The sequence below is a fragment of the Pseudomonas sp. LFS044 genome (assembly GCF_047978245.1).
GTDB lineage: Bacteria > Pseudomonadota > Gammaproteobacteria > Pseudomonadales > Pseudomonadaceae > Aquipseudomonas.
The window spans coordinates 113,338-170,430 of record NZ_JBFPFX010000002.1 but is presented as its reverse complement, the minus strand read 5'-3'; the positions used below and the strand labels follow the sequence as shown (position 1 = coordinate 170,430).

The window sequence follows — 57,093 nt, the reverse complement described above, 5'->3', positions numbered from 1 at the left end:
TGTTATCGATGTCGTGAAGTGGCATGGGCATGTCTCAACCTAGTAATGGAAGCGCACATGCTTGGCCCCGTGTGACGCTCTGAGTCACTAGTGTTGGTTTAGGAGTTTGTTCAGTGCGTGCGTGAGCTCTGCTTCATCTTTCAGTGCCTGCGCAAGTCGCTCAGAGAGTTCTCCGAGTACTATTCGTATTGACGCGGCTTGTTCCAGGCAGTGCTCGTCGGAATGGTTGTGGATGCCATCGCTCAGGGCGCGATATACCAGCTTTAGGGGGTTGTAACCGTTGATGAATAAAGCTTCGGGTATGGTGGGGTTGGCAATGTCTAATGATTTTGAAAATTGCGTTTCATTGATTGCGTTATCAATTGTTTCAATGGTGCTGGTGGGGGCGTTTAGAGTTTCAAGAACTTTTTTAACTTCGCTGAGGATCCTGTTTTTTTGGTTCTCGATAACTCTCCGGTAATATACGAAGGCGCCCACGCCGAGGCCTTGATTCTCGCAGCGTCTTCCTTTAAGGAAGAGATCCCGGTCAGGACCAATTAATTTTAATAGTTTGGGAGGGGTGGGTGGCCCATATGGTGGGTATTCACCATATTTATGAACAGTCCCCGAATAACCGGTTTCATCGGTTTGGGCTCTAAACGCAAATTGTTTTGTGGTCTTTTGGCAGTTGCCGCAGCGATATGTTAAGAAAAGATCTCGGGTTGTGTCATTATCGAATCTGATCGAAGGCGTAAGGGATCGGAAGAATCGGATGCCGTTACAAAGATCGTTATTGCAGTATAGTTGAATAGCAGGCTGGTGTAGTGCCGGATACGATGAGGTGGGGGCATGGAATTTGTGGGTCAAATCATTTATTGCGATGAATTGATTGGGTGGAGAAGACTCTAGGAATTCGGCAAATAAGACTTTCTCGACGTTATCTGTCATATTTTTATCCTTCCAGTTCTAGTTGTTTGTCGTGTCACTTTCAAGAGCTTTAAGTAAGTCATCAATATGTTCTTTATATCGTATCAGGAATCGGCTGAAGCTATGCCCAAACCCATGATGATTGTTTAGCCACTTTTTAGCGTCCCAGCCTGCTTCGATCAAATCTGATGCGGAGAAAACGAACTCAAGAGCATCTGTCAAAAATGGAATCAAAGGTTGTATTTTTGTGTAATTGATGCCATCTAATGAGCCATGTACAAAGTAATTTCTAATTTTCACACCCGTTGTGCATGCTGTAGAGAGCTCGGGTAGTGACTTGCCGAAGTGGTTCGTTACAATTTCTAGTCTAGAGTTCACTTTTTTAGGGAGTGAAGGTTTTCCAATTCGGCCTAACGAATTCAGTATGCTGTTTCGGTCTGGTGAGATTGGAAGTTTTTTGAAAATTTTTCGACATTCCTTTCGTGCTTCTTCAAGCTCTGCTGATATTGATGCTGGAATGGGAATCGCATTTGAAGGAAGGATGTCAAACATGTTGGCTGCAGCTACGATTCTATCTATGTCGTAAAGATCTCCTTTTTCCAAGCATCCCACATACCTCCACCTAGATGCGGCCCATTCATGATGGCGGTCAATCCAGTTTGTTATAACTGTCTTGAATTCGTCTGGCGAATCAATTGGGTTGAGGGGGATGTCTCCCACATGAGGATTATGGTAGCGACCTTTGGCTGATGTTTTTGTTGCGTAGCTAGCGAATACTGCTAATGGTTGCGGTATTGTCGCAGTGTCAATGGAGGTTTCAGTTTCTATGTTCTTTATGCCTTGGACACGCCCCGCTATATAAGATAAGAAGCAGTTAAGAACCAAAAGATTCTCCATCGCTTTTTTAAATGTTAGCGGTGAGTGGAAGTCTATGGAGATCAACATTCGGTTGTCGATATGTGCGCTCGCAGGAGGGCGCGTATTAAATGCTGGTCTGTGATGGACTGATATCTTACCGATGGCTGTAATGACTTCTATGGCGCAATATTTTCCACTGAAGTAGATTAAGTGCGGAGATTCACCGATTGTGATGGGGCGAGTTTCATCTTTCAGTAGTGCCTCAAGGTCCTCGCGAGTGGAGAACCTGTGTCCGAATAAATCATGGTCGTAGAAAAGCGTGTAGATGTCTTTGGGTTTAAAGCTTATTCGCTTGATGCAGTTTTCGTCTGGATCAAAATGGTGTGATCCAATAGCAACATAATGAGGAAATATGTTTGCATAATACTTGAACTCGTCATCATTAGTTTGAATGAGGGAAGGTGGTTGGCTTATGCAGTCGATTAACGTTATTTTTTGTCCGGAGTATGATACTCCAGTGCCTTTAACGATGTTTTGGGATTCTATAGGGTTGTCCAAATGAATTCGGACGTTGGTTTTTTTTCCACCGAGCTCTAATTCGCCAACAACGTTGCGATTGTCAAGTATCTGAAACGTTGCGAGGTGGCGGTTAAATGATGATCTTTTCTTTTTACTCATGGGTGAACCTTGCTCTTCCGTAATGAGCCAGCGTCTATTCAAGGCAGATTGCCCGTTTCTTCAACCAAGAGGAATAGGAAGATGTAATTCTGACAGGTTCGATGGTACAAAATTGGTACGAATGGCGCCGTGTGGTGACTGGAGCTATGGATTGCGCGGGCTGTGGGAAAAACCTGCCCAATCCATCATGGGGGCAACGGAGAACCGGCGCGACGGCTCAGGCCTTGTCGCAACTGGGTTAGAGCCTGATTTTGCAGTCATTTCGTTCAACGTGTTTCATACCGGATTCGGGGTTTTCAGGGTGATTTCAGCAAGCGAAGGCTGCGATGTAGCAACCGGGCTGCAACGTGTAGCAAATGCCCGTGGCAACGGGCAGCGCACGCAGGGCAGATTGTTAAGCCTTCTACACAGGCCCTGTTCGCTTGAGGAGAGAAGGCAGCTAGTTTACCAAGAGAGATCGCGGTTCGTCCGGAAACACGTCCTTCGAATGCTGTTGGGGCGACATGAGGCCCTACACGCCATTCCACACTACAGTCCATCGTTGGCAACCAGCACCAGCACCAGCGTCGGAAGCATAAATTTCAAACGCTACGCTGCACCTGTAGGAGCTGGCTTGCCTGCGATGGGCTGCGCAGCAGCCCCAATACAGGCGAAACCCTCTCAACTCTGAGCGCACATATCGCAGCAATCTCGCTCAGAGATCAGATTGCATTGGTCAAATTTGCGACAGGCGCTCTTGAGCAGATGGGGCAAAAAATGGGGCAAACCATAGCTTTCGACCCATTGCGGACGTTCGCCATGACATCGTCTGCGCCTATGAGATCGAGCGCCGCCCGCGCGGCGCATCGCGGATAAATCCGCTCCTACATTTGTTTTTGGCCAATTATGTCGGAGGGGTGCGCGCGACCGCCTTGGTGCATGACGCAATATCGAGTCGTACAAACAAGGGTTCGCGCGCGTCTGTCACTGACGTTACTGGCCTGAAACAAACGTAGGAGCGGATTTATCCGCGATGCGCCGCGCGGGCGGCGCTCGATCTCATAGGCGCTGAAGATTTAAAGGCGAACACATCCGAACACCGCACTAACCCCAGGGCATGTAGGGACCGCTTCGGGTCGAAAGCAGCCGGTCACCACTGACCTATTTCGGCCCATAGTGGACATCCGAATGCCGGGGCCGCTTCGCGGCCCATCGCCGGCAAGCCCGGCTCCCACAGGTACCGCGCAGGCCCGGAGACTGGTGATATTTCTGAGGGAGCCGGCTTGCCGGCGAGAAGCGGATGTCTAGAGACATTCGGGTCTACGGCAACCATCAGAACAAGGGAAAAAGGCCGATGGCGCGGTACTGTGCCCCGCCCGGATCAGCCTTCAAAAAAAGTTGCCTAGTTACCACGAGTGGCCGGCGTCCGCCCGCCCATCGGGCAGGGGCCGACATACTAGCTGTGTCACATCTTGCTTGGTACGGCCTTGCCGTTCGCGGCGGTCTCCTGCACCCGCTGCGCCTTGTCCATCGGCAGCAAATCAAATTCATGCAGCCCATCCTGCCGATACGGGTCACCGATCCAGCGCGGCGCCACCACAAACAGTGGGTTCACCAGGCTTTTCGCCGGTTCGTAGCGGTCATAACTGAGCCCAGCCAGGTCCGACAGCGTGTGGATCAGGTGCGAGCTGCTGTAGGGCCGGTTGGCCATGGCCTGCAGGTCGCGAGGGTGGGCGGCTTGCCAGCTGGGTGAGGTCCACAACAGGAACGGGATGGTGTACATCGGCCGGGTCGGGGCGCCTTCGTTGCGGCCCAGGCGGTCGTGCTTGCCGGAGCTGTAGACGTCTTCGCCATGGTCGGACAGGTACAGCAAAAAGCCGTTGGGGGTGGTCGCCGAATAGCGCTTGATCAGGCTCGACACCACGTAGTCGTTGTAGCGCACCGCGTTGTCGTAGAAGTTGTAGGTTTTCACCTGCTCGTCATTCAGTGCCGTCGGCACGCCCTGGCGGTCGGTGAAATGCTGGTAGTTGTCCGGGTACCGGTAGCGGTAATCCATGTGCGTGCCCAGCAGGTGCACGATGATCAACTTCTTTTGCGCCGGGTCCTGCAGGGCCTTGTCGAACGGTGCCAGCACCACGTCGTCGTACTGGCTGGCATTCTGGCTGCGCTGGTTGTTCAGGTACACCGGCGCGTCGGTCTGCTGCGAGAAGGTGGTGAGCATGGTGTTGCGTTTGGTCATGGTCTGCTGGTTGGTGATCCAGAAGGTCTTGTAGCCGGCCTGCTTCATCAGGTTGATCAACGACGGGTCGGTGAGGAAGCGGTCGGGGTGCTGCTCGTTACCGAAGGTGAGGATCTGCTGCATCACTTCGATGGTGTAGGGGCGCGGCGACACCACGTCGCGGAACACGGTCAGGCTCTTGTCGCTGGCGGCCAGTGCGTCGAGGTTGGGCGTGGTGTCGCGGTTGTAGCCGTACAGGTGCATGTGCTCGCGGGTGGTGGACTCGCCCAGCACCAGCACCAAGGTGCGCGGCGCGTCACCGCTGCTGTCCTGCAGGTTTTGCAGCGGCGGCAGGGAGGCGTTCTGGGCCAGCAGGGTCTGCATGTTGTCGAGCTGCTGGCGATATTGCCGGTAGCCGACCACCAGCTGCCACGGTACGGCAGGCTCCATGCGTTGCTGCACTTTCTCCGCGGCATCGGCGAAATTGCGCTCCTGGGTGACCATCTGCTTGTAGAACGGCAAAACCAGGTTGGCAGCCAGCAGCAGCACGGCAATCGGCAGGCGGCTGCGCAGGGGCAGGGTGACCGGGCGCAGGCGTTTCCACAGCAGCACCGCACCAACGGTGTACAGCAGCAGCCCCAGCATCAGCCAGATGTTGAAGTATTGGCTGAAGTACTCGCCTGCTTCAGCGGTGTTCGACTCGAACATCACGAAGATCACGCTTTGCGAGAATTCCTGGCCATAGATGCCGAAGTAGCTCAGGCCAACCAGCGAGGCAGCCCACAGCACCAGGCCGATGACGGCGGCGGTGGCGCGGGTTGCACGGGGCCACAGCAGCACGGGTACCAGCCACAAGGTGCTGAGGAACAATGCGTTGCGAAAACCGGCGAAACCGGTGGTGCCGCTGAACATCAACAGCGCCTGGGTGACGCCGGAAAAATACCAGAAGAACAGCAGGAGCCAGCCCAGGCCGGCCCAGTCCACACGCTTTGCGGTGGATGGGGATGCGGTGTTTGCCACGTGTGCCTCATTGAACCATGGCGGCAACCCAATGTGCGGGCTGCCGGAGAGGAAGTGACGCTAGTGGGGAGGGTGTGAAAATAACGTCAACGGGGCATGGAAAATGTATCGAGCGTCATTCTCGGCGCGGCGCTGGCTACGATTGCCGGGTTGATTCACGCTGAACCAGGGTTGGCATGGGCGCATCGATGCGCTGGCGCTGCCCAGTGCCGTTGATGTGTTCGAAGAGCAGTTCGATGGCCAGTGCCGCCACGTCTTCCAGGTGCATGTTCAGCGATGTCAGCGGCGGCGAGCATTCGCGCGCGCGCAAGCCGTCATAGCGGGTGACCACCTTTACGTCCCGAGGAACGTTCAGCGTGCTATCGCGCAGCGCACGTACCGCGCCTGCCGCGAAGGCATCTACCGGCACACACAAACCGTCGATGTCGGGGTACGCCTGCAGCAGGTCCAGGCACGCCGCCGCGCCTGCTGCTTCGCCACCGCCTTCGTCTGCCCGGACAATCGCCGGCACCTGGTCATGCTGCGTGCAATAGGCGCGGTAGGCCCGCTCCATGTCCAGATAGGAATGCCTGGACTGAACCCCGATTAGCAGGCCGATGCGCCGTGCGCCTTGTTGATGCAGGTGCTCCAGCAGCAGTGCGCCGGTCTGTTCGCCATGCATGTCGACATACGGCAGCGCGTCTTGCGCCTCGGGTTGACGCCCGATGGACACCATTTTTACGCCGCGTTTGCGCAAGCACGCCACGTGCGGGTCATTGGCCACCGGCTCGATGATCACTGCACCGTCTATATCCAGGGTGCCCAGCAGGGCTTGCGCTTCATCCATCGGGGGCACCAAGACCAACGCCACGCCCTGGCGCAGTGCGGCTTCTGTTGCGGTCGCGGCAATTTCCATCAGGAACCCAAGGCGCGAAGAGCCACCGGCAACCGCAAAGGGCATCGAAGAGAGCAGGGCGATGGCATTGGCGCGGCCGGTACGCAGGCGCTGAGCGCGCAAGTTGGGGCTGTACCCGAGGCGCTCGGCAACGGCCTTCACCAGTGCCCGTGTCTCCGGATCGACCTGGCCGCGGTCGTTCAGTGCGTGAGAAACGGTAGTGCGCGAAACGCCCGCGGCGTCGGCGACATCGGCAATGGTGAGGCGACGAGGTGTGCTGCTGGGCATGGGCTGGAGGGCTCTTTAAGCGATGGCCGCAGTTATACGCTGCCTCGTAGTCAGCGGCTACTTGCTGCCCATTGGTGAAGCTGCATTGACACTGCAAAGGGTTGGGTCTAGATTTCACCCAAATCGATTTGGGTAACAATTAAAATCGATTTGGTCTGGGAAATGCCTTCATTTTCCAGGCGGCTTCCTCCAGCTCCAAATAACAATAATTCAGTGAGCCGCTCAGCTGGCTCATCTCGAGGTGGGATATGCCGAAGTACGAAAACAAGCTTGTTTGCCCTGTTGATGAACGCTTGCCCTGGCGCCAGTTGTTGATGTTCGGCGCCCAGCATGTGCTGGTGATGGCCGCATCGCCCATTGCCTCGGTGTTCCTGATGGCCACTGCGTTGGGCTTTTCAGGTGAACTGACGCTGCAGTTGCTGAGCGCTACCTTTCTGGTCTGCGGCTTGGGCACGCTTTTACAGTCGCTGGGGTTGCGAGGCTGTGGCGCCCGGCTGCCGTTCATCATGCTTCCGGGCGGCGCACCGATCATGCTGTTCATCCTGATCGCCCAGCAAAACGGCGTTGCGACGGCGTCGGGGGCTGTAATCCTGACCGGCGCGTTCTACTTTCTGGTGCTGCCGCTGTTCCGGCGCCTGCTGCGGTTTTTCCCTTCCGTAGTGGTCGGCACCATGCTGCTGCTGGTCGCGGTAAACCTGGTCAAGCTCTCGGGCCAGTTGATCGTCGGCCAACCCGGCAGCAGCAGCTTTGCTGCGCCTGAGCAGCTGCTGCTGGCCTTTGCCACCATCGGTATCACGGTCGTCTGCGCACGGCTGTTGCGCGGGATGTTGGCGCAGCTGTCGATTTTGCTCGGGTTGCTGGGGGGCAGTGTGCTGGCGGTCGCCATGGGCGCATTCGATCACTCGGCGGGCGTTTATCCGCTGTTCAGCCTGCCAGCCTTCATGCCCTTCGGCGTGCCGCACTTCGACTTGTTCGCTTCCATCCCGCTGATGCTGTTCTGCCTGGTTTCGATGGTCGAGGCCACGGGGCAGACCGTGGCCATCAGTGAGGCGGTGGATAAACCCCTGGATGTAGACCGTGATGTGGTGCGCACCATTCGCGCCGATGCCCTGACGTCGATCCTGGGTGGCTTCATGGGCACTTCGCTGATCATCACCAGCGGCGAAAACATCGGTGTAATCCGTGCCACGCAGGTGCGCTCACGCTATGTGACTGCCGTGTCCGGCGTGCTGCTGTTGCTGTTTGCGGTGCTCGCCCCGTTGGCGCGGCTGATCGAGGGTGTGCCTGAGGCCGTGGTCGGCGGTACCAGCCTGATCGTGTTCGCCATCGTCGGCACCATGGGCATCGACATGCTGCGCAAAGTGGACATGCGCAGCCACGGCAACCTGTACGTGGTGTCGATCGCACTGGCCGTCGGCTTGCTGCCGATTCTCGTCCCCGGCGTTTACAGCCAGTTCCCCAGCGGCCTGGCCGGCTTGCTCGGCAATGGCGTCGCCATGGGCGCGCTCACTGCGGCCGTCATGAATTTCCTCTTTCACTGCACTGGCGCGCAAGCCTCCCCGGCAGAAGCCAAGGCAAAGCTGATCAACCCCTGACTCGCACATCAAGGCTTACTTATGAACTGCACTGTTTCCAATCACTTGGCGCTTTCGCCTGAACAACTGATTGCGGCTGGTCAACTGTTAGCCCCTGAGTGGCTGCTGCTGCCCGAAGGGCCGCGGCGCGATCAGGCCGTGCTGGTGGTCGATGGGCTTTTCGCCGATGTTGGCCCGCTGGCGCTACTGCAAGGCCGTTACCCTGGCCACACGGTCCGCCGCCTGGAAAACCAGTTGTTGATGCCGGGCTTCATCGACACCCATCACCACCTCAGCCAGAGCTTTGGCAAGGGCTTGGTGTTTGGTGAGCCCTCGGAGATTTTCCGCCGTGTCTGGATCCCCCTTGAGGGCTCGCTCGATACCGACCTGTTGTACCTGACCAGCAAACTGGCTGCGTTCGAATCGCTGCGCGGCGGATTCACCACGGTCTGCGATGCCGGTACCCGCTCGAAGGAAGGCGTCGAGGCCATCGCCCAGGCGGTGCGTGAAGTGGGCATGCGTTGCGTGCTTGCCAAAACCTGCAACGACCTCGAAGGCGAGCGGGTACTCGACCCCAGCCACGTGCTTTCGCTGGCTGAGCATCACCTGTCGGCCTGGGCCAACGACCCCTTGATCACACCGTCCCTGGCGATTCCCATCCCGGAGATCGCCACCGACAAGACCTTGGGCGCGGTGTACCGGCTATGCCATGAAGCGGGCTGGGTGTTCCAGAGCCACGTCAACGAGCATCTGGTGGCCGTCGAGCGCTCGCTCGAACGCTACGGCGTGCGGCCTTTGGAGCACCTGCACCGGGCCGGCGCGCTTGGGCCTGGGGCGTTGCTTGCCCATGCAACGCTGCTTACGCCCAACGAGATCTGCCTGTTGCGCGACAGCGGTGCCGCGGTCAGTTACAACCCGGTGGCCAGTGCCTGGAAAGGCAATGCAGTGGCCCAGGCGCATCTGATGCATTGCCTGAATATTCCTGTCGCGCTCGGCACCGACGGCACCCGCGGTGACGGGTTCCGTTTGCTCGACCATGCCGAGGCTGCGCAACGCTTTGCCCATGGTTTGCCGGTGGGCGACTCGGTGTGTGGGGGTGGTCAGCTATGGCTGGACATGGGCACCTGCCACGCCGCCGATGCCCTTGGCCTGGGCAAGCTAACCGGGCGCATCGCTGCCGGCTACGCGGCGGACTTCCTGCTCGTGGACCTGGCGGTGCCCGAGTTGCTGCCGTCTTGGAACCTCAGCTGGGACTTGGTCAGGCTGGCCAATCGCGACCAGATCCAGGCGGTGGTGGTGCAGGGCAATGTGCGCCTGTGGCAGGGGTGGCCGACGGATTGGGACGCGCGGTCGCTAATGCGCCAGGTCGATGAACTGGCCAGAAACGCCGTGCACCAGGCCCCCATCCATAAAGTGCATCCCCTGCCGACTGTGGCATGACACACCTGGAACGATTGAAGATGAATCTACCTTTCGACCCCCTGTACATCATTGCTGTCGCCGTCGCGTGCGGTGCGCTCATTCAGGGTGCAACGGGGATGGGCTTCGCGCTGATCGTTGCACCGGTGATGGGCTTGTTGGCGCCTGAAACGCTACCTGTGAGTCTGCTGATTCTCATGTTGCCATTGAACGCCGCGGTCGCCTGGCGCGAGCGCAGTGCCATCGATTTCAGAGGCAGTTCGTGGATAACCCTGGGGCGCTTCGCTGGCACGTTCGGCGGTGTTTGGATACTGCTCTGGCTGCCGCTGTCGCAACTCAATGTGTTTATCGGATTGTCGACCATCGCCGCCTGCCTGGTTACCTGGATGGCGCCGTCGTTCGTGCCCGGGCGGCGGGCGCTGATTTCGACGGGGGTGATCACGGGCATCACCGAAACCGCCACTGGGGTGGGTGGCCCGCCGCTTGCCCTGGTGTACCAGCACTCCCCGGTGGCCACGTTGAGGGGGTCTGTCGCGCTGTGTTTTCTGGTGGGGGAGGTGATCTCGCTGGTGGTGTTGGCCCTGGGCGGGCATCTGCATACCGAACAGGTTTCGCCGGTGCTGGCGCTGTGTCTGCCCTTGGCGCTGGGGGTGATAGCCAGCAACTGGGCGCGCCATTACCTCGATGAAACGCGCCTGCGCCGTTTCGTGCTCATCTTCGCCTTCGTGTCCGGGGCGCTGTTGCTGGTGCAGTAACTGACATCCGCCGTATTCCACAACAAGTACAACAAAGGAATTCGCCATGTTGAATGTGAAACTCCCCACTGGTTGGGCGGGGTTGCTGTGCCTGTCTGCCTGCACGGTGGATGCCGATGCGGGCGTGCTGAACGAGAGCAAGGCAACGTTATTGCTGCGTAATTATTACTTCGATCGTGACTACAGCGATGCTGGCGCGGTGCAAAGCCAGCGCCAGGAATGGGCTCAGGGGTTCATCTTCAAAGCCACTTCGGGCTTCAGCCCAGGGGCTGTCGGCGCTGGCCTGGATGTGCTGGGGTTATGGGGTGTGAAGCTGGATAGCAGCCCTGACCGCACGGGCACGGAGCTGCTGCCTTATGACCATGATGATGGCCGCGCACCCGGTGAATATGGTCGGCTGGGCCTGACGGCCAAGGTGCGTATTTCGCACACTGAACTAAGGCTGGGTGAACTGATGCCCGAGCTGCCCATCCTGCGCTTCAATGACGGCCGGTTACTGCCGCAAACCTTTCAGGGCGCCATGCTGACCTCAAACGACATAGAGCACCTCACGCTGCACGCGGGGCGCATCCACTCATTCAGCCCGCGAAGCGCGGCGGACAGCGAAGACCTTTACCCGTCGATCGGTGGCCGCACCGTGGCCACCGCGACAGCGGACCGCTTCACTTATTTTGGCGGTGAGTACGCGTTGGCTAAAGACTCGGTTGTGGGCGCGTGGACGGCTGAACTGCAAGATATCTACCGGCAGAACTACTTCAGCATTTCTCACGCTCGGCCGGTTGGGGGCTGGACACTCAGCGGTGTGCTCGGTGCCTTCGATACTCGCGACACGGGGCATGCCTACGCAGGGCAGCTGGATAACCAGGCGGCGTCACTGCTGGTCTCTGCCGCGCACGGTGGCCATCGATTCTATCTGGGGTTGCAGCGGATGTACGGGGAGGACGGCTGGGTCACCCTCGATCGCACGCTGGGCAGCACCCTGGCCAATGACATGTTCGCCAACACCTTCGTGTATGCCAACGAACGGTCCTGGCAACTGCGTTACGACTACAACTTTGCAGCGTTGGGCATACCAGGGTTGATGCTGTTGGCGCGCTATACCCATGGCGACCATATCAACAATGCCGACACTGCGGATGGGCGGGAATGGGAGCGGGATGTGGCGCTGACCTATACGTTTCAGTTTCGCAGGCTGCAGGGGCTTAGTGTTCGCTGGATCAATGCGAAGGTCGGGCGTGATTTTGGCGCGAACGATTTTACCGAGAATCGGCTGATCGTTACGCTTCCCATTGAGCTTTTGTAGGTGTGACGGGGTATTTCCTTAGAGGGAAAAACGGGTTGTTTTCTAGTGGTTCCTACAAGAAAGGAATCAGATTTTTCCCCTAGCGTGTAGTCCTTTTCTGAATCATCCTCATCGCGCCTTTGAGCCATTGCGATGGAAACCTGAGCCCTCTAGTCTCGCCGGGTCGCTGGAAAAAAACAGCGGCCGGGTCTGCAAGCCCGAACTTGGTTTTGGCCTCAGTTACTGTTGATTTTCAATGGTGGCTGCGTGCGGGTGGTTTTCGGACCAGCCGGATAAAAGGCCTCCAAGTCCGGTCTTGCAGGCCCGTGCGCAGCCGCCACCCAATCATCTGCAAGTGATATGGCGACGGCCCCACTCATTTTGTTTGGAGTTGCCATGATCAAAATAGTCCCCGATCCCCCTTATTCCCCCGATTCATCCCACTACCTCGAAGACACCCTGATCGAAGCCACCGAATGCCTGCTGTGCGGCCTGGCCGTGGCCCATCAAGCCATCACCACGTTGCCCAAATCTCCCGCCACCATCATGACCATGACCGTGATGCACGAAATGGAAGCGGTGCGCACATTGCTGGAGTCGGCGATTGCCCAGGTGCAGTTGAAGGGCAGGCGGCAGGTGCGCACGTTGCACTAGCCTGGCCACTTCAGCGTCTATGCGGCCTCTTCGCGGGTAAACCCGCTCCTACAGGTACAGCGCAGGCCTGTGGGGGCGGGGTTCATCCCGCGAAGCGGCCCGCACAGCCCCAACAGATCAAGAGGATTGAAAATGGACGAGGCACTCCCAGAGGGCATCGGCAGGCTGGGCTTCACCGTGGGCTCGGCAAACTGCATGGAAGGCGTGGTCAAAGGAAAGCGACTGTTCCGCGTAGAGCCCGGCAACTGCAGTACCCATGCCATCGAGCAGGCCTCGATATTGATGGACTGCTCGCGGCGCGCGTCCTTCATAGGTGTGATGGACAACGAACCCGCGCTGGTCTGGGCCTCGCATTACCTGTGCGAGATGGCCAAGGCACTGATGGACGATGCGCACATGGGCATGCGCAAAAACAGCTGACCGCGACCCGTATGTGGTGCTGGGCCGACTCGCCCTCTGGTCGGTTTCAGGATGCGCCTGGTCGTTCGCGCGCATCCCTTCGGCGCCACAAGTGCCATGCTTGTGGGATGCCCTTGAGCCCAGTGCGCGCAGACGCACGGCCATCGGCAAGGAGGCTGCCGACAACCACGCTACCGTGACGTGGGCGGTGTGCCGCAGCAGAACACGCCGGTTACCTGCCCACTGACAACAACAGGCGGGGGCCGTGATGCCGAGGTCCGCTGTATGCCTGATGAATTGCTCCACCTGCCCGTGATCCACAGCATCCTGAACCGCCACCAGGGTACTCCCGGCGCATTGTTGCCGATCCTGCATGCCGTTCAGCAAAGCGTCGGTTTCATCCCCGATGCCGCCGTGCCTGACATTGCCCACGCCCTCAACCTCAGCCTGGCCGAGGTGCGCGGGGTAATCAGCTTCTACCACGATTTCCGTACCTCGCCGCCCGCCCGGCACACCCTGCGCCTGTGCCGCGCCGAGTCGTGCCAGAGCCGTGGCAGCGAAGCCCTGGCCGCGCAACTGCGTGAACAGCTGGCGCTGGACGACCATGGCACCAGCGCCGACGGCGCCATCAGCCTGCGCCCGGTGTATTGCCTGGGTGCCTGCGCCTGCTCGCCGGCCCTGGAGCTGGACGGCCAGCTGCATGCGCGCCTCACCCCCGAGCGGCTGCGGTCGCTGGTGAACGGTTGCCTGGAGGACACAGCATGTTGAAGCTGTTTATCCCCTGCGATTCGGTGGCCCGTGCCGTGGGTGCCGACCAGGTCGTCGAGGCCTTGCAGCGCGAGGCCGAACGCCGCCAGTTGCCGCTGGATATCCAGCGTACTAGTGCACGTGGGCTGTATTGGCTCGAGCCGCTGGTGGAGTGCGAAAGCGCAGAAGGCCGCCAAGGCTTCGGCCCGGTTACCCCTGAAGACGCGCCGTCATTGCTGGACGCGTTGGCCGGGCAACCCGGTGGCCATTCGCTTGCATTGGGGCTTGTGGAGGCAATCCCTTATCTGAAAACCCAACAGCGCCTGCTATTCGCCCGCGCGGGTGTCACCCGGCCGCTTTCGCTGGAGGATTACCGTGCGCACGGCGGCTTCATAGGCCTGCAAAGCGCTGTTGCGCTGGGCGGCGCTGCAGTGGTCGCCGCCGTGCTCGACTCCGGCCTGCGCGGCCGCGGCGGCGCGGCGTTCCCGGCGGGCATCAAGTGGCGCACCGTGCGCGACGCCGGGGCAGGGCAGAAGTACGTGGTGTGCAACGCCGACGAAGGCGACTCGGGCACCTTTGCCGACCGTATGCTGATGGAAGGCGACCCGTTCCTGCTGATCGAAGGCATGATCATCGCCGGGCTCGCCGTGGGTGCCGACAAGGGCTACATCTACGTGCGCTCGGAATACCCCGACGCGATCCGCGTGCTCGAGCAAGCCTTCGCCATCGCCCGAGCTGCCGGCTACCTGGGGAACGACGTGGCCGGCAGCGGCCTTGCCTTCGACCTGGAAGTACGGGTCGGCGCTGGCGCCTATATCTGCGGCGAGGAAACCGCGCTGCTCGAATCCATCGAAGGCAAGCGCGGCATCGTCCGCGCAAAACCGCCGCTGCCGGCGCTGCAGGGCCTTTTCGGCCTGCCGACGCTGGTGCACAACGTGCTCACCCTGGCCTCGGTGCCGATCATCCTGGCCAGGGGCGCGGCGTTCTATCGCGATTTCGGCATGGGCCGTTCGTTAGGCACCATGCCGTTCCAGCTGGCCGGCAACATCCGCCACGGTGGCCTGGTGGAGCGTGCCTTCGGCCTGACCTTGCGTGAGCTGGTGGAAGGCTACGGCGGCGGCACCGCCAGCGGCCGGCCACTGAAGGCCGCGCAGGTCGGTGGCCCGCTCGGCGCCTGGGTGCCGCCCAGCCACTTCGACACGCCATTGGACTACGAGGCCTTCGCCGCCATGGGCGCGATGCTGGGCCACGGCGGCGTGGTGGTGGCCGACGACACCCTGAACATGGCCAGCATGGCGCGCTTCGCGTTGCAGTTCTGCGCCGAAGAGTCGTGCGGCAAATGCACGCCATGCCGCATCGGCTCGACCCGCGGCATGGAGGTGGTCGACCGCCTGATCGCCACCCGTGACTTCACCGAACGCCACGACCAGGCGCTGCTGCTGCGCGACCTGTGCGACACCCTGCAGTACGGCTCGCTGTGCGCCATGGGCGGCATGACTGCCTACCCGGTGGCCAGCGCCCTCAAGTACTTCCCCGCCGATTTCGGGCTGACCACCACGGAGGCCGCGCAGTGATCAATTACTTCGACCCCGAGACCGATCTCGGTACCCCGGCACGCCAGAGCGATGTGCAGGTCAACCTCGACATCGACGGCCGCAGCATCAGTGTGCCCGCGGGCACTTCGGTGATGCGCGCCGCCGCGATGCTCGGCACCCATATCCCCAAGCTCTGCGCGACCGACAGCCTGGAAGCGTTCGGCTCGTGCCGCCTGTGCATGGTCGAGATCGACGGCATGCGCGGCTATCCGGCCTCGTGCACCACCCCGGTGAGCGAAGGCATGGTGGTGCGCACGCAAACTCCACGCCTGGCCGACCTGCGCCGCAACGTGATGGAGCTGTACATCTCCGACCACCCGCTGGACTGCCTGACCTGTTCGGCCAACGGCAACTGCGAGCTGCAGACCGTCGCCGGGCAGGTCGGCCTGCGCGAGGTGCGCTACGGGTATGACGGCGCCAACCACCTGGCCGAGAAAAAAGACGTTTCCAACCCGTACTTCGACTACGAACCCAGCAAGTGCATCGTCTGCAGCCGCTGCGTGCGCGCCTGCGAAGACATCCAGGGCACCTTCGCCCTGACCATCACCGGGCGCGGTTTCGAATCGCGTGTAGCGGCCGCAGGTGGCGACGACTTTCTGTCTTCCGAATGCGTGTCGTGCGGCGCCTGCGTGCAGGCCTGCCCGACCGCAACCCTGACCGAGAAAAGCCTAGTGCAGATCGGCCAGCCCGAGCGCTCGGTGATTACCACGTGCGCCTACTGCGGCGTCGGTTGCTCGTTCCGCGCCGAGATGAAGGGCGACCAGTTGGTGCGCATGGTCCCGGACAAGAACGGCGGCGCCAACCACGGCCATGCCTGCGTCAAAGGCCGCTTCGCCTGGGGCTACGCCACCCACCCCGACCGCATCACCAAACCGATGATCCGCAAGCGCCTCGAAGACCCGTGGCAGGAGGTCAGCTGGGACGAAGCCGTCACCTACGCGGCCAGCGAATTCCGGCGCATCCAGCTCAAGTACGGGCGTGACTCGATTGGTGGCATCACCTCCAGCCGCTGCACCAACGAAGAAGCCTACCTGGTGCAAAAGCTGGTGCGCACGGCGTTTGGCAACAACAACGTCGACACCTGCGCGCGGGTCTGCCATTCGCCCACCGGCTATGGCCTCAAGCAGACCCTCGGCGAGTCGGCCGGCACCCAGAGTTTCGATTCGGTGATGCAGGCCGACGTGATTCTGGTGATCGGTGCCAACCCCACCGATGCCCACCCGGTGTTCGGCTCGCAGCTCAAGCGCCGCCTGCGCCAGGGCGCACGGTTGGTCGTCATCGACCCCCGGCGCATCGACCTGGTCGATTCGCCCCACGCACGCGCCGAACTGCACCTGCAGCTGCGCCCCGGCACCAACGTGGCCATGCTCAACGCATTGGCCCATGTGATCGTCAACGAGGGCCTGTTGGCCCAGCGCTTCATCGACGCCCGCTGCGAAACCGAAGACTTCGCCCGCTGGCGCGACTTCGTCAGCCAGCCAGAGAACGCCCCAGAAGTACTGGGGCCCGTGTGCGGCGTGCCCGCCGAGCAGATCCGCGCCGCCGCCCGGCTGTATGCCACCGGCGGTAACGCGGCGATCTACTATGGCCTGGGCGTGACCGAACACAGCCAGGGCAGCACCGCGGTCATGGGCATCGCCAACCTGGCCATGGCCACCGGCAACATCGGCCGCGAAGGGGTAGGGGTGAACCCGCTGCGTGGGCAGAACAACGTGCAAGGCTCGTGCGACATGGGTTCGTTCCCGCATGAATTGCCAGGCTACCGGCATATTTCCAACGAGGGCGTGCGCGCCGAGTTCGAGCAAGCCTGGGGCGTGACCTTGCAGCCGGACCCGGGCCTGCGCATCCCCAACATGTTCGAGGCCGCGCTGGACGGCAGCTTCAAGGCGCTGTACTGCCAAGGCGAGGACATCGCCCAGAGCGACCCCAACACCCAGCACGTCACCGCTGCGCTGCGCGCCATGGAGTGCGTGGTGGTGCAGGACATCTTCCTCAACGAAACCGCCAAGTTCGCCCACGTGTTCCTGCCGGGCAGCTCGTTCCTGGAAAAGGACGGCACCTTCACCAACGCCGAGCGCCGCATCTCGCGGGTGCGCAAGGTGATGCAGCCGCTGGCCGGCAAGGCCGACTGGGAGGCCACCGTGGCCTTGGCCAACGCGCTGGGCTACCCGATGAGCTACCGCCACCCGTCCGAGATCATGGACGAGATCGCCCGCCTGACGCCGAGCTTCCGCCGCGTCAGCTACGCCGAGCTCGACCGCCATGGCAGCCTGCAGTGGCCGTGCAACGACGCCGCGCCCGATGGCACGCCCACTATGCACATCGACCAGTTCGTGCGCGGCAAGGGGCGTTTCATGCTCACCGGTTATGTGCCCACCGACGAGAAGGTCAATAGCCGCTACCCGCTGCTGCTGACCACCGGGCGCATCCTCAGCCAGTACAACGTCGGCGCCCAGACCCGCCGTACCGGCAATACCGCCTGGCACGACGCCGACCGCCTCGAACTGCACCCGAGCGACGCTGAAAGCCGTGGCATCCGCGACGGCGACTGGGTCGGCATCGGCAGCCGCGCCGGGCAGACGGTACTGCGCGCCAAGGTCAGCCGCCGGGTGGCACCCGGGGTGGTGTACACCACGTTCCACTTCCCCGAGTCCGGCGCCAACGTGATTACCACCGACAACTCCGACTGGGCCACCAACTGCCCTGAGTACAAGGTCACGGCGGTGGAGGTGGTGAAGGTGTTCCACCCGTCGGAATGGCAGAAGCGCTACCAGGACTTCAGTGATGAACAGCGGCGCTTGCTCAAGGAGCGCCGTGCGGCCGAAAAACCGGAGAAAGCCGAGGTGCGCCGATGAGCAGCGACAACCTGGTCAAGATGGCCAACCAGATTGCCCATTATTTCGACAGCGAGCCGGACCATGCGCTGGCGGTAAAAGGGGTGCGCCAGCATTTGCAGAGCTTCTGGACACCGGCGATGCGCAGGCAGTTGGGGGAGTGGGTGGCGGCCCATGCAGGGGAGGGGTTGGACCCCAAGGTGGTGGAGGCTTTGGGGTAACTGTTGGCTGTACCGGCCCTATCGCGGGCAAGCCCGCTCCTACAGCGTACCTGTGGGAGCCGGCTTGCCGGCGATAGGGCCGGTACAGCCAACATGAAATGTCCGTCATGAATGCCAGGCCAGCCGCTGCGCAATGCTACGCTCGCCGAAACACTTGTCACGGATACCCACCATGGACATGAACTGGCACCAGGCCTTGCAAGAGAGCCTGAGCTGGCTTGCAATCGCCTCGTTCATCACCCTGATCGGCTTCACCGCCGCCGCTACCCTGGCCATACGCTACACGCGTTGGGGCAGCCAGTTCTGGCAGCTCGCCGGCCCGTATTTCACCTTCAGGCGCAGCTGGCGGCCACTGCTGGTATTCGCAGTGCTGCTGGTGCTGACGCTGTTCTCGGTACGCATGAATGTGCTGTTCTCGTTCTGGTACAACGGCTTCTACAGCGCCCTGCAAGCGCTTGACCAGGCGGCGTTCTGGTACCTGCTCGGGGTGTTCGCGGTGCTGGCGACCCTCCATGTACTGCGCGCGTTGCTGACCTTCTATGTGACCCAGGCCTTCAGCATCCACTGGCGCGTCTGGCTGACCGAACGCTTGACCCGCGACTGGATGCACGGCGATGCCTATTACCGCGGGCAATTCCTCGCCGAGCCGGTGGACAACCCGGACCAGCGTATCGAACTGGACGTCAATGCCTATGTGACCAATTCGGTCACGCTGGCCCTGGGCGCGGTCAGCGCGCTGGTGTCGCTGGTGGCTTTCACCGGCATCCTCTGGGGGCTGTCGGCGCCGCTGGCGGTGGCGGGGGTGGAGATCCCGCGGGCGATGGTGTTTGCCGTGTACGTGTATGCACTGATCGCCACGTGGATTGCCTTCCGCCTTGGACGCCCGTTGATCCGCTTGAATTTCCTCAACGAAAAACTCACCGCCAACTTCCGTTACGCGTTGATGCGCCTGCGTGAAAACGCCGAGAACATCGCCTTCTACCAGGGCGCGCAGGTAGAGCGGGGTACCTTGCTGGGCCGCTTTGGCGCGCTGATCGTCAACGCCTGGGCGCTGGTGTTCCGGAACCTGAAGTTCAGCGGTTTCAACCTGGGTGTCAGCCAGGTTGCCGTGGTGTTCCCGTTCATTCTCCAGGCGCCGCGGTTTTTCAGTGGCGCCATCAAGCTGGGCGATGTGATGCAGACGTCCCAGGCCTTTGGCCAGGTGCAGGATGCGCTGTCGTTCTTCCGTGAGTCCTACGACACATTTGCGCAATACCGCGCCACCCTCGACCGTCTGACCGGGTTTCTCGATGCCAACCAGCAGGCCAGTACGCTGCCTCGGGTCAGCACCCGAGAGCAGGCACAGGCTCTGGATATCACTGGCTTGCAGGTGATGCGCCCCGACGGCCACGCGCTGATCGCCGACCTCGACCTGCGCCTTCACGCCGGCCAGGCGCTGCTGATCAAAGGGCCTTCGGGCAGTGGCAAGACGACCTTGCTGCGCGCCCTGGCGGGCTTGTGGCCCTATGCCGAGGGCGAGGTCAGGCGACCCACCGGCAGCCAGGCGCTGTTCCTCTCGCAACGCCCGTACCTGCCGCTGGGCGATCTGCGTACCGCCATTGCCTACCCGGCAGGCAGCACGCTCGAGGATGAAGCACGCATGCAGCAGGCGCTGCGCCAGGTGAACCTGGCCCACCTGGCCGAGCGCCTGGCGGTGAGCTGCGACTGGTCGCACATCCTGTCGGTGGGCGAGCAGCAGCGCCTGGCCTTTGCCCGTGTGCTGTTCAACCGGCCGCAGGTGGTGTTTCTCGACGAATCTACCTCGGCGATGGACGAAGGGTTGGAGCATGCGCTGTATTCGCTGTTGCGCAACGAGCTGCCGCAGACCCTGCTGGTCAGCGTCGGGCACCGCAGCACGCTGGGTGCGTTTCATACCCATCGGCTGGAAGTGGACGGGCAGGGTGGCTGGGCGTTGCTGGAGCAGCGGCCGGAGGTTGAGCTGCAGGTCTAGGTCGACGGCCCCGGCCGCTTCGCGGGCTTCTCGGATGCGGCAAGAGCTTCAAGCGCTCGCCGTTGTTGGATTGTTGTTCATGAGATCGAGCGCCGCCCGCGCGGCGCATCGCGGGCAAGCCCGCTCCTACGGTCTACCTCCGGCCAGTGCAGTCAGTTACATCTCCACTGCATCGATATCGAGTCGGGCACACAAGGCGGACAGTGAAGATGCCACTGGCATAATTGGCCGGAGGTAGACCGTAGGAGCGGGCTTGCCCGCGATGCGCCGCGCGGGCGGCGCTCGATCTTGATGGCGACAACTACCTGCAGGCATGCGCCCGCATCTCAAACATTCATCTACCCCCCCTTTGACGAAAACCGACTCATGAAGCCCCCAGCACCACGCCCGCCAGGGTAGCGCCGGCAAAACCGGCACCGACCAGGAACGTGGCCTGAAACCCGACTCCATCCCACAGCAGCCCTGCCACCACACTGGCCACCAGCAGCGCCACCCCGGTCAGCAGGTTGAACAGGCCGAACGCCGTGCCCCGCAGGTTGGCCGGCGCAGTGTCGGCAATCAGCGCGGCGAAGATGCCCTGGGTGAAGCCCAGGTGCAGCCCCCAGGCCGCCACCCCCAGCACCAGCCCGGCCCAGCCCGGCATCAGCGCCAGCAGCAGGTCGGCGGCGATCAGCAGCCCGAGCCCGGTCACCAGCACGCCACGCCGGCCCACGCGGTCCGACAGTGCGCCGGCGGGGTAGGCCGACAGCGAATAGGCCAGCGCCATCAGCACCAGCACGGCTGGCGCCCATAACGGCGCCAGGCCCATGTCCTGCGCGCGCAGCAGCAGAAAAGCTTCGCTGAAGCGGGCCAAGGTGAAGACCATGGCCAGGCCGATCAGCCGCCAGTAGCCCGGGCCCAGGCGTGCGAGCTCGTGCAATGCCAGCGGCGCACGTACCGGGCGCGCAGCGGGCGAGGCTTCAGGTTCGCGGACGAAAGCCACCAGGATGTACACGGCGATGAACGCCGGTATCACGGCCACCCAGAACACCGTCTGGAAATGGCTTGCCGTCAGCCACATCAGCATGATCGCCAGCAACGGCCCAAGCAATGCGCCGACGGTGTCCAGTGCCTGGCGCAGGCCAAACGCTGCGCCGCGTAACTCGGCCGGGGTCACGTCGGCCACCAGCGCATCCCGCGGCGCCCCGCGGATACCCTTGCCGATACGGTCGACGAAACGCGCACCCATCAGCCAGTCCAGCCCCGACGCCATGGGGAACACCGGCTTGGTCAGGGCGCCCAGGCCATAGCCCAGCACCGTCAGCAGCTTGCGCTTGCCCAGCCGGTCGCTGAGTGCACCAGAGAACACCTTGGTGATCGACGCGGTGGCCTCGGCGATACCCTCGATCACGCCCACCGCCACCACCGAGGTGCCGAGCACGGTGACCATGTACAGCGGCAGCAGGGCGTGGATCATCTCCGAGGAAATGTCCATGAACATCGACACGAACCCCAGCACCCAGACGCTGCGCGGGATTTTCACCAGGGCCTTGGAAGTGGCCATTTGCGTGGTTTTTTCGACGCTGCGCATGGGCGCCTCGGCAGGGTAGCTACGTTCGAAACTGTAGGAGCCTGTGCGCAGGATGCAAATGGGATGGGTGGGTGGGCGCCAACTGATGCGGCCCTTTTGGCTCCGAAATCAGCGGCCTTGGAGTACGTCGCGGAAAACGTCGGGACGGGAAGCGGCAATATGCAGCAGCGACCGCGCCGCGCCAGAAGGCGTGCGCCTACCTTGCTCCCACTCTTGAAGCGTACGTACCGAGACGCCCAGCAACGCTGCAAATTTCAGTTGTGAAAGCCCTGTTCTGCTTCGCGCCTCAGCGGCTTCGGTCACTTCCACCTGATGTACCGCGCCTTGGCGGCCAGCTTTTACATCGCGGATGGACGCCAGGAGTTCTTCGCCGATGTTGCGGGTGGCATCACGCAACATCAGTTCTTTTTCGGTCAGGGGCATGATTTGTGCGATCCATTAATCGGGCCACTGCTTGGTGGAAAGTGGCGACTCAATGATCGTCAGCATACTGCATCCCTACGTCTCAGACGTAGAGACTTTGCGTCGCTTGGCCTAGACGTCAAAAGCTCAGCCGCAGCGCCAGCGCCGCCAACGTCACCAGCAACACCGGCACGGTCAACAGCAGCCCAACCTTGAAGTAATACCCCCAACCGATATACACCCCTTTACGCGCCAGCACATGCAGCCACAGCAGCGTGGCCAGGCTGCCAATCGGGGTGATCTTCGGCCCCAGGTCGCAGCCAATGACGTTGGCGTAGATCATCGCCTCGCGCACCACGCCCTGGGCATCGCTGGCGTGAATCGACAACGCACCGATCAGCACGCTGGGCAGGTTGTTCATCACCGACGACAGCAGCGCCGCAATCAGCCCGGTACCCAGCGACGCAGCCCACAGCCCATGCCCGGCCAGCCAGTTGAGTGCGGTGACGAGCGAGTCGGTCAGGCCGGCGTTGCGCAAGCCGTAGACCACCAGGTACATCCCCAGCGAAAACACCACGATCTGCCACGGCGCCTCACGCAGCACGCGGCGGGTGGAAATTACATGGCCACGGGCGGCGACGGCGAACAGCACCGCAGCGCACGCTGCGGCCACGGCGCTTACCGGGATGCCCATGGGTTCGAGCACGAACAGGCTGGCCAGCAGCGCCAGCAGCACTACCCAGCCGACGCGGAAGGTCGCCCGGTCGCGCACGGCCATGGCCGGCAGCTTGAGCTCATCGGTGGCGTAGCGCAGCGGGATGTCGCGGCGAAAGTACAGCCACAGCACCAGCAGCGTGGCCGCCACGGCCACCAGGTTCACCGGCACCATTACCGCGGCATAGGCGTTGAAACCCAGCTTGAAGTAATCCGCCGAAACGATGTTCACCAGGTTGGACACCACCAGCGGCAGGCTGGCGGTGTCGGCAATGAACCCTGCGCCCATGACAAACGCCAGGGTCGCCGCCGGGGAGAAGCGCAGCGCCAGCAGCATCGACATCACGATCGGGGTCAGGATCAGGGCCGCGCCGTCATTGGCGAACAGCGCCGACACTGCCGCGCCCAGCAGCACCATGAAGGCGAACAGGCGGCGCCCGTCACCGCGCGCCCAACGTGCCACATGCAGCGCCGCCCACTCGAAGAACCCCGCTTCGTCCAGCAGCAGGCTGATGATGATGAGGGCGATGAACGTGGCGGTGGCGTTCCAGATGATCGCCCACACCGCTGGAATGTCATGCAACGACACCACGCCGAACACCAGCGCCAGCACGGCGCCGAGGGTGGCGCTCCAGCCAACGCCGAGGCCTTTGGGTTGCCAGATGACCAGGGTCAGGGTGAACAGGAAGATCAGGGCGGCTGGGAGCATGAACACGCTGTCTCGACACAGGGAGGAGGGGTGGGGTGACTGTACACGGGCCATCTCGGCTTTTGAAAAGTTCCGTTACAAACATGTAAGTTTCGTAAATAAGATTCCACCTCAATTGAGAATCACTATATTTACCACCCCTGTTGGCCCCCAAGCAGTGTTTGCGAGGCCGGTGGGCGTGGGCCCCCGGCTTCCTGGCAGGGATGTGCCCATTCGCTTACCTACCGCAGGAGATGTAGCAATGCAGTCCAGAACCTCACCCAACAGCCTGGCCCTGGCCTTCGTCGCGCTGGCGTCGCCGGCCATGATGGCGACCGCAGCCGAACCCGAGCAGCGGCGCGCCGGTGAGGTGCTGGAGGTGCCGGTCGCCGACAATGCGCTGGTGATCCAGGACACCCTGGTCACCGCAGAGCGCGAAGCACGGCAGGCGCTGGGCTCGTCGGTCATCACCGAAGAAGACATCAAGCGCCGGCCACCGGCCAACGACCTGTCCGACATCATCCGACGCGAACCTGGCGTCAACCTGACCGGCAACAGCGCCAGTGGCGCGCGCGGCAACAACCGGCAGATCGACCTGCGCGGCATGGGCCCGGAGAACACCCTGATCCTCATCGACGGCAAACCGTCCAGCGCGCGCAATGCCGTGCGCTATGGCTGGAACGGCGACCGTGATACCCGTGGCGACACCAACTGGGTGCCGGCCGAGGCGGTCGAGCGTATCGAGATCCTTCGCGGGCCGGCTGCGGCGCGCTACGGTTCGGGGGCGATGGGCGGGGTGGTCAACATCATCACCAAGCGCCCCTCCGAACAGTTCAAGGGCAACCTCAACCTTTACACGCAGATGCCCGAAGACAGCGCCGAGGGCGTCAGCCGCCGTGCCAACTTCAACGTCAGCGGCGGGCTCACCGACAACCTCGGTTTGCGCGTGTATGGCGGCCTGGCCAAGACCGATGCCGACGACCTCGACATCAACGCCGACCACGCCAACAGCGCACTGGTCGCCGGGCGTGAAGGCGTGCGCAATAAAGACATCAACGGCCTGCTGAGCTGGAAACTCAACGACGAGCACCGCCTCGAAGCCAGCGCCGGTTATGGCCGCCAAGGCAACATCTACGCCGGCGACACCATGAACAGCAACGGGGGTGGCAACCTCGACCTGATCAACAGCCTGTACGGCCATGAAACCAACGTCATGCAGCGCAACACCTACGACCTGACCCACCTGGGCGATTTCAGCTGGGGCACCAGCAAGACCAGCCTGGCCTACGAGTACGTGCGCAACTGGCGCCTCAACGAAGGCCTGGCCGGTGGGCCGGAAGGCGCGATCAACGACAGTGGTGCGGCCATGTCGCGGCTGCGCAACACCCGCCTGAGCAGCGAGGTGAACCTGCCGTTCGCCATGGGCAGCAGCGAACACGTGCTGACCCTGGGCGGCGAGTACCTGTACGAATCGCTCAACGACCAAGGCTCGTTCCGCCCGCAGAGCTTCGACCCGAGTGGCGGTGGCAGCGATGTGATCAGCGGTTTCGACCGCAGCAACTCGAAGATGACTGCCAAGAGCTATGCGTTGTTCGTCGAGGACAACATCATCCTCGGCAACACCACGGTCACCCCGGGCCTGCGCTTCGACCACCACGAAACCTTCGGCGACAACTTCAGCCCGAGCCTCAACCTGTCGCACAAGCTGACTGACGCGCTGTCGGTCAAAGGTGGCATCGCCCGGGCCTACAAGGTGCCGAACCTGTACCAGTCCAACCCCAACTACCTGCTTTACAGCCGTGGCAACGGCTGCAGCGTGCAGCAGTCCAACTCGGGTGGCTGCTACCTGCAGGGCAACGCCGACCTCAAGCCGGAAATCAGCGTCAACAAGGAGATCGGCCTGCTGTACGACCGTGGCACCTGGCGCACCAGCGCGACCTACTTCCGCAACGATTACAAGAACAAGATCATCGGTGATACCGATGTGCTCTACACCATCAACAGCGGCCGCCGTGTGACCCAGTGGGAGAACGCGGGCGAAGCGCGCGTGGAAGGCATCGAGGGCAACTTCTTCGTCGAACTGACGCCGACGCTGGACTGGAATACCAACCTGACCTGGATGCTCGACAACGACAACCGCGAGACGGGCGAGCCGCTGTCGGTGATCCCCGAATACACGGTCAACAGCACCCTGGACTGGCGCGCCACCGACAAGCTGTCGTTCCAGGTGGCGGGAACCTACTACGGCAAGCAGAAGTCGCCGACCTACAACTACCGCACCCAGGAGGACTACGACGTCGAGGCACAGGAAGATGTCGAGGCGTACGGGCTGGTGGACGTCAGCGCCGGGTACAAATTCAACGCCAACTATGACGTGCGGGTGGGGGTGAACAACGTGTTCGACAAACAGATCCTGCGCGGGGGCAATGCCAGCAGTTCCGGCGCCAACACCTACAACCAGCCGGGCAGGGCGGTGTTTGCTTCGCTGAATATCTCGTTTTGATTGCAAGGGGCCGCTCTGCGGCCCTTTCGCGACGCAAGGCCACTCTTACAGGCATTACGCGACCCCCTGTAACAGCGGCCTTGCGTCGCGAAAGGGCTGCGCAGCAGCCCCAGAAGCCACTGCCCCCTGCAAAGGACTACCCGATGATCCAAGCCCCCGCCTGGTTGCAGATCCTCTCCCGCAGCAGCGCCGCACTGCTGGGTGGCTACGCCCTCAGCTATGCCGCCAGCGCCTGCCTGGCCCGCCTCCTGCCGCTGGCCCCTGCCGACGCCGTCATCGTCGCCACACTGCCGGCGTTCGTTTTCTACACCGCCGCCATCCTCTGGGCCTTCGCCAGTCGTGACGCCTGGCGCGCCTGGGCGCCGCTGGCCGCAGCCGTGCCCTTGGCGCTGGTTGGCTTCTGGCCGCAGGCGCTGGAGTGGCTGGCATGAAAAACACCTTCACCCAATCGATGGCCTGGCTGCACACCTGGGGCGGGTTGATCTTCGGCTGGCTGCTGTTCGCCATCTTCGTGACTGGCACCTTGGCGGTGTTCGACAAGGAACTGAACCACTGGATGCAACCGGAAATCCCGGCCAGTGGCGTGTCCCAGGCCGATGCCGCACGGCGTGCCATCGGCTACCTGCAAACCCACGAAGCGCAGGCCGGCAACTGGGGCGTCAGCCTGCCCACCGAGCGCTCGCCCGGTTTGCGGGTGTCCACCGGCGATCGGCGCCACGGCACAGCGGTCCACCTCGACCCGCACAGCGGCGAGGCCATCGACGTGCGTGACAGCGTGGGCGGCAACTTCTTCTTCCGCTTCCACTTCACCCTCGACCTGCCGCGCAACTGGGGCATCTTCGTGGTCGGGGCACTGGCGCTGGTGATGCTCGCGGCGCTGGTCACCGGCATCGTCATCCACAAGAAGCTCTTCAAGGAGTTCTTCACCTTCCGGCCAAACAAGGGCCAGCGCTCCTGGCTGGACTTTCACAACGCCAGCGCGGTGCTGCTGCTGCCGTTCCATCTGATGATCACTTACACCGGCCTGGTGATCTTCATGCTCATCTACATTCCAGCAGGGGTCGATGCGCTGTTCTCCGGTGATAACCGTGCTTACTTCCAGGCCCAGGGTAACGGCCGCCTGGAGCAGCCGCGCGGGCAGGCCAAGCAGCCTGGTCAACTGACCGATGTGGTGCCGCTGCTGGCCCAGGCCGAGGCAGCGCTGGGGCCGATATCCGGCTTCAACATTCGCAACCCCAACACCGCTGGCGCCCGTATCGAAATCCGCCCCGAACTGGGTAACCGCATCGCGCTGTCCAAGGGGCAGGCGATGGTCTTTGACGGTGTCAGCGGCAAACTGCTCAGCGACGTGACCGAGTGGCGCGCGGCACCGTTGACTCAGCGGGTGATGGTCGGCCTGCATTTCGCCCAGTTCGGCGGGTACCCGATGCGCTGGCTGTACTTCGTTTGCGGGGTGATCAGCTGCGTGATGATCGCCAGTGGCCTGGTGCTGTTCTGCGTCAAGCGTGGGCGCAAGTATGCCACTGCCAGCGCTGATGCCTCGGCGCGGCGGTGGTACCGGGTTGCCGAGGTGTGCAACATCGGCTTCGTCGCCGGGTTGCTGCTGGCGTGTGTGGGGTTGCTGTGGGCCAGCCGCTTGCTGCCGGTGGAACTTGCGCACCGCGAAGGTTGGGAGGTGCGCGCGTTCTTTGGGGTCTGGCTGCTGGCGCTATTGCATGCGGGGATCCGGCCGGCGCGCCGGGCATGGGTCGAGCAGTTGGGGCTGACGGCGCTGCTGTGCGTCGGCCTTGGCGTGTTCGGCGGGCTGGCTGATGGGTTGCGCCAGGGAGTGGTGGCGTGCGCCGGGGTGTTGGGCGTACTGCTCGGCATGGTGGCGTGGCGCGTGCAGCATGCCGCGCCAGCGCCGCTCAAAGGCAGAGCCGGGCGCAGCGTGGAGGCCGGAGCATGATGATGCTGTTTGCAGGTGGCGTGCTGTTCGCCTACGCCGGGATGCTCGCGTTGTGCCAAGGGCTGGAGCGGCACTACAAGCAGGTCTGGAACAGAACTTGCCCGCCGGCTGTGCGTCGCGTGCTGCGCGCTGCAGGCTGGTTGGCGCTGGTGCTCAGCCTGGTGCTCTGCGCCCAGGCCTGGGGCTGGGCCATGGGGTCTGTGGCCTGGTTCGCGGTGATGTCGTTGGCGGGGTTGGTACTGGTAATGCTGATGCCCTATTGGCCACGGCTAGCGGTGGGGTTGGTGGGCCTGCTGCCAGCGTGGGGCGGGCTGCAGGTGTTTGCCTGAGTGGTGCCTTTCAGTTCAGCACGTGGCGTTGCCCAAGCCAGTTTTCGAAGCACTGGAACGTCTCGATGGCGGCCTGCACGGTCGCGGCCTGCGCTGCAGGGGTAGCCGACGCCTGGCCGAGCCGGTCGAGGAAGCTGCGCCAGTAGTTGCCAGTCTGAGCGCCGTACACGTCGAAAAAGCCCGTGCCCTCGGCAGGCCCGAGCCCCAGGCGTTCGGCCATGGCCCGCTTCAGTACCTGGCCGCCCAGGGTCGAGCCTTCGACCACGTACATCACACCCAGCGCGCTGGCCTCGCTGCTGATGGCGGGCAGCGCCTGGCACAAGGGCAGGGCGTCGATGTCGGCAGCGCTCAAGCTCAGGGCCTGCAGGTCCAGCGTGAGCGTTGGCGTCTTGGTCCGCATGGGCTCCTGATAAGCCCCCAGGCGGGCCTCGAGCGGCGCATGAAACCCGTAGTAAGCCTGGATCAGTCGGCTATAGGCGGCGACGTCGAAGCTGGCTTCGAAGAATGGCAGGCGGGCTTCGAGCGCCTTGTGGCAGTCACGGGTGCCTTCGCGCAGGGCGAGCAGCAACGGGCTAGGAGAGGAGGAACTGGCTGGCATCGGGTGGGCTCTGGTGGCATTTCGCCTAAATTGGAGTGGCGATCGTAGCGCAGTGTTCCTCATTGGCAGCGACAATGTTGCGGAAAAAAACCAGGGCGTGCTAAACCAGTCGCCCCCGCCCTTGCAAAGAGCCTTCTGGTGAAAGCCGTACGCCTCACGTTGATCTGCCATGCCCTGACCCAGGCCCAGAAGGTCGGGCGCCTGCACCGTCCTGACGATGGCATCCTGGCGCTGGACGCTCAGCCATTGCCCCTGGTGCCTGAGGTGCGGGTGCTGACAGCGCCTGAGCGGCGTGGGGGTGAGACAGCGGCGTGGTTTTCGACGCAGGTGCAAGTCGAGCCGGCGTTGGCCGATTGTGACCTTGGGCGTTGGCAGGGGCGCTCACTCAAAGCGCTGCAGGCGGAGCAACCCGAGGCGTTGGCGCAGTGGCTGCAGGACCCGCACAGCGCGCCGCATGGCGGTGAATCGTTTGCTGCGCTGTGCCAGCGCATGGCGGCTTGGCTGGCGGGGTTCGAGGCGCCGGGTGAGTGGTTGGCGGTGACCCACCCGATGGTGATTCGCGCGGTGCTGGTGCAGGTGCTGGGTTGCCCGATGTCGGCGTATCGGCTTGTCGATGTGTTGCCGTTATCGCGGGTTGAGCTGAGCTTTGCGGGGGAGTGGCGGTTGCGGTTTGGGTGATTTGGCTTGGGGGCGTGCTTGTCGTGGGTCTTTCAGCGTTGTCGAAATCGAGCGCCGCCCGCGCGGCGCATCGCGGGCAAGCCCGCTCCTACGGTCTACCTCCGGCCAATTATGCCAGTGGCATCTTCACCGTCCGCCTTGTGTGCTCGACTCGATATCAAGGCGGGTACTGTTAGCTTCACCTCAATCGCAAGCCATGTACCAAGGCTGGCAGTGGAGATGTAGCTGACAGCACTGGCCGGAGGTAGACCGTAGGAGCGGGCTTGCCCGCGATGCGCCGCGCGGGCGGCGCTCGATTTGCGCCCCACCGCCAATCTCAAGACTTGCGCTCCATCGCCAATCTCAAGACTTGCGCCCCACTCAAAACGCCAACTTGTACCCGATCAACAGCAGCATCGCCGCCAGGCAAGGCCGCAGCACGCGGTCAGAAATGCGCCCGGTGAGGTGGCTGCCCAGGTAGATGCCTGGCAGCGAGCCGAGCAGCAGGTAGCCCAGCAGCGACCAGTCCATGTTGCCCATGCCGGCGTGGCCAAGCCCTGCTACCAGCGTAAGTGGCACGGCGTGAGCGATCTCGGTGCCCACCAGGCGGCGGGTGACCAGGAAGGGGTACAGCAGGAACAACGCCACGGTGCCCAGTGCGCCAGCACCGATCGAGGTGAGCGTGACCATCACCCCCAGCACCACGCCCGTCAGCACGGTGAGGATGTTCAGGCTGCGGTCGCTGAGCGAGTAATGGTCACCGGCATGGCGATTGGCGAATGCCTGCAGGCGGGTCTTGAACAGGATCGCCAGCGCGGTGAGGATCAACACCACGGCCAGGCCCTGCTTGATGACGGCGTTGAGCGCCGAGGTGTCGGTGTGCAGGGTGCTGAGGAACCACAGGGTCAGGGCGGCAGCCGGCACGCTGCCCAGGCTGAGCCAGCCGGTGATCTTCCAGTCGATGTTCTTGTTGCGGCCATGCACCCAGACGCCACTGGCCTTGGTGATGGCGGCGTAGAGCAGGTCGGTGCCCACGGCAGTGGCCGGGCTGATGCCGAACCACAGCAAAATCGGAGTCATCAGCGAACCGCCACCGACGCCGGTCATGCCGACGATGAAACCCACAACCAGTCCGGCAATGGTGAAACCGAAAGAACCTACATCCATACGCTACTCGACTGCCCAGCTTTAGCCCGTGATCGGATGGGTGCCAGCATATAGGTAGTTTTTATAGCCAAATAGACTTGTTCGTTATTAGGTTATAACCGGCCGCGCCTGGCCGCACACTCGGCAAGGCGGGTGTAGGGGCTGCATGGCAGCCCCCCGTCGACGCCGTCAGATACGGAAGCTGCCCACCAGTTGCTTGAGCCGCCCGGCCTGCTGGGCCAGCGCATCACAATGCTGCAGCGTCTGGTTAAGGTTCTCCACACCTTGCTGGTTGAGCGCGTTGATCTGGGTGATGTCCAGGTTGAGGCTCTCGACCACGGCAGTCTGTTCTTCGGTCGCGGTTGCCACCGACTGGTTCATGCCATCGATCTCGCCGATGCGCTGGGTCACGCTGGCCAAACGCACACCGGCCTGGTTGGCAACCTGCACGGTCTGTTCGCTGGAGACCTGGCTGGTGTTCATGGTGTGCACCGCTTCGCGAGAGCCCACCTGCAGGCTGGTGATCATGCGGTGGATTTCTTCGGCCGACTCCTGGGTGCGGTGCGCCAGGTTGCGAACCTCGTCGGCGACCACCGCAAAGCCACGCCCGGCCTCGCCGGCGCGGGCGGCTTCGATGGCGGCGTTGAGCGCCAGCAGGTTGGTCTGCTGGGAGATGCCCTTGATCACGTCGAGGATCTTGCCGATTTCGTCGGTGCTGGTATTGAGCGTTTCGATCTGCTCACACGATTCGCTGATGCGCTGCGACAAGGCGGTCATGGCATTGATCGCTTCTTCGACCACCTGCCGCCCGCCATTGGCCTGCTCGCTGGCGCCGCTGGCATGTTGCGAGGCGTCGGCGGCGTTGCGGGCGATTTCCTGGGTGGCGGCACCCAGTTCGTTGATGGCCGCGGCGACGCTGTTAGTGCGCATGCTCTGCTCTTCGGAGCCGATGATCGAGGCATTGGATGCATGGACCACTTTCTCGGAAAGGTCGTGCACCAGCCGCGTGGCCGAAGACACTTCGGTGATCGAGGTGTGGATGCGCTCGACGAAGTGGTTGAACGAGGTGGCCAGTTCGCCGAACTCGTCCTTGTGCTGCACGTCCAGGCGGCGGGTCAGGTCGCCTTCACCCTCGGCGATGTCGCGCATGGCGCGGCCCATGGTGGTCAGCGGGCGCATCAGCACCGGGATCAGCAGGCCCAGCAGGCCGGCGATGGCGGCCACGGCGATGAGCATCGCGATAATCGCCGAGGTGCGGAACTGGGCGAGTGCGGCGTAGGCCTTGTCCTTGTCGATCGACAGGCCGATGTACCACTGGGCCGAGGGCAGGCCGGCCACCGGGGCAAACGAAATCAACCGCTGCTGGCCATCGAGGGTGACATCCTGCATGTCGGCTGCAACGCGCAGGCCGGCGCCTGGGTAGATGTCCTTGAGGTTCTTCATCACCTGGTCTTTGTCCGGGCTGACGATCACCTGGCCACTGCTGTCGGCGAGGAAGGCGTGGCCGATGCCGCCGAAATCGACCGAGTTGATGATCTGCACCAGGGTGTCGAGGGTCACGTCGCCGCCGACCACGCCGACCAGCTCGCCGTTTTGCTTGCTTTTCACCGGCGTGGCGATGGTTACCATCAGGCCGCCGACAGCGCCTTGGTAGGGGGCGGTGAGCACGGTTTGCCCAGCGTTCGCTGCGCTGGCGTACCACGGCCGTTGGCGCGGGTCATAGCCGGCCGGCATTTGCGTGTCGGGGCGCTGGGTGAATACGCCGTTGGCCTGGCCCAGGTAGGTGAACAGGAAGTTTCGCGTATAGGAGGGCTGCTCGATCAGCCCCGCCAGGGTGTCGCCAGCCCCTTGTTCGGCGATGTCCTGCGCCAGGTTTTCCAGCACCAGGATGCGCCCGCTCATCCAGTTCTGCACGCTGCTGGCAGTCAGTGCGCCGGCCTGTTGCACCGATGACTGGATATTCTGGCGGATGGTGTTGCGTTGCAGGTAATCGTTGTAGAGCGTGAACAGGGCAAATGCCAGCACCACGACGCCGCAGGCGCTGAGCAGGATCTTGTGGCGAAATTTCAGGTTCATGTTTCGAGACCTTGAGCCATTGAGGGGAGGGCGCCGCGCGCTCGTGGCGCGATGGGGGCCTGTCCACTCTGATATCGGCTATTCGCCTAAAAAATTGAAACACTTACGTCATCTAGCTGAGGCGATTTCGACGGACGGTGCGCTAGCGTTTTGCTAGCTGTTCGATCAGCAAACGCGCGGCCTGGCGCAGCGGTTGCCGCTTGCGCCAGCAGGCATGAAGCGGCAGCTGCAGTTCGTTGCGGGTATTGCGAAATTGCAGGCGCACCAGGCGCCCTGCGTCGATCAGCGGCGCCACCCGCGCCAGTGGCAAGTCGCCCCAGCCCAGGCCGGCTTCGACCATTTGCAGCGCCAGGTCGAAGCTGTCGGTGGACCAGTGCGCGGCGCCGATCAGCGCGCGCGGGTCGGCCAATGGCAGGTCGCGGCTGCGCACCAGGATCTGGCGCACATTGATCAGGTCTTCGAGGTACTGGATGCGCCCGTCGCGCAGTGCCGGGTGCGCCGGTGACAGCGTCGCCACCAGCGACTCCATGCCAATGTGCTGAAACCCCCGGTGCGCATCCACCTGCAGGCCGGCAAACGCCAGGCACAGGTCGGCGCGGCCGCTGTCGAGCAGTTGCAGCGCTTCTTCCTGGGGGGCGCTGAGTACCTGGATGTCCAGTAACGGAAAGCGCTCGCCGAGCGTGGCGATGGCCGCCAGCAGCGGGCGGTGGTCGATGTCCGGGACCACAGCGAGGGTCAGGCTGCTTTCCAGGCCCTGGGACAGCTCCAGCGCATGCACCTGCAGCAGCCCGAGCTGTTCGGCGATCAACCTGGCGTGCGGCTCCAGGGCCAGTGCCTGGGCAGTGGCGCGCACCTCGCGCGGGCCGCGCTCGAACAAGGCGTAGCCCAGCTCCGCCTCAAGGTTGCCGATGGCCATGCTGACTGCCGAAGGCACCCGGCCAAGGGTGCGGGCAGCAGCCGAGAATGAGCCGCGGTCGAGCACGGCAAGAAACAGCTGAATGTTGTCGCTGGAAAAGTTCATGGCAGCCTCCTGTCAGTGAATCTGAAAGCTACCGACTTTTTCTGTCAAGCGGATTGAAGCATTCTTGCGCCCCTTCGCTTTTTGTCACATGAGGTAAACCCGTGCAGGGACTGAAACGCAAACTGGTCTACGTGACCTTTTATGAATTGATCGGCCTGTGCATGTCGACCCTTGGGCTGGCCTACCTGTCGGATACCGAGGCCTCGCATACCGGGCCGCTGGCGGTGATGATCACCACCATCGCCATGCTCTGGAACCTGATCTACAACAGCCTGTTCGAGTACTGGGAGAGCCGCCAGGCCAAGCGCGGGCGCAGCGTGGCGCGGCGGGTGGCGCATGCCATCGGCTTCCAGCTGACCTTGGTGGTGTACCTGATTCCGCTGATCGCCTGGTGGCTGGGCATGAGCCTGGTGGAGGCGTTCCTGGTGGATCTGGCGTTCATCATCCTGGTGCCGTGCTACACCTTCGCCTACAACTGGGCGTTCGACCGGATCTTCGGTTTGCCGATATCGGCCATGGCCACGGCCTGAGCGGCCGGTAAAACCAACCGCTAAGGCGGCAGGCGAATCAATAACGGCGCCTGCCGCGCCGGCTGCGGTTGCTGTTCTTGCCCCTGTGCCCGCGGTGCACTGGCCAACAGCAAGCTGTCCTCGACTTGCCCCGACAGGTAGTACACCCCCGCCATGGCGCCGCTCTGGCGGTTTTCCATCAGCTCCTGCCATTCCTGGTTGAGCGCAACGTTGAGGATCACCCGCAGCTGCTCGACCATCTCCGGGTGCTCGCGGTCATGGGTCATCATGCCGTAGCCCGCCGCCGCGATCGAAATCATCGCCCCGGCCACCTTGCCCACCGCACTCGCCACGGCACTGGCGATGCCGCGCGGGGCCAGGGTGGCGCCGAGTTTTTCGCTGGCGCGGTTGGCCACCGACGACAGGCCCACATCGGTCTTCCCAGGGCCTTTGGTGGCTTGTTGATGCAAGTGCTCGCGCAGGGCGAGCCAGGCGGGTTGCTGGTCGAGCGGTTTGGCCTTGAGCAATTGATAAAGGCTGGCATTGCGCGCCGGCGGCGGGCCCAGGTTGATGGCGGGGATGCGGTTGAGGCGCTGGCTGAGCTGGTCGGGCGGGGCGTTGTAGCGCTGGATGATGCCCTGCAGTTGCTGGCCGAACAGTTGCAGGTACAACTCGCTGGCACGGTCGCGGATACCTTCGGGGTTGATCTGCTCGGCCACGGGCTCGATCACCCTTTTGTGGTACTGCTCCTGCAGGTACAGGGCAAGGCGTTTTTCCGCAGGCTCACGGCCTTGGCCGCTGTCGAGCTTGTACCAGGCCACCTTGAGCGTCAGCCATTGCTGGGTCCAGTACCCTGTGAACCACGGGATGAAATCGCTTTCGGTCCGTTGTTGCACCTGCTCCTTCCACACCCGCATCGAGCGCCGCGCATAGTCGTTGGCAGAGCCGGCAGCGCCCACCGAGGCATCGATCAGCTCCTGGTCGATGCGTTGCCAGGCGGCGGGGGTGAGTACGGCAGGCGGCGGCGGGGCAGGCGGGCGCTTGCCGGCACAGGCAGCGAGGGCCAGCAGGAGGCAAAGCAGCAAGAGGATGCGCGTGCTCACGCGACCGCCTTCCTGGGTAAGAGGCTTGGGGGGTTACCCGAGTATAAGAGGGGCTCGGGCGGGCTGCTGTGCAGCCCATCGCGTCACTGCTCCAGGTCGAGTTTTTCTTCCAGGCGGTTCAGGTGCTCGTGCATCAGCGCCAGTGCTGCGGTGCTGTCACCGGCCTCGACGGCATCGATGATCGCTGTGTGTTCTTCCCAGGCGCAATGGTCGCAACAAGGCGATTCATAGCGGGCAATGATCAGCGAGGTCATCGGCACCAGGCCATTGAGAAACCGCGCCAGCGGCGCGTTGGCCGCCACCTGGGCGAGCTTGAGGTGAAACTCGCCACCCAGGCGGATCGCCGCGCAGCGTTCGCCCCGTTCGTGATGGTGGCGTTCCCGTTCGACCAGTGCGCGCAATTGGCGGATGTGCGCCGGCCGTGCGCGTTGCGCGGCCAGGCTGATCAGGGTGGTTTCGGCCAACCGCCGGGCGCTGAGCACCTGGCGCGCCTGTTGGGGGTCGGGGGCGGCCAGGTGTGCGGTGTGGCTGGGGCGCTGCACCACCACTTGCTGGTCCGACAGGCGCCCGAGCACCCGGCGGATCACCGTGCGGCTGACGCCAAAGGCGTTGCCCAGTGCCTGTTCGGGCAGCAGGCTGCCGGGGGGCAGGCGCTGCTCGAGGATGGCGTCGAACAGGCGCGGGTAGATCTGCTCGGCCGACAGGCGGGTTTCGCCGACGGCGAGCAGGGCAGGCAGGTGGGGGGCGGCGTGGGCGCAGGCGGTCATGGTCGCTCTCCTGGGGTCATGGACGCGGATGGTCATCCGGGATGTTCAGTTCGATGCCCATGCGCAGGCCTTCGGCGAGGATGTGCTGGCGCATCTGGGCGCTGGCCTGGGCACTGTTGCGGTCGCGGATGGCGCGAACCACTGCTTCGTTTTCCTTGAGCCGTGCGGCCAGGTGCTCGGGGGAGTTGCGCAGCATGCTGGCGCTTTGCTTGAGGGCGTTGCCCGTCTGCTGCACGACGCTCTGGAAGATCGGGTTGGTGGTCAGGGCGAACAGCGCCTCATGGAAGGCAATGTACGCCTTGGCCCCGGCCTCGCTGTCGTCGGCATCCAGGGCTTCGCGCATGTCCATCAGGGTCAGGCGCAGCTGGCCGATGTCCTGGCTGTTGGCCGATTGCGCCACCAGGCCGACGATGAAGGGTTCGAGGGTGTAGCGCAGCTCCAGCACATCGGCCAGGCTGGCCGCAGCGGTGGTGTCGACGCCGGGTTCCAGCTGCGCGGCTTCGGCCTCCAGCACCAGCACCCCTTTGCCCGGCAGCGAACGCACCAGGCCCAGGGTTTCCAGCACGGTCACCGCCTCGCGCAGGCTCGGCCGGCTGATACCCAGCTGCTCGGCCAGTTCGCGCTGGCCGGGCAGCATGTCGCCGGAGCGCCATTGCCCGCGGGCCAAGGCCTGGCGCAGTTTTTCCACCACTGAAGTGACAACGGTTGATGAGCTGATCACGGTTCGCTCCTGGAAAGGGCCGGCGCCAGCGCCGGCCTCGTGGGCTCAGAATTCCTGTTGCTGGGCGGTGGCTGGCTTGCGCGGTGCGTGGGCGAAGCCGGGTTTGCCGTCGAGCACGTTCTGCGCACGTTCCAGGTCGATGTCTTTTTCCCAGCGGGCAATGGCCACGGTCGCCACGCAGTTGCCGATGAGGTTGGTCAATGCGCGGCCAATGCCCATGAACCAGTCCACCGCCAGCACCAGCACCAGGCCCACCACCGGGATCGCCGGGACGGCGGTGAGGGTGGCGGCAAGGATCACCAGCGCCGAACCCGGGATGCCGTGCGCGCCCTTGGACGTCACCAGCGACACCAGCAGGATGGTCAGCAGGTCGGTCATTTCCAAGGGGGTGCCGGTGGCGTTGGCGATGAACACGATGGCCAGGGTCAGGTAGATGGAGAAGCCATCGAGGTTGAACGAGTAGCCGGTCGGGATCACCAGGCCCACGGTGGAACTGCCGATGCCCAGGTGCTCGAGCTTGCGCATGATCTGCGGCAGCACGGCGTCGGAGGAGGCGGTGCCGAGCACGATGGTCAGCTCTTCACGCAGGTACTTGATGAACGGCAGCAATTTGAGGCCCGACACCCGCATCACGGTGCCCAGGACGATCAGCACGAAGCCGGCGCAGGTCAGGTAGAACAGGGCCACCAGGCCACCCAGGTGCTGCAGCGACTCCAGGCCATATTTGCTGGTGGTGAAGGCAATGGCGCCGAACACGCCGATCGGCGCCAGGCGCACGATCATGCCCATGATGCGGAAAATCACATGGCTGAGCTCGTTGATCAGCCGCGAAATGCCGGCGGCCGAGTCGCCCACCAGGTTCAGCGCGCTGCCGAACAGCACCGAGAACAGCAGCACCTGCAGGATGTTGTTGTCAGCGAAGGCGCCGACCACCGAGGTCGGGATCAAGTCCATGAAGAACGCGGTAGCGCCATGGATATGCTGGCCGCGCTCGGCCAGGCCGTTGGCGTCGGCGCTGGACAGCTGGTCCAGGTGAATGTTGGCGCCACTGCCGATACCGCTGCTGAAGGCGAATATCAGGCCGATCACCAGGGCGATGGTGGTCAGCACTTCAAAGTAGATCACCGATTTGAGGCCGATGCGGCCGACTTTCTTGAGGTCGCCGGCACCGGAAATGCCGCTGACCACCACGCAGAAGACAATCAGGCCAATCAGCATCTTGATCAGCTTGATGAAGCCATCACCGAGGGGTTTGAGTTGCAGGGAAAGGTCGGGGAAGCTGAGGCCGCAGGCGATGCCGAGGGCAAGGCCGAGCACGACTTGCAGGAAGATCGAACGCGAGCACCATTTGAGCATGGGAGTGATCTCTGATCGGTGTCCTTGCTTCGGTGCCGCACGGGGCGAAAGAGCGCAGGACTTAATTATTTTTGTGGTCTTACCGGTTTGTTCAGCGCGGGACCATAAAAGCGCGAAAAATCCTCCTTTGCAAGGGTTTTTGGCCTTACCGGTCTGACCAGTTGTGGGGCAATTTGGCTTGGCGGGCTCTAATTCGGTGCGTACTGTGGATTATGAATTCGCGCAACCAGGCGCCTTTTGCCGATGCCTGGGTAGCCTGAGCAAGCAGCCTGCCAAGTGCCGCAGCTCAGGGCTGCGGCGCCATGCTTTTGACCGAGGCCAGCTCGGGGTGGGCGACCAGTTTGTCGATGTGCAGCGCGTCGTCGTTCATCCAGGTTTCGCTCAGCACCCGGTAATGCTCCATGTCACGGCAGCGCATGCGCAGGCTGTAATCGAAGTGGCCGCTGATCAGCTGGCACTCATAGACTTGCGGGCACTGCTGCATGGTCGCTTCGAAGGCTTTTTGCGCAGCCCGCCCGCTCTGGTTGGACAAGGCCACGAGCACCAGCAGGGACAGCCCCGGGGCGATCTTCTGCAGGTCGAGGATGGCGCCATAACCGCGGATCACCCCGCGCCGCTCCAGCTTGCGCACACGCTCAAGGCACGGGCGCGGCGTGAGGTGGACCAGGCTCGAGAGTTTTTCGAAGGTGATGCGACCGTCGACGCGCAGCACGTCGATGATGGCGTGGTCGATGCGGTCCAGCGGGGGCTGGGTGGCGTCCTTGGTGTCCATGCGCGCGGCTTCTTTGCAAAAAGGGGCAAGGACAGGGTAGGCGCTTATCGGGTGAGCTTCCTCAATTACGAGGTGGCCCAATCGCCGGCTTGCCGGCTCCCACAGGGCTGGGCTGCCTCCCAAGGGTTGGATTGGTGTCCAACTTCTTGGGGGCAGTCCACATTGTGGGAGCCGGCTTGCCGGCGATTGGGCTGCGAGGCAGCCCCGGTCTATTCAAGCGCAGGCGCTGTCGGCCTGCTGCGCTGGGCGCATTTCTACCACCCGTGGTTGCAGCAGCGCATACAAGTCTTTCGGGTTCTCCAGCGTCGGCACCAGCTCGATCTCCCGGCCGATACCCAGAGCCCGCGCTGTATCCAGCACATAGCGCAGCGCTGAGTAGTCCTCCAGGGCAAAGCCTACCGAATCGAACAGGGTGACCTGTTCAACGCTTTCACGGCCCTTGGCAACGCCCGCCACCACCTGCCAGAACTCGGTGACAGGCGAGTCGCCAGGCATCTGCTGGATCTCGCCTTCAATGCGGCTTTGCGGTTCGTACTCGACGATCACCCGGGCCCGCTCGACGATGTCGCGGTGCAGCTCGGTCTTGCCGGGGCAGTCGCCGCCGACCGCGTTCAGGTGCATGCCCGGCTCGATCATGTCTGGGGTAAGGATGGTCGCGTAGGCCTTGTCCGCCGTCACCGTGGTGACGATGTCGGCACCCCGCACCGCGTCGGCGACCGAGTGGGCGACGATCAGCTTGAGCCCAGGCCGGCCCGACAGGTTGGCCACCAGTTTTGCCGTGGCCGCGGGGTCGATGTCGTACAGGCGGATTTCATCGATGCCCAGCAGCATCTTGAAGGCGATGGCCTGGAACTCGCTTTGCGAGCCATTGCCGATCAGCGCCATGCTGCGGCTGTCGTCGCGCGCCAGGTAGCGGGCGGCCAAGGCCGAGGTGGCGGCGGTGCGGATTGCGGTGGCCAGGGTCATTTCGCTGAGCAGCAGCGGCAGGCCGGAATCGACGTCGCTCAACGCGCCGAAGGCCATGACCGTGGGCAGGCCATGGCGGGTGTTCTTCGGGTGGCCGTTGACGTATTTGAAGGCGTACAGGCTGGCGTCGGACACCGGCATCAGTTCTATCACGCCGTCTTTTGAGTGGTTGGCCATGCGCGGGCATTTTTCGAAGGCGTGCCAGCGCAGGTAGTCCTGGCGAATGTACTCGGCCATCTCCACCATGCAGGTGGCCAGGCCCTTGCGATTGGCCAGGCGGGCGAGGTCTTGCACATCGATGAAGCGGGTCATCACATTCTCCCTGCAGCGACGCACCGGAATGTCGGGCAGGCATTCAGGGTGGGCTGTAGGTATATTTTCTGACAGATGCAGCACGAGCATGGGTGTTGGAGGGGGCTGAATACAGCGGTTGCAGCTGAATTGGAGTGCCTCACAGCCGAATCGGCTGTGAGCATCAGGGGGCAGCGTTGAGCGTGCCCTGTTCGCGCAGGCGCTTGTACAGGGTGGTGCGGCTGATGCCCAGCAGGCGTGCCAGCGAAGACAGGTTGCCGCCGCAGCGCTGCAGCAGGTCGGCCAGGTCGCCCGACGCTGCGTCGTGTGCGGATACGGTCGCACATGCGGGCAGTTCGCTGGCCTGGGCGAGGAAGCTGTCGGGAAGGTGCTCGGCGCCGATCGGCTGCACCCCGGCCAAGGCCAGCGCTACCTGCAGCACACTGTGCAATTGCCGCAGGTTGCCGGGCCATGGGTGGCGCAGCAGCAGGGCGAGTGTGGCCGCAGGCAATTGGCGTGGCTGGCCTGGCTCCAGGTACCGGGCGTGAACCTGCTCGATCAGCTCGCGCCGGTCGCTGCGCTCGCGCAAAGCCGGCAGGGTCAGGGTCAGCCCGGCCACGCGGTAGTAGAGGTCCTGGCGGAAGCGCCCGGCGCGCACTTCTTCGGCCAGGTCCCGGTTGCTTGCCGAGACCACGCGGATGTCCACCGTCACCGGTTCGCCGCTGCCCAGTGGCTGGATGCTGCGCGACTGCAGTACACGCAGCAGCCTGGCCTGGGTCGGTAGCGGCATATCGCCGATTTCGTCGAGGAACAGAATGCCGTGGTCGGCCTTGCGAATCAGCCCGGGGTTGCCCTTGTGGTGGGCGCCGGTGAAGGCCCCCTTGTCGTAGCCGAACAGTTCCGATTCGACCAGCTCCGCCGGGATGGCCGCGCAGTTGACCGCGATCAGCGGCTGGTGGCCACGGCTGCTGGCGCGGTGCAGAGTGTCGACGAAGACTTCCTTGCCGGCGCCGGTTTCACCCTGGACCAGGACCGGGATGTCCTTTTCCAGCAGCAGGCTGGCCTGGGTCAGGGCTTTGTCCAGGCGCGGGTCGCCCGCACGAGGGGCAGGACGCGTGGGGCGTTGCCGGGGCGCCTGCCATTGGCAGTGGAAACGGTTGCGCCCGGCGGCCTGCAGGGCGAATGGCTGTTGCTGGGCATGGGCGAGCAATTGGCGCATGGGCATCTGGAACAGCTGCTCCAGGTTCTGGCGCAGCGGGTTGCCGCCGAGCAGGCTGTCGGCGCGGTGATTGGCGGCGAGCACCTGGCCGCGCTCATCGAAGATCAGCAGCCCGGCCCAGGGGCTGTCGAGGTTGTCCGAGGCGCTGTTGAACAGCAGTTGCGCGTGCTGGTCACCGTGCTGCGCAAGGATCAGCCGGTTCTCCAGGCTCTGGCTCATCATGCGCACCAGGCCGAGGGTCTGGCTGGCCGGCAGGTAGCCGTCGCTGGCCACGTCGAGCACGCCGACACGTTGGCGCTGGGCGTCGAACAGCGGCGCTGCGGCGCTGGCCATGTAGCGGTTTTGGCGCAGGAAGTGTTCATCCTGGCCTACATGAATGGGCTGCGCGCAGACCAGCGCGGTGCCCAGCGCGTTGGTGCCCACGCCCCGTTCGTGCCAGTGGGCGCCAGCACTGAAGCCATGCTGATGGTGTGGGTCGATGAAGCGTCGCGAACCCCAGGTGTCGAGCAGGCAGCCGCTGGCGTCGGCGAGCATCACCAGGTAGCTGGCATTGCCCAGCAGGTGCGCATACTGCGGCAGCACGGTATCGCGGGTCAGTTGCAGCAGTGCCTGGCGCCGTTCCAGCAGGGCGCTGAGTTCGCCGTGGGTCAGGCAATCGAAGTCTGGCGCGCTCTGCGGCTGCAGGCCGAGATCGCGGCAGCGGGCCCAGGAAGCCTGGATCAGTTGGGCATGGGTCGAAGCGGATGTGGCCATGGGCCTGTCCTGTGTGATTGTTGTTTTCAGCCGACCGCTGTTCAGTGTCGTTCAGGGTTGTTCAATGTCAAACCCGCCGTTGTTCAGGTGTTCAGCGAAACTGTTCAGTTGTGAACGGCAACTGGTCGGCTTGCGCAGGGGAAGCCGCGCGCCAGAGCCTTGTGGCGCAACTGGCACGGAACTGGCTGTGCCTGGCAGACAATAATCACAAGAAGGCCACGCCATGTCCCTGGTGTTGGAGCAGGTCAGCCGCAGCGTCGACGGGCAACCGTGGATCATCGACGCGTCCCTGCGCTTCGAGCCCGGTTCGTTCAACGTGCTGTTGGGCCGGACCCTGGCCGGCAAGACCAGCCTGATGCGCCTGATGGCCGGGCTCGACCGACCCGAGCATGGCCGGGTGTTGATGGCGGGCGAGGACGTCACCGGTGTGCCGGTGCGTCGGCGCAACGTGTCGATGGTCTATCAGCAGTTCATCAACTACCCGAACCTGAGCGTCTACGAGAACATCGCCTCACCCTTGCGCCAGGCGCGCCTGGCCGAGCCCGAGATCCGCCGGCGGGTGCAGGAAACCGCCGAAATGCTGCGCATTGCCCCCTACCTGCAGCGTTTGCCGCTGGAGCTGTCCGGTGGCCAGCAGCAGCGCACGGCAATGGCCCGGGCGTTGGTCAAGGACGCCGGGCTGATCCTGTTCGACGAACCGCTGGTCAACCTCGACTACAAGCTGCGCGAGGGGCTGCGCCAGGAGCTGCGCGAGCTGTTCGCTGCGCGCAACTGCATTGCCGTGTATGCCACCACTGAGCCCAACGAAGCGCTGGCGTTGGGCGGCACCACCACCCTTTTGCACGAGGGCCGCATCGTCCAGAGCGGCCCTACCTCCGCGGTTTACCAGCGGCCCTGCAGCGTGCTGGCCGCCGAACTGTTTTCTGAGCCGCCGATCAATCTGGTGCCCGGGCGCGTCAGTGGCAACGAGGTGAGCCTGGCCCTGGCGGTGCACTTTGCCCGCAGCGCCGACCTGAAGGGCCTGGTGGATGGCGATTATCAATTTGGTGTACGCCCCAGTCACATCAGCCTGGTGCCGGCCCACGACGATGACCTGGAGCTGGCGGTGCTGGTTGAGCTGGCCGAGATCAGTGGTTCCGAGACCTTCCTGCACGTGCGTAACGAGCACTGGCGGATGGTCCTGCACCTGCCTGGCGTACACGAGTATCAGGTGGATACGCCGATCCGTGTGTTCATCCCCACCCACAAGCTGTTCGTCTTCGACAGTACCGGGGCACTGGTGCAGGCGCCGGGCCTGCGCCAGGCGAGGAGTGCCTGATGGCCGAAATCCGTTTGCACCAGTTGGCGCACAGCTACAGCCGCCAGCCCGTCGACGCGAATGACTATGCCCTGCATGAGTTGGAACACGTGTGGGAGCAGGGCGGCGCCTATGCTTTGCTCGGGCCGTCGGGGTGCGGCAAGTCAACGCTGCTGAACATCATCTCGGGCCTGCTGACACCGTCCCATGGCCAAGTGCTGTTCGACGGCAAGCCGGTCAACCACCTTTCACCGCAGCAGCGCAACATCGCCCAGGTGTTCCAGTTCCCGGTGGTGTACGACACCATGACGGTGTTCGACAACCTGGCGTTCCCCTTGCGCAACCAGGGCCTGGACGAGGGCCGAGTGCGCAGCCGGGTCGAGGAGATCGCCGAGGTGCTCGACCTGGCTGCGGTGCTGAAGAAAAAGGCCCGCAACCTCAGTGCCGACGAAAAACAGAAAGTCTCGATGGGCCGCGGCCTGGTGCGTGACGACGTCTCGGCGATCCTCTTCGACGAGCCCCTCACGGTGATCGACCCGCACCTGAAATGGAAGCTGCGGCGCAAGCTCAAGCAGATCCATGAGCAGTTCAACATCACCATGATCTACGTCACCCACGATCAGCTGGAAGCCTCGACCTTCGCCGACAAGATCGCAGTGATGCACGGCGGGCGCATCGTCCAGTTCGGCACGCCACGGGAGCTGTTCGAACGGCCGCGGCACACCTTCGTCGGCTACTTCATCGGCAGCCCCGGGATGAACCTGATCGATGTGCAGGCCGAAACGCAAGGGGTGGTGTTCGGGGGCGTCCACCTGCCGTTGCCCGATGGCCTGCGTGAACGCTTGGCAGCGGCGCCGGGCGGGCGCCTGCAAGTGGGCATTCGCCCGGAGTTCGTGCAGCTGTGGGACAGCCCATTCGATGCCGCGTACCCGGCCCAGGTGCTGGACGTCGAAGACCTGGGCACCTACCGCATCGTCACGCTGGTGCTGGGCGGCGTGTCGCTCAAGGCGCGCCTGGCCGAGGATCGGCCGTTGCCGGTAGGCCAGGCCTGGGTCAGCCTGCCGACGCAGTGGCTGATGCTGTATGTGGACGATGTGCTGCTGGAGGCCGGGCCATGAACAAGGTGCCCAACAACAAGGCCTGGTGGCTGGTGCTGCCGGTGTTCCTGCTGGTGGCTTTCAGCGCCGTGATGCCGATGATGACGGTGGTCAACTATTCGGTGCAGGACATTTTCGACCAGTCCAGCCGCTACTTCGTCGGCGCCGACTGGTACCGCCAGGTGCTGCGCGACCCGGCATTGCACGACGCCTTGCTGCGCCAGTTCATCTATTCCGCGTGCGTGCTGCTGATCGAGATCCCGCTGGGCATCGGCATTGCCCTGACCATGCCGACCAAGGGGCGCATGGCCTCGGTGTGCCTGATCGTCATGGCCATCCCGCTGCTGATCCCGTGGAACGTGGTCGGCACCATCTGGCAGATCTTCGGCCGCGCCGACATCGGCCTGCTGGGCGCAACGCTGGCCAAGCTTGGGGTCAACTACAACTATGCCGGCGACCCGTTCGATGCCTGGCTCACGGTACTGGTGATGGACGTCTGGCACTGGACGTCGCTGGTGGCGCTGCTGTGCTATTCGGGCCTGCGCGCCATCCCCGACGTGTATTACCAGGCCGCGCGTATCGACCGTGCATCGGCCTGGGCGGTGTTCCGCCACATCCAGTTGCCCAAGCTCAAGAACGTGCTGCTGATCGCGGTGATGCTGCGCTTCATGGACAGCTTCATGATCTACACCGAGCCGTTCGTGCTCACCGGCGGCGGGCCGGGCAACGCCACTACGTTCCTCAGCCAGACCCTCACGCGCATGGCCGTAGGGCAATTCGACCTGGGCCCGGCGGCGGCGTTTTCGCTGGTGTACTTCCTGATCATCCTGCTGGTGTCGTGGCTGTTCTACACAGCCATGACCCACGCCGACAAGGACTAGGCCATGAGCACGCGCAAGACGCTGGCCCTGCTGCTGTACTTCTTCTTTTTGCTGGTGCCGATCTACTGGCTGCTGAACATGTCGTTCAAGAGCAACAGTGAAATCCTCGGCGGCCTGACCCTGTGGCCACAGGGGTTCACGCTGGACAACTACCGGGTGATATTCACCGATGCCAGCTGGTACAGCGGCTACATCAATTCGCTGTACTACGTCTGTTTGAACACGGTCATTTCACTGCTGGTGGCACTGCCGGCGGCGTATGCCTTTTCGCGCTATCGCTTCCTGGGCGACCGTCACCTGTTCTTCTGGCTGCTGACCAATCGCATGGCGCCACCGGCGGTATTTCTGCTGCCGTTCTTTCAGCTGTACTCGTCCATCGGCCTGTTCGACACCCACATCGCCGTTGCCCTGGCCCATTGCCTGTTCAACGTGCCACTTGCGGTGTGGATTCTCGAGGGGTTCATGTCGGGGGTGCCGAAAGAGATCGACGAGACCGCGTACATCGATGGTTACAGCTTCCCGCGGTTCTTCGTGAAGATCTTCATCCCGCTGATTGGCTCAGGCATCGGTGTCACGGCGTTTTTCTGCTTCATGTTTTCCTGGGTCGAACTGCTGCTGGCACGCACCCTGACGTCGGTGAACGCCAAACCTATTGCGGCGGTGATGACCCGCACCGTGTCCGCTTCGGGCATTGACTGGGGCGTGCTGGCAGCGGCCGGGGTGCTGACCATCCTGCCCGGCATGCTGGTGATCTGGTTCGTCCGCAACCATGTGGCCAAGGGCTTTGCCCTGGGCCGGGTCTGAGGAGGGGGACGCATGGAATGGATGGCCTGGACCCTGCCCACGGCGCTGTTCTTCGCCGCCGTCGGTGTGCTGCTGTTGTGCATGACCCTGCTCGAACTGCGCCGCCCCTGCGTGGAGCGGCGCGGCTTTCTGCCGATCGTCACCAGCCGTGGCGACCGGTTGTTCATCGGCCTGCTGGTCAGCGCCTACCTGCACTTGCTGGTAGTCGGGGCCAGCGACTGGCCGTTGTGGGTGGCCTCGCTGCTGTCGCTGGGCTGGCTGGTGGTAGTGCTGCGCTGGGGCTGAGCGACGGCTCCGGGGAAAACTCAATCGGGAGATCACAATGTTCCATAACAAACACAATCGGCGACATTTGACCCTGGCCGCGTTGCTGGTGCTGGCCAGCGTGCAGGGTGCGGCGTGGGCCGACCAGTACGAAGACGCGGCGAAAAAGTGGATCGGCAGCGAGTTCAAGCCTTCCACCCTGACGCCCGAGCAGCAGCTGGCGGAGCTTAAGTGGTTCATCAAGGCCGCGGAGCCGTTCCGTGGCATGAAGATCAACGTGGTGTCGGAAACCATCACCACCCATGAGTACGAGTCCAAGGTGCTGGCCAAGGCGTTCAGCGAGATCACCGGCATCCAGCTGACCCATGACCTGCTCCAGGAGGGCGATGTGGTAGAAAAGCTGCAGACGCAGATGCAGTCGGACAAGAACATCTACGACGGCTGGGTAAATGATTCCGACCTGATCGGCACGCACTTTCGCTACGGCAAGGTGGAGTCGATCACCGACCTGATGGCCAATGAAGGCAAGGCCTACACCTCGCCGACACTGGACCTCAAGGACTTCATCGGTATTTCCTTCACCACCGCGCCGGATGGCAAGGTCTATCAATTGCCTGACCAGCAGTTCGCCAACCTGTACTGGTTCCGCGCCGACTGGTTCGACCGGCCCGAGCTCAAGGCCAAGTTCAAGGAGAAGTACGGCTATGAGTTGGGCGTGCCGGTGAACTGGTCGGCCTACGAGGACATCGCCAAGTTCTTTACCGAGGACGTGAAGGAAATCGACGGCAAGCGCGTGTATGGCCACATGGACTACGGCAAGAAGGACCCTTCGCTGGGCTGGCGCTTCACCGATGCCTGGTTCTCGATGGCCGGTGGCGGCGACAAAGGCCTGCCCAATGGGCTGCCGGTAGACGAATGGGGGATCCGCGTGGAGGACTGCCACCCGGTGGGCTCCAGCGTTACCCGTGGCGGCGACACCAACGGCCCGGCAGCGGTGTATGCCACGCAGAAATACGTTGACTGGATGCGCGCCTACGCACCGAAAGAAGCGCAGGGCATGACCTTCTCCGAGGCCGGCCCGGTACCGGCGCAAGGCAACATCGCCCAGCAGATCTTCTGGTACACCGCGTTCACCGCCGACATGACCAAGCCGGGGCTGCCGGTGGTCAACGCCGACGGTACGCCAAAATGGCGTATGGCACCGTCGCCCAAGGGGCCGTACTGGGAAGAGGGGATGAAGCTGGGCTATCAGGACACCGGGTCCTGGACCTTCTTCAAATCGACCCCCGAGAAGCAGCGCCTGGCCGCGTGGCTGTACGCGCAGTTCGTCACCTCCAAGACCGTGTCGTTGAAAAAGACCATCGTCGGCCTGACGCCGATTCGCGAGTCGGACATCAACTCCCAGGCCATGACTGACCTTGCGCCCAAGCTCGGCGGGCTGGTGGAGTTCTACCGCAGCCCGGCGCGCGTGCAATGGACCCCGACCGGCACCAACGTACCGGACTACCCACGCCTGGCGCAGTTGTGGTGGAGCCATATCGCCGAAGTGGCCAGTGGTGAGAAAACCCCGCAGGAGGCGCTGGATGGCCTGGCCCGCGACCAGGACAAGATGATGGAGCGGTTGCAGCGCTCCAACGCCCAGGCCACCTGTGCGCCGAAGATGAACCCGGAGAAAGATGCCCAGTACTGGTTCGACCAGCCGGGTGCGCCGAAGCCGAAGCTGGCCAACGAGAAGCCCAAGGGCGAGACGGTCAGCTACAGCGAACTGCTGAAGTCGTGGGAGGCGGCGCGCAAGTGACCGGCTAGAGACCGGGTGGGCGCCATCGCCGGCAAGCCGGCTCCCACGGGTTGAGCAAATCACCCGAACCTGTAGGCGCCGGCTTGCCGGCGATAGGGCCAGTACGGCCACCCGATAAGCTTCAGGCAAAAAAAACGGCACCTGCCAGAGGTGCCGTTTTCATGTCACTGCTACTTACTTATGCAGCTCTTCGGCCGCATACAGCGTGTTTTCCAGCAGGCACGCGCGGGTCATCGGGCCGACACCACCCGGTACCGGGGTGATCCAGCCGGCGCGGGGCAGGGCGGTCTCGTAGACCACATCGCCGACCAGCTTGCCGTCGTCCTGGCGGTTGATGCCGACGTCGATGACGATGGCGCCTTCCTTGACCCACTCACCCTTGACCAGGCCCGGCTTGCCGGCAGCCACCACCACCAGGTCGGCACGGCCGACGTGGCCAGCGAGGTCCTTGGTGAAGCGGTGGCAAACAGTCACGGTGCAGCCAGCCAGCAGCAGTTCCATGGCCATCGGGCGGCCAACGATGTTGGACGCGCCGACAATCACCGCGTCCATGCCATACAGGTCCTGGCCGGTGCTTTCCAGCAGGGCCATGATGCCTTTCGGGGTGCACGGGCGCAGCAGCGGGATGCGCTGGGCCAGGCGGCCGATGTTGTACGGGTGGAAGCCGTCGACGTCCTTGTCCGGGCGGATGCGCTCGAGCAGCAGCGATGCATCAAGATGCGCCGGCAGCGGCAGTTGCAGCAGGATGCCGTCCACGGCCGGGTCGTCGTTCAGGCGGTCGATCAGCTCGGTCAGAGCTTGCTGCGTGGTTTCGCTGGGCAGGTCGAACGCCTGCGAAATGAAGCCGACCTCTTCGCAGTCCTTGCGCTTGTGCGAGACATAGACTTGGGAGGCGGGGTCGGTGCCGACCAGGATCACTGCCAGGCCAGGCGTGCGCAGGCCTTGCTGGCGACGCTCCTCGACACGTTGAGCGATCTGCTTGCGCAGGTTGGCGGCGATCGCCTTGCCATCGATTAGGTGTGCAGTCATAGACGCGTGATTAACCATCGAGAAAGGAACAATAAAGAGGGCGCATTCTCGCACGACATGGCCCGAGGGCAAAGGCGGGTGGTCGGGCAAATCCTCTAACCCCTTAAATATTTTGAGTTTTTTAGAAAAAGGTGTTGACGGTTTTCTAGCTCGTCTATAAGATTCGCCGCACTTGTCGGGCACAGCCTAGCACTGGTTGGCGAGGTCGGGCAGAATGAGTGGTTTGTTTGCTGCTCGTTCGGTTAGGCTTCACGCTTAAGCGCCCGTAGCTCAGCTGGATAGAGCATCCGCCTTCTAAGCGGATGGTCGCAGGTTCGAGTCCTGCCGGGTGCGCCATTAGGCAGCTTGGGCAAGCAAGTAAGTCTGTAAAGCGATATGGTGGGCGTAGCTCAGTTGGTAGAGCGCCGGATTGTGATTCCGGTTGTCGTGGGTTCGATTCCCATCGTCCACCCCATATTCTGCGAAGGCGCCTCGATGTAGATCTGGCGCCTTTGTTTTAAGCGTTACGCGGACGTGGTGAAATTGGTAGACACACTGGATTTAGGTTCCAGCGGCGCAAGCTGTAAGAGTTCGAGTCTCTTCGTCCGCACCATGCTTCTGTAAGCTGTACCGCAACACTGCAATATGGTGGGCGTAGCTCAGTTGGTAGAGCGCCGGATTGTGATTCCGGTTGTCGTGGGTTCGATTCCCATCGTCCACCCCATATTTTTGAAGGCGCCTTGATTGTAAAATCGGGCGCCTTTGTTTTTTGCGTTGTGCTGACTGTTTGTTTTTTTAGCTTGTGAGAGAAAGCCGCTGATTGCGGCTTTTTTGGTTTTTGGTTTTTGGTTTTTGGTTTTTGGTTTTTGGTTTTTGGGCTTTTTGGGGGGCATGGCTTGGGTTGTGCGGTGGTGCGCAGATCGAGCGCCGCCCGCGCGGCGCATCGCGGGCAAGCCCGCTCCTACATTTGTTGCAACGTGCCATGGCCTGTGAGGCCATAGTTGTCAGCCTTGTTGGCATGGCGCGATGTTTCGGCTGGCGCTGCCGCCGCCTCACCTGTCTTAAGTCATGCGCCAAGGCGAACAAACATGGCCTGACTGGAACGGCGCGTTGCAACAAATGTAGGAGCGGGCTTGCCCGCGATGCGCCGCGCGGGCGGCGCTCGATCTCAAGGGCGCTGAAGATCCCAAGGCAAGCGCTTCGCGCCTCAAAACTCAAGGCATGCGCCCTCAAAAAAACATCGCGCAACCCCCTTGTAATCCTCTGGTGACACCCCAATAAAAGCTGATAGATTTCAGCCGGTTGAAACACCGACTGACAGGTCGGTAGAGGAATAGCCCGATGATTGCAAAAGAAGCCCGCCAGGCCCTGGCGCTGCAGCGCTTCGCCGAAGCCAATCCGCAACTGCTCGAAGAGATCAGTGAGCTGGATGCGCGCGAGCAGGCTCAGCAGATCCAGTGGGCGTTCGAGGATGCCGCCGACGAGCAGGGCCTGCAGCCTTGGGAGCTGGCGCTGCAACTGATCGCCGAAACCCCCGAGCAGCTGCAAGCCATGCGCCTGGAGACCCATCGCGAAGTGGCCGAGGCGTTGGGCATGGAGTGGGAAGAGTACTGCCAGTTCAACGAGATCGACCCGCAATAAGGGCGTTTTCACACGCTGCAGTTGTTTGACAAGGTATTTCGGTTGCGCGCCGCCGATGGCGTTGCGCAGCCTACTTATATAAAGAGGCCCGGCGGCAAGCCGTGCGGGCCTTGCAAGCTAATCGACCGGCGTGGTTTCCCGTCGTCCCGAGTGGGGTGACTTCTGGTGCGTGACTCACTAGAATGCTTGCCCTTGATTCTGGAGTCGGGCTATCGCCGGCTAACGTCTGTGCAACGAGGAATATCCATGCAAGTTTCTGTTGAAAACACTTCCGCTCTCGAGCGCCGCATGACCATCGCCGTTCCGGCCGAGCGCGTCGAGAACGAAGTCAACAAGCGTCTGCAGCAGACTGCCAAGCGCGCCAAAGTCGCGGGCTTCCGCCCAGGCAAAGTGCCGATGAGCGTGATCCGTCAGCGTTTCGAAGCCGATGCTCGCCAAGAGGCCTTCGGTGACCTGGTCCAGGCTTCCTTCTACGAAGCCATCGTCGAGCAGAAGCTGAACCCGGCTGGCGCTCCGGCCGTTGAGCCGAAGTCCTTCGAGAAGGGCAAGGACCTGGAATTCGTCGCTATCTTCGAAGTGTTCCCGGAGTTCGCTGTTTCCGGCCTGGAGTCGATCAACGTCGAGCGCCTGAGCGCCGAAGTGGCTGACGCCGACCTGGACAACATGCTGGAAGTGCTGCGCAAGCAGAACGTCCGCTTCGAGGCTGTCGAGCGCGCTGCCGAGAAAGACGACCAGGTCAACATCGACTTCGTCGGCAAGATCGACGGTGAAGCCTTCGCCGGTGGTTCGGCCCAGGGCACCCAGCTGGTACTGGGTTCCGGCCGCATGATCCCAGGCTTCGAAGACGGCCTGGTTGGCGCCAAAGCAGGCGAAGAGCGCGTTGTCAACGTGACCTTCCCTGAGGACTACCAGAACCTGGACCTGGCTGGCAAAGCCGCCGAGTTCACCATCACCGTCAACAGCGTTTCGGCCCCTGTGCTGCCAGAGCTGAACGAAGAATTCTTCGCCCAGTTCGGCATCAAGGAATCGACCCTGGAAGGCTTCCGCACCGAAGTTCGCAAGAACATGGAGCGTGAGCTGCGTCAGGCGATCAAGACCAAGGTGAAAAACCAGGTCATGGACGGTCTGCTGGCCGCCAACCCGATCGAAGTACCGAAAGCCCTGCTGGAAAACGAAGTCAACCGCCTGCGCGTCCAGGCTGTTCAGCAGTTCGGTGGCAACATCAAGCCTGAGCAACTGCCGGCCGAGCTGTTCGAAGAGCAAGCCAAGCGCCGTGTGGTGCTGGGCCTGATCGTCGCCGAAGTGGTCAAGCAGTACGACCTGAAGCCGGACGAAGGCAAGGTTCGCGAAATGATCGAAGAAATGGCCTCGGCTTACCAAGAGCCTGAGCAGGTCATCTCCTGGTACTACAAAAACGACCAGCAACTGAACGAAGTGCGTTCGGTTGTGCTGGAAGAGCAAGTTGTAGATACTGTTCTGCAGAAAGCGACTGTGACCGACAAGTCGGTCTCGTACGAAGAAGCCGTAAAACCAGTACAGGCTCCTGCCGAAGCTGAGTAATCCGGTTCTTTCGTAGGAAACCCCACAAGCCAGCCTTCGCGCTGGCTTGTGCGTATTCAAGCCATGACTATTTGGGAGTGAGCGCAGGACATGTCCCGCAATTCTTATATTCAGCAGAGCTCTGACATCCAGGCCGCAGGCGGCCTGGTCCCGATGGTTATCGAGCAGTCCGCCCGCGGCGAACGCGCCTATGACATCTACTCGCGCTTGTTGAAGGAGCGAGTGATCTTCCTGGTGGGCCCTGTAGAAGACTACATGGCCAACCTGGTAGTGGCGCAGATGCTGTTCCTCGAGGCGGAAAACCCGGACAAGGATATCCATCTTTACATCAACTCCCCAGGCGGTTCGGTGACGGCCGGCATGTCGATCTACGACACCATGCAGTTCATCAAGCCGGACGTGTCGACCATCTGCATCGGCCAGGCCTGCAGCATGGGTGCCTTCCTGTTGACTGCGGGTGCCAAGGGCAAGCGTCACTGCCTGCCGAACTCGCGCGTCATGATCCACCAGCCGCTCGGCGGCTTCCAGGGTCAGGCCACCGACATCCAGATCCACGCCCAGGAAATTCTCAGCATCAAGGCGCGTTTGAACGAGCTGCTGGCCTACCACACCGGCCAGGATCTCGAGACCATCCAGCGTGATACTGAGCGTGACAACTTCATGAGCGCCTCGCGCGCGGCCGAGTATGGCCTCATCGACTCGGTATACGACAAGCGGCAACTGGCCTCCTGAACCCAGGTGTCAGAGCAGGTAGGCGTCGAAAGCGCCTACCTGCGGACTTGAAAAAGCCCGCAATTGCCTTCATCTTGTGTTGCAAGCCTACCGGATTGGATCGATCGAATGACTGACACCCGTAACGGCGAGGACAGCGGCAAATTGCTTTATTGCTCCTTCTGCGGCAAAAGCCAGCACGAAGTGCGCAAACTGATTGCCGGGCCCTCGGTATTTATCTGCGACGAGTGCGTCGACCTGTGCAACGACATCATCCGTGAGGAGGTGCAGGAAGCCCAGGCCGAAAGCAGCGCGCACAAATTGCCTTCGCCGAAAGAAATCAGCGGCATCCTGGACCAGTACGTGATTGGTCAGGAGCGCGCGAAAAAGGTGCTGGCCGTAGCGGTGTACAACCACTACAAGCGCCTGAATCAGCGTGACAAGAAGGGTGACGAGGTCGAACTCGGCAAGAGCAACATCCTGCTCATCGGGCCAACTGGCTCGGGCAAGACCCTGCTCGCCGAAACCCTTGCACGCCTGTTGAACGTGCCGTTCACCATTGCTGACGCCACCACCCTGACCGAAGCCGGTTACGTGGGTGAGGACGTCGAGAACATCATTCAGAAACTGCTGCAGAAGTGCGACTACGACGTGGAAAAGGCCCAGATGGGCATCGTCTACATCGACGAGATCGACAAGATTTCGCGCAAGTCGGACAACCCGTCCATCACCCGTGACGTTTCGGGCGAAGGCGTGCAGCAGGCGTTGTTGAAGCTGATCGAAGGCACCGTGGCCTCCGTTCCGCCGCAAGGGGGCCGCAAGCACCCGCAACAGGAGTTCCTGCAGGTTGATACCCGCAACATCCTGTTCATCTGCGGTGGCGCCTTCTCGGGCCTGGAAAAGGTCATCCAGAACCGCTCCACCAAAGGTGGCATCGGTTTTGGCGCCGAAGTACGCAGCAAGGAAGAGGGCAAGAAGGTTGGCGAATCGCTGCGTGAAGTCGAGCCGGACGATTTGGTCAAGTTTGGCCTGATCCCTGAGTTCGTCGGCCGTCTGCCGGTTCTGGCGACCCTCGACGAGCTGGATGAGGCTGCATTGATGCAGATCCTTACCGAGCCGAAGAACGCCCTGACCAAGCAGTACGCCAAGCTGTTCGAGATGGAAAGCGTCGACCTCGAGTTCCGCAGTGATGCGCTCAAGGCCGTTGCACGCAAGGCCCTGGAACGCAAAACCGGCGCCCGTGGCCTGCGTTCGATCCTCGAAGGTGTGCTGCTCGACACCATGTATGAGATTCCTTCGCAGAAGGATGTCAGCAAAGTGGTGATCGATGAGAGCGTCATCGAAGGCACTTCGCAGCCGCTGATGATCTACGAAAACAGCGAGCCGCAAGCCAAGGTCGCACCCGACGCCTGAGTCGGCTGTTGCCAGCAAGCAAGAAAGGGGCCTACGGGCCCCTTTCTGCTTTTCCTATGCAAGCGCTTGTAATTTCCCAAGCGTGCCCCCACATTAGGTCCAAGCAATATTTCCACCGGTTTCCGGCCATAAGGCCGCTGTAGAGGCGAAATCATGAAGACCACCCTCGACTTGCCTCTTTTGCCATTGCGCGATGTCGTCGTTTATCCGCACATGGTCATCCCGCTGTTTGTGGGGCGTGAGAAGTCCATTGAGGCCCTTGAGGCTGCGATGACTGGCGAGAAGCAGATCCTTCTGCTGGCCCAGAAGAACCCTGCCGACGATGATCCGGGCGAAGACGCCCTGTACCGCGTCGGTACCGTTGCAACCGTGCTGCAACTGCTGAAGCTGCCGGATGGCACCGTCAAGGTGCTGGTCGAGGGCGAGCAGCGTGGCGCCGTTGAACGCTTTACCGAAGTAGAAGGGCACATCCGTGCCGAAGTTTCCCTGATCGACGAAACCGACGCCGCCGAGCGCGAGTCGGAGGTCTTCGTGCGCACGCTGCTGTCGCAGTTCGAGCAGTACGTGCAGCTGGGCAAGAAAGTGCCCGCCGAAGTGCTGTCGTCGCTCAACAGCATCGAAGAGCCTGGGCGCCTGGTCGATACCATGGCCGCGCACATGGCGCTGAAGATCGAGCAGAAGCAGGAAATCCTCGAGATCGTCGACCTGTCGACCCGTGTCGAGCACGTGCTGGCCATGCTGGATGCCGAGATCGACCTGTTGCAGGTCGAGAAACGTATCCGTGGTCGGGTCAAGAAGCAGATGGAGCGCAGCCAGCGCGAGTACTACCTGAATGAGCAGATGAAGGCCATTCAGAAAGAGCTCGGCGATGGCGACGAAGGCCACAACGAAGTCGAAGAGCTGAAAAAGCGCATCGAAGCCGCAGGCCTGCCGAAAGACGCCCTGGCCAAGGCCCAGGCCGAGCTGAACAAGCTCAAGCAGATGTCGCCGATGTCGGCCGAGGCCACCGTGGTACGGTCCTACCTCGACTGGCTCGTGCAGGTGCCGTGGAAGGCCCAGAGCAAGGTCCGCCTGGACCTGACCAAGGCCGAGGAAATCCTCGATGCCGACCACTATGGCCTGGAAGAGGTCAAGGAGCGGATCCTCGAGTACCTCGCCGTGCAGAAGCGCGTGAAGAAGATACGCGGCCCGGTGCTGTGCCTGGTTGGCCCGCCTGGCGTGGGCAAGACCTCGCTGGCCGAGTCGATCGCTGCGGCGACCAACCGCAAGTTCGTGCGCATGGCCCTGGGCGGCGTGCGTGACGAGGCCGAGATCCGTGGCCACCGCCGGACCTACATCGGTTCGATGCCTGGCCGTCTGATCCAGAAAATGACCAAGGTGGGCGTGCGCAACCCGCTGTTCCTGCTCGACGAGATCGACAAGATGGGCAGCGACATGCGTGGCGACCCCGCCTCGGCGCTGCTGGAGGTACTCGACCCCGAGCAGAACCACAACTTCAACGACCACTACCTGGAAGTCGACTACGACCTCTCGGACGTGATGTTCCTGTGCACCTCGAACTCGATGAACATCCCGCCGGCGCTGCTTGACCGCATGGAAGTCATCCGCCTGCCGGGCTACACCGAGGACGAGAAGATCAACATCGCGGTCAAGTACCTGGTGCCCAAGCAGGTCAAGGCCAACGGGCTGAAGAAGGAAGAGCTTGAGGTCGACGTCTCGGCGATTCGCGACATCATCCGTTACTACACCCGCGAAGCCGGTGTCCGAGGCCTCGAGCGGCAGATTGCCAAGGTCTGCCGCAAGGTGGTCAAGGAACATACCGGGCAGAAACAGGTCAAGGTCAAGGTCGCCAGCGAGCAGCTCGAGCACCTGCTGGGCGTGCGCAAGTTCCGCTACGGCCTGGCCGAGCAGCAGGACCAGATCGGCCAGGTTACCGGCTTGGCATGGACCCAGGTGGGCGGCGAATTGCTGACCATCGAATCGGTGGTCATCCCAGGCAAGGGCCAGCTGATCAAGACCGGCTCGCTGGGTGACGTGATGGTCGAATCCATCACTGCCGCGCAGACCGTGGTCCGTAGCCGTGCCCGCAGCCTGGGGATTGCCGCCGACTTCCACGAGAAACACGACGTGCACATCCACATGCCCGAGGGCGCCACGCCGAAGGACGGCCCGAGCGCCGGTATCGGCATGTGCACCGCGCTGGTGTCCGCGCTGACGCA

Annotated in this window: 48 protein-coding genes, 4 tRNA genes and 1 pseudogene (2 of these 53 cut by a window edge); 32 read left to right on the top strand and 21 right to left on the bottom strand. The window is 62.6% G+C overall.

Translation table 11 applies throughout. From position 1 onward, the window contains the following. The 5 genes from ACNQPL_RS02325 to ACNQPL_RS02305 form a co-directional block, all read right to left on the bottom strand. Window positions 1-31 carry the beginning of a hypothetical protein gene (locus ACNQPL_RS02325; RefSeq protein ID WP_416465665.1) on the bottom strand. 1,709 nt of this gene lie to the left of the window's left edge, so only the first 31 of its 1,740 coding nucleotides appear in the window; its start codon is at window positions 29-31; its stop codon lies beyond the left edge, outside the window. 56 nt (window positions 32-87) lie between these two features. Next, a complete protein-coding gene (locus ACNQPL_RS02320; RefSeq protein WP_416465663.1) occupies window positions 88-927 on the bottom strand; it encodes a hypothetical protein in 840 nt (279 codons plus the stop codon). 18 nt (window positions 928-945) lie between these two features. Further along, window positions 946-2,442 carry a HEPN domain-containing protein gene (locus ACNQPL_RS02315; protein WP_416465661.1) on the bottom strand — a complete coding sequence of 499 codons (1,497 nt, stop codon included), beginning with the start codon at window positions 2,440-2,442 and terminating at the stop codon, window positions 946-948. Between the two features lie 1,444 nt (window positions 2,443-3,886). Next, complete coding sequence (locus ACNQPL_RS02310) at window positions 3,887-5,659, bottom strand: phosphoethanolamine transferase CptA (protein WP_416465659.1); 1,773 nt, start codon at window positions 5,657-5,659, stop codon at window positions 3,887-3,889. Window positions 5,660-5,795: 136 nt separating this feature from the next. Next, a complete protein-coding gene (locus ACNQPL_RS02305; protein WP_346615819.1) occupies window positions 5,796-6,821 on the bottom strand; it encodes a LacI family DNA-binding transcriptional regulator in 1,026 nt (341 codons plus the stop codon). A gap of 248 nt (window positions 6,822-7,069) precedes the next feature. Between ACNQPL_RS02305 and ACNQPL_RS02300 the strand changes: the two genes are divergently transcribed. The 11 genes from ACNQPL_RS02300 (at window position 7,070) to ACNQPL_RS02250 (ending at window position 20,291) form a co-directional block, all read left to right on the top strand. Then, entirely contained in the window at window positions 7,070-8,416 is a 1,347-nt protein-coding gene (locus ACNQPL_RS02300) for a uracil-xanthine permease family protein (RefSeq protein ID WP_346615818.1), read from the top strand. A 21-nt stretch (window positions 8,417-8,437) separates the two neighbouring features. Next, window positions 8,438-9,835, top strand: a complete 1,398-nt coding sequence (locus ACNQPL_RS02295) for an amidohydrolase family protein (protein WP_346615817.1) — start codon at window positions 8,438-8,440, stop codon at window positions 9,833-9,835. 20 nt (window positions 9,836-9,855) lie between these two features. Then, a complete protein-coding gene (locus tag ACNQPL_RS02290) occupies window positions 9,856-10,569 on the top strand; it encodes a sulfite exporter TauE/SafE family protein (protein ID WP_346615816.1) in 714 nt (237 codons plus the stop codon). Between the two features lie 46 nt (window positions 10,570-10,615). Next, window positions 10,616-11,872, top strand: coding sequence for an OprD family porin (locus tag ACNQPL_RS02285; protein ID WP_416465656.1), 1,257 nt, complete (start codon window positions 10,616-10,618; stop codon window positions 11,870-11,872). 375 nt (window positions 11,873-12,247) lie between these two features. After that, window positions 12,248-12,505: a hypothetical protein gene (locus ACNQPL_RS02280; protein WP_416465653.1), complete on the top strand. Its 258-nt coding sequence runs from the start codon at window positions 12,248-12,250 to the stop codon at window positions 12,503-12,505. 132 nt (window positions 12,506-12,637) lie between these two features. Then, window positions 12,638-12,925 carry a DUF3077 domain-containing protein gene (locus ACNQPL_RS02275; RefSeq protein WP_416465651.1) on the top strand — a complete coding sequence of 96 codons (288 nt, stop codon included), beginning with the start codon at window positions 12,638-12,640 and terminating at the stop codon, window positions 12,923-12,925. Between the two features lie 264 nt (window positions 12,926-13,189). After that, window positions 13,190-13,672, top strand: a complete 483-nt coding sequence (locus tag ACNQPL_RS02270) for a formate dehydrogenase subunit gamma (protein ID WP_346615812.1) — start codon at window positions 13,190-13,192, stop codon at window positions 13,670-13,672. Then, window positions 13,666-15,225 carry a formate dehydrogenase beta subunit gene (locus ACNQPL_RS02265; protein WP_416465647.1) on the top strand — a complete coding sequence of 520 codons (1,560 nt, stop codon included), beginning with the start codon at window positions 13,666-13,668 and terminating at the stop codon, window positions 15,223-15,225. The genes ACNQPL_RS02270 and ACNQPL_RS02265 overlap by 7 nt, the downstream gene beginning before the upstream one ends. Next, window positions 15,222-18,101 carry a formate dehydrogenase subunit alpha gene (gene fdhF, locus ACNQPL_RS02260; RefSeq protein ID WP_416465644.1) on the top strand — a complete coding sequence of 960 codons (2,880 nt, stop codon included), beginning with the start codon at window positions 15,222-15,224 and terminating at the stop codon, window positions 18,099-18,101. Before ACNQPL_RS02265 ends, fdhF begins: the two co-directional genes overlap by 4 nt. Then, window positions 18,098-18,301, top strand: coding sequence for a formate dehydrogenase subunit delta (locus tag ACNQPL_RS02255; protein WP_346615809.1), 204 nt, complete (start codon window positions 18,098-18,100; stop codon window positions 18,299-18,301). The genes fdhF and ACNQPL_RS02255 overlap by 4 nt, the downstream gene beginning before the upstream one ends. Before the next feature lie 172 nt (window positions 18,302-18,473). Beyond that, on the top strand, window positions 18,474-20,291 hold the full coding sequence (locus ACNQPL_RS02250; protein ID WP_416465641.1) for an ABC transporter ATP-binding protein/permease: 1,818 nt from the start codon (window positions 18,474-18,476) through the stop codon (window positions 20,289-20,291). Window positions 20,292-20,655: 364 nt separating this feature from the next. Here the strand turns inward: ACNQPL_RS02250 and ACNQPL_RS02245 are convergent, their stop codons facing one another. The 3 genes from ACNQPL_RS02245 to ACNQPL_RS02235 form a co-directional block, all read right to left on the bottom strand. After that, window positions 20,656-21,861, bottom strand: a complete 1,206-nt coding sequence (locus tag ACNQPL_RS02245) for an MFS transporter (RefSeq protein ID WP_416465639.1) — start codon at window positions 21,859-21,861, stop codon at window positions 20,656-20,658. Between the two features lie 108 nt (window positions 21,862-21,969). Next, window positions 21,970-22,284 (bottom strand): helix-turn-helix domain-containing protein, encoded by a 315-nt coding sequence (locus tag ACNQPL_RS02240; protein ID WP_346615806.1) that lies wholly within the window; start codon window positions 22,282-22,284, stop codon window positions 21,970-21,972. Window positions 22,285-22,402: 118 nt separating this feature from the next. Next, on the bottom strand, window positions 22,403-23,686 hold the full coding sequence (locus ACNQPL_RS02235; RefSeq protein ID WP_346615805.1) for an arsenic transporter: 1,284 nt from the start codon (window positions 23,684-23,686) through the stop codon (window positions 22,403-22,405). Between the two features lie 241 nt (window positions 23,687-23,927). Between ACNQPL_RS02235 and ACNQPL_RS02230 the strand changes: the two genes are divergently transcribed. The 4 genes from ACNQPL_RS02230 (at window position 23,928) to ACNQPL_RS02215 (ending at window position 28,445) form a co-directional block, all read left to right on the top strand. Further along, window positions 23,928-26,168 (top strand): TonB-dependent siderophore receptor, encoded by a 2,241-nt coding sequence (locus tag ACNQPL_RS02230; protein WP_416465636.1) that lies wholly within the window; start codon window positions 23,928-23,930, stop codon window positions 26,166-26,168. 143 nt (window positions 26,169-26,311) lie between these two features. Then, window positions 26,312-26,599 (top strand): iron transporter, encoded by a 288-nt coding sequence (locus ACNQPL_RS02225; RefSeq protein ID WP_346615803.1) that lies wholly within the window; start codon window positions 26,312-26,314, stop codon window positions 26,597-26,599. Then, entirely contained in the window at window positions 26,596-28,116 is a 1,521-nt protein-coding gene (locus ACNQPL_RS02220) for a PepSY-associated TM helix domain-containing protein (protein ID WP_416465634.1), read from the top strand. Before ACNQPL_RS02225 ends, ACNQPL_RS02220 begins: the two co-directional genes overlap by 4 nt. Then, the gene (locus tag ACNQPL_RS02215) at window positions 28,113-28,445 is read left to right on the top strand and encodes a DUF3325 domain-containing protein (RefSeq protein WP_416465632.1); all 333 of its coding nucleotides are present in this window, start codon (window positions 28,113-28,115) and stop codon (window positions 28,443-28,445) included. Before ACNQPL_RS02220 ends, ACNQPL_RS02215 begins: the two co-directional genes overlap by 4 nt. A 10-nt stretch (window positions 28,446-28,455) precedes the next feature. Here ACNQPL_RS02215 and ACNQPL_RS02210 read toward each other — a convergent pair whose 3' ends face one another. Continuing rightward, window positions 28,456-29,043 (bottom strand): biliverdin-producing heme oxygenase, encoded by a 588-nt coding sequence (locus ACNQPL_RS02210; protein WP_346615800.1) that lies wholly within the window; start codon window positions 29,041-29,043, stop codon window positions 28,456-28,458. A gap of 138 nt (window positions 29,044-29,181) precedes the next feature. On the opposite strand from ACNQPL_RS02210, the gene ACNQPL_RS02205 reads away from it, so the two are divergent. After that, window positions 29,182-29,721: a histidine phosphatase family protein gene (locus tag ACNQPL_RS02205; protein ID WP_416465630.1), complete on the top strand. Its 540-nt coding sequence runs from the start codon at window positions 29,182-29,184 to the stop codon at window positions 29,719-29,721. A 360-nt stretch (window positions 29,722-30,081) separates the two neighbouring features. Here ACNQPL_RS02205 and ACNQPL_RS02200 read toward each other — a convergent pair whose 3' ends face one another. From ACNQPL_RS02200 to ACNQPL_RS02185, 4 genes and pseudogenes are all read right to left on the bottom strand, one after another. After that, the gene (locus ACNQPL_RS02200; RefSeq protein WP_346615798.1) at window positions 30,082-30,867 is read right to left on the bottom strand and encodes a sulfite exporter TauE/SafE family protein; all 786 of its coding nucleotides are present in this window, start codon (window positions 30,865-30,867) and stop codon (window positions 30,082-30,084) included. A 168-nt stretch (window positions 30,868-31,035) separates the two neighbouring features. Continuing rightward, on the bottom strand, window positions 31,036-31,776 hold the full coding sequence (locus tag ACNQPL_RS02195; protein WP_416465786.1) for a methyl-accepting chemotaxis protein: 741 nt from the start codon (window positions 31,774-31,776) through the stop codon (window positions 31,036-31,038). Window positions 31,777-31,893: 117 nt separating this feature from the next. After that, window positions 31,894-32,922: pseudogene (mcpA, locus tag ACNQPL_RS02190) on the bottom strand (methyl-accepting chemotaxis protein McpA); the annotation flags it as partial. A 142-nt stretch (window positions 32,923-33,064) separates the two neighbouring features. After that, the gene (locus tag ACNQPL_RS02185; protein ID WP_346615796.1) at window positions 33,065-33,943 is read right to left on the bottom strand and encodes a LysR family transcriptional regulator; all 879 of its coding nucleotides are present in this window, start codon (window positions 33,941-33,943) and stop codon (window positions 33,065-33,067) included. Between the two features lie 101 nt (window positions 33,944-34,044). Here ACNQPL_RS02185 and ACNQPL_RS02180 point away from each other — a divergent pair, with 101 nt between their 5' ends. Then, window positions 34,045-34,473: a PACE efflux transporter gene (locus ACNQPL_RS02180; protein WP_416465628.1), complete on the top strand. Its 429-nt coding sequence runs from the start codon at window positions 34,045-34,047 to the stop codon at window positions 34,471-34,473. Window positions 34,474-34,493: 20 nt separating this feature from the next. Here the strand turns inward: ACNQPL_RS02180 and ACNQPL_RS02175 are convergent, their stop codons facing one another. The 7 genes from ACNQPL_RS02175 to ACNQPL_RS02145 all read right to left on the bottom strand — a co-directional run bounded on the left by ACNQPL_RS02175 (window position 34,494) and on the right by ACNQPL_RS02145 (window position 42,400). Continuing rightward, window positions 34,494-35,555 (bottom strand): hypothetical protein, encoded by a 1,062-nt coding sequence (locus tag ACNQPL_RS02175; RefSeq protein WP_346615794.1) that lies wholly within the window; start codon window positions 35,553-35,555, stop codon window positions 34,494-34,496. Between the two features lie 83 nt (window positions 35,556-35,638). Continuing rightward, complete coding sequence (locus ACNQPL_RS02170; RefSeq protein WP_346615793.1) at window positions 35,639-36,322, bottom strand: GntR family transcriptional regulator; 684 nt, start codon at window positions 36,320-36,322, stop codon at window positions 35,639-35,641. Between the two features lie 16 nt (window positions 36,323-36,338). Next, the gene (locus ACNQPL_RS02165) at window positions 36,339-37,043 is read right to left on the bottom strand and encodes a FadR/GntR family transcriptional regulator (RefSeq protein ID WP_346615792.1); all 705 of its coding nucleotides are present in this window, start codon (window positions 37,041-37,043) and stop codon (window positions 36,339-36,341) included. Window positions 37,044-37,088: 45 nt separating this feature from the next. Next, window positions 37,089-38,399 (bottom strand): C4-dicarboxylate transporter DctA, encoded by a 1,311-nt coding sequence (locus ACNQPL_RS02160; protein WP_416465626.1) that lies wholly within the window; start codon window positions 38,397-38,399, stop codon window positions 37,089-37,091. 286 nt (window positions 38,400-38,685) lie between these two features. Then, entirely contained in the window at window positions 38,686-39,171 is a 486-nt protein-coding gene (locus ACNQPL_RS02155; protein WP_416465624.1) for an Lrp/AsnC family transcriptional regulator, read from the bottom strand. Window positions 39,172-39,384: 213 nt separating this feature from the next. Next, a complete protein-coding gene (locus ACNQPL_RS02150) occupies window positions 39,385-40,449 on the bottom strand; it encodes an ornithine cyclodeaminase (protein WP_416465622.1) in 1,065 nt (354 codons plus the stop codon). A 163-nt stretch (window positions 40,450-40,612) separates the two neighbouring features. Further along, on the bottom strand, window positions 40,613-42,400 hold the full coding sequence (locus tag ACNQPL_RS02145; RefSeq protein ID WP_346615788.1) for a sigma-54-dependent Fis family transcriptional regulator: 1,788 nt from the start codon (window positions 42,398-42,400) through the stop codon (window positions 40,613-40,615). 223 nt (window positions 42,401-42,623) lie between these two features. Here ACNQPL_RS02145 and ACNQPL_RS02140 point away from each other — a divergent pair, with 223 nt between their 5' ends. From ACNQPL_RS02140 to ACNQPL_RS02115, 6 genes are read left to right on the top strand one after another with little or no spacing between them, the layout of a single operon-like run. Then, the gene (locus ACNQPL_RS02140) at window positions 42,624-43,718 is read left to right on the top strand and encodes an ABC transporter ATP-binding protein (RefSeq protein WP_346615787.1); all 1,095 of its coding nucleotides are present in this window, start codon (window positions 42,624-42,626) and stop codon (window positions 43,716-43,718) included. Then, complete coding sequence (locus tag ACNQPL_RS02135; protein ID WP_346615786.1) at window positions 43,718-44,815, top strand: ABC transporter ATP-binding protein; 1,098 nt, start codon at window positions 43,718-43,720, stop codon at window positions 44,813-44,815. The genes ACNQPL_RS02140 and ACNQPL_RS02135 overlap by 1 nt, the downstream gene beginning before the upstream one ends. Continuing rightward, on the top strand, window positions 44,812-45,675 hold the full coding sequence (locus ACNQPL_RS02130; protein WP_346615785.1) for a carbohydrate ABC transporter permease: 864 nt from the start codon (window positions 44,812-44,814) through the stop codon (window positions 45,673-45,675). Before ACNQPL_RS02135 ends, ACNQPL_RS02130 begins: the two co-directional genes overlap by 4 nt. 3 nt (window positions 45,676-45,678) lie before the next feature. After that, on the top strand, window positions 45,679-46,479 hold the full coding sequence (locus ACNQPL_RS02125; RefSeq protein ID WP_346615784.1) for a carbohydrate ABC transporter permease: 801 nt from the start codon (window positions 45,679-45,681) through the stop codon (window positions 46,477-46,479). A 12-nt stretch (window positions 46,480-46,491) separates the two neighbouring features. Next, window positions 46,492-46,764, top strand: a complete 273-nt coding sequence (locus ACNQPL_RS02120; protein ID WP_346615783.1) for a DUF2160 domain-containing protein — start codon at window positions 46,492-46,494, stop codon at window positions 46,762-46,764. A 37-nt stretch (window positions 46,765-46,801) separates the two neighbouring features. Then, complete coding sequence (locus ACNQPL_RS02115) at window positions 46,802-48,541, top strand: ABC transporter substrate-binding protein (protein WP_346615782.1); 1,740 nt, start codon at window positions 46,802-46,804, stop codon at window positions 48,539-48,541. Between the two features lie 174 nt (window positions 48,542-48,715). Here the strand turns inward: ACNQPL_RS02115 and folD are convergent, their stop codons facing one another. Continuing rightward, window positions 48,716-49,570, bottom strand: coding sequence for a bifunctional methylenetetrahydrofolate dehydrogenase/methenyltetrahydrofolate cyclohydrolase FolD (folD, locus tag ACNQPL_RS02110; RefSeq protein ID WP_346615781.1), 855 nt, complete (start codon window positions 49,568-49,570; stop codon window positions 48,716-48,718). Window positions 49,571-49,829: 259 nt separating this feature from the next. Between folD and ACNQPL_RS02105 the strand changes: the two genes are divergently transcribed. The 9 genes from ACNQPL_RS02105 to lon all read left to right on the top strand — a co-directional run. Continuing rightward, window positions 49,830-49,906, top strand: a tRNA-Arg gene (locus tag ACNQPL_RS02105). 42 nt (window positions 49,907-49,948) lie between these two features. After that, window positions 49,949-50,024: transfer RNA gene (locus tag ACNQPL_RS02100), tRNA-His, on the top strand. Window positions 50,025-50,077: 53 nt separating this feature from the next. Beyond that, window positions 50,078-50,162: transfer RNA gene (locus ACNQPL_RS02095), tRNA-Leu, on the top strand. A 35-nt stretch (window positions 50,163-50,197) separates the two neighbouring features. Next, window positions 50,198-50,273: transfer RNA gene (locus tag ACNQPL_RS02090), tRNA-His, on the top strand. Window positions 50,274-50,890: 617 nt separating this feature from the next. Beyond that, window positions 50,891-51,190 (top strand): DUF6388 family protein, encoded by a 300-nt coding sequence (locus ACNQPL_RS02085; RefSeq protein ID WP_346615426.1) that lies wholly within the window; start codon window positions 50,891-50,893, stop codon window positions 51,188-51,190. A 246-nt stretch (window positions 51,191-51,436) separates the two neighbouring features. Continuing rightward, window positions 51,437-52,750, top strand: coding sequence for a trigger factor (tig, locus tag ACNQPL_RS02080; RefSeq protein ID WP_346615427.1), 1,314 nt, complete (start codon window positions 51,437-51,439; stop codon window positions 52,748-52,750). A gap of 90 nt (window positions 52,751-52,840) precedes the next feature. Beyond that, a complete protein-coding gene (gene clpP / locus ACNQPL_RS02075; RefSeq protein WP_012271562.1) occupies window positions 52,841-53,482 on the top strand; it encodes an ATP-dependent Clp endopeptidase proteolytic subunit ClpP in 642 nt (213 codons plus the stop codon). A 108-nt stretch (window positions 53,483-53,590) separates the two neighbouring features. Continuing rightward, complete coding sequence (clpX, locus tag ACNQPL_RS02070; protein WP_346615428.1) at window positions 53,591-54,874, top strand: ATP-dependent Clp protease ATP-binding subunit ClpX; 1,284 nt, start codon at window positions 53,591-53,593, stop codon at window positions 54,872-54,874. Window positions 54,875-55,027: 153 nt separating this feature from the next. Further along, window positions 55,028-57,093: the 5' portion of an endopeptidase La gene (gene lon, locus ACNQPL_RS02065; RefSeq protein WP_416465617.1), read on the top strand. It continues 331 nt past the right edge of the window; 2,066 of the gene's 2,397 nt are visible here — the first part of the coding sequence; the start codon lies at window positions 55,028-55,030; the stop codon falls past the right edge of the window.

Excerpts from the sequence above, each read along its gene's own strand:
- ACNQPL_RS02320 (WP_416465663.1), bottom strand. The coding sequence starts at position 927 with ATGACAGATAACGTCGAGAAAGTCTTATTTGCCGAATTCCTAGAGTCT.
- ACNQPL_RS02315 (WP_416465661.1), bottom strand. The coding sequence starts at position 2,442 with ATGAGTAAAAAGAAAAGATCATCATTTAACCGCCACCTCGCAACGTTT.
- ACNQPL_RS02305 (WP_346615819.1), bottom strand. The coding sequence starts at position 6,821 with ATGCCCAGCAGCACACCTCGTCGCCTCACCATTGCCGATGTCGCCGAC.
- ACNQPL_RS02300 (WP_346615818.1), top strand. The coding sequence starts at position 7,070 with ATGCCGAAGTACGAAAACAAGCTTGTTTGCCCTGTTGATGAACGCTTG.
- ACNQPL_RS02295 (WP_346615817.1), top strand. The coding sequence starts at position 8,438 with ATGAACTGCACTGTTTCCAATCACTTGGCGCTTTCGCCTGAACAACTG.
- ACNQPL_RS02290 (WP_346615816.1), top strand. The coding sequence starts at position 9,856 with ATGAATCTACCTTTCGACCCCCTGTACATCATTGCTGTCGCCGTCGCG.
- ACNQPL_RS02285 (WP_416465656.1), top strand. The coding sequence starts at position 10,616 with ATGTTGAATGTGAAACTCCCCACTGGTTGGGCGGGGTTGCTGTGCCTG.
- ACNQPL_RS02280 (WP_416465653.1), top strand. The coding sequence starts at position 12,248 with ATGATCAAAATAGTCCCCGATCCCCCTTATTCCCCCGATTCATCCCAC.
- ACNQPL_RS02275 (WP_416465651.1), top strand. The coding sequence starts at position 12,638 with ATGGACGAGGCACTCCCAGAGGGCATCGGCAGGCTGGGCTTCACCGTG.
- ACNQPL_RS02270 (WP_346615812.1), top strand. The coding sequence starts at position 13,190 with ATGCCTGATGAATTGCTCCACCTGCCCGTGATCCACAGCATCCTGAAC.
- ACNQPL_RS02265 (WP_416465647.1), top strand. The coding sequence starts at position 13,666 with ATGTTGAAGCTGTTTATCCCCTGCGATTCGGTGGCCCGTGCCGTGGGT.
- ACNQPL_RS02255 (WP_346615809.1), top strand. The coding sequence starts at position 18,098 with ATGAGCAGCGACAACCTGGTCAAGATGGCCAACCAGATTGCCCATTAT.
- ACNQPL_RS02250 (WP_416465641.1), top strand. The coding sequence starts at position 18,474 with ATGGACATGAACTGGCACCAGGCCTTGCAAGAGAGCCTGAGCTGGCTT.
- ACNQPL_RS02245 (WP_416465639.1), bottom strand. The coding sequence starts at position 21,861 with ATGCGCAGCGTCGAAAAAACCACGCAAATGGCCACTTCCAAGGCCCTG.
- ACNQPL_RS02240 (WP_346615806.1), bottom strand. The coding sequence starts at position 22,284 with ATGCCCCTGACCGAAAAAGAACTGATGTTGCGTGATGCCACCCGCAAC.
- ACNQPL_RS02235 (WP_346615805.1), bottom strand. The coding sequence starts at position 23,686 with ATGCTCCCAGCCGCCCTGATCTTCCTGTTCACCCTGACCCTGGTCATC.
- ACNQPL_RS02230 (WP_416465636.1), top strand. The coding sequence starts at position 23,928 with ATGCAGTCCAGAACCTCACCCAACAGCCTGGCCCTGGCCTTCGTCGCG.
- ACNQPL_RS02225 (WP_346615803.1), top strand. The coding sequence starts at position 26,312 with ATGATCCAAGCCCCCGCCTGGTTGCAGATCCTCTCCCGCAGCAGCGCC.
- ACNQPL_RS02220 (WP_416465634.1), top strand. The coding sequence starts at position 26,596 with ATGAAAAACACCTTCACCCAATCGATGGCCTGGCTGCACACCTGGGGC.
- ACNQPL_RS02215 (WP_416465632.1), top strand. The coding sequence starts at position 28,113 with ATGATGATGCTGTTTGCAGGTGGCGTGCTGTTCGCCTACGCCGGGATG.
- ACNQPL_RS02210 (WP_346615800.1), bottom strand. The coding sequence starts at position 29,043 with ATGCCAGCCAGTTCCTCCTCTCCTAGCCCGTTGCTGCTCGCCCTGCGC.
- ACNQPL_RS02200 (WP_346615798.1), bottom strand. The coding sequence starts at position 30,867 with ATGGATGTAGGTTCTTTCGGTTTCACCATTGCCGGACTGGTTGTGGGT.
- ACNQPL_RS02195 (WP_416465786.1), bottom strand. The coding sequence starts at position 31,776 with ATGCGCACTAACAGCGTCGCCGCGGCCATCAACGAACTGGGTGCCGCC.
- ACNQPL_RS02185 (WP_346615796.1), bottom strand. The coding sequence starts at position 33,943 with ATGAACTTTTCCAGCGACAACATTCAGCTGTTTCTTGCCGTGCTCGAC.
- ACNQPL_RS02170 (WP_346615793.1), bottom strand. The coding sequence starts at position 36,322 with ATGACCGCCTGCGCCCACGCCGCCCCCCACCTGCCTGCCCTGCTCGCC.
- ACNQPL_RS02160 (WP_416465626.1), bottom strand. The coding sequence starts at position 38,399 with ATGCTCAAATGGTGCTCGCGTTCGATCTTCCTGCAAGTCGTGCTCGGC.
- ACNQPL_RS02155 (WP_416465624.1), bottom strand. The coding sequence starts at position 39,171 with ATGGACACCAAGGACGCCACCCAGCCCCCGCTGGACCGCATCGACCAC.
- ACNQPL_RS02150 (WP_416465622.1), bottom strand. The coding sequence starts at position 40,449 with ATGACCCGCTTCATCGATGTGCAAGACCTCGCCCGCCTGGCCAATCGC.
- ACNQPL_RS02145 (WP_346615788.1), bottom strand. The coding sequence starts at position 42,400 with ATGGCCACATCCGCTTCGACCCATGCCCAACTGATCCAGGCTTCCTGG.
- ACNQPL_RS02140 (WP_346615787.1), top strand. The coding sequence starts at position 42,624 with ATGTCCCTGGTGTTGGAGCAGGTCAGCCGCAGCGTCGACGGGCAACCG.
- ACNQPL_RS02135 (WP_346615786.1), top strand. The coding sequence starts at position 43,718 with ATGGCCGAAATCCGTTTGCACCAGTTGGCGCACAGCTACAGCCGCCAG.
- ACNQPL_RS02130 (WP_346615785.1), top strand. The coding sequence starts at position 44,812 with ATGAACAAGGTGCCCAACAACAAGGCCTGGTGGCTGGTGCTGCCGGTG.
- ACNQPL_RS02125 (WP_346615784.1), top strand. The coding sequence starts at position 45,679 with ATGAGCACGCGCAAGACGCTGGCCCTGCTGCTGTACTTCTTCTTTTTG.
- ACNQPL_RS02120 (WP_346615783.1), top strand. The coding sequence starts at position 46,492 with ATGGAATGGATGGCCTGGACCCTGCCCACGGCGCTGTTCTTCGCCGCC.
- ACNQPL_RS02115 (WP_346615782.1), top strand. The coding sequence starts at position 46,802 with ATGTTCCATAACAAACACAATCGGCGACATTTGACCCTGGCCGCGTTG.
- folD (WP_346615781.1), bottom strand. The coding sequence starts at position 49,570 with ATGACTGCACACCTAATCGATGGCAAGGCGATCGCCGCCAACCTGCGC.
- ACNQPL_RS02085 (WP_346615426.1), top strand. The coding sequence starts at position 50,891 with ATGATTGCAAAAGAAGCCCGCCAGGCCCTGGCGCTGCAGCGCTTCGCC.
- tig (WP_346615427.1), top strand. The coding sequence starts at position 51,437 with ATGCAAGTTTCTGTTGAAAACACTTCCGCTCTCGAGCGCCGCATGACC.
- clpP (WP_012271562.1), top strand. The coding sequence starts at position 52,841 with ATGTCCCGCAATTCTTATATTCAGCAGAGCTCTGACATCCAGGCCGCA.
- clpX (WP_346615428.1), top strand. The coding sequence starts at position 53,591 with ATGACTGACACCCGTAACGGCGAGGACAGCGGCAAATTGCTTTATTGC.